The organism is Lachnoclostridium sp. (genome assembly GCF_031997925.1).
In the GTDB taxonomy this organism is placed as follows: Bacteria; Bacillota; Clostridia; order Lachnospirales; family Lachnospiraceae; genus Lachnoclostridium.
Genome location: NZ_DAMADT010000004.1, coordinates 174,510 through 229,582, shown reverse-complemented (window position 1 = coordinate 229,582; position 55,073 = coordinate 174,510). Strand labels below are relative to the sequence as shown.

Annotated in this window: 49 protein-coding genes and 1 pseudogene; 11 read left to right on the top strand and 39 right to left on the bottom strand. The window is 34.1% G+C overall.

What is annotated here, in order from left to right:
• Positions 1–799, top strand: a 799-nt coding sequence (locus RTP52_RS05135) for a choloylglycine hydrolase family protein (RefSeq protein WP_312369643.1), incomplete at its 5' end; no start/stop codon positions are given.
• Positions 800–890: 91 nt separating this feature from the next.
• Here RTP52_RS05135 and RTP52_RS05130 read toward each other — a convergent pair.
• Positions 891–1,772, bottom strand: a complete 882-nt coding sequence (locus RTP52_RS05130) for a polysaccharide deacetylase family protein (protein ID WP_312101433.1) — start codon at positions 1,770–1,772, stop codon at positions 891–893.
• 136 nt (positions 1,773–1,908) lie between these two features.
• Between RTP52_RS05130 and RTP52_RS05125 the strand changes: the two genes are divergently transcribed.
• Entirely contained in the window at positions 1,909–2,457 is a 549-nt protein-coding gene (locus RTP52_RS05125) for a hypothetical protein (RefSeq protein ID WP_312369641.1), read from the top strand.
• Between the two features lie 164 nt (positions 2,458–2,621).
• Here RTP52_RS05125 and RTP52_RS05120 read toward each other — a convergent pair whose 3' ends face one another.
• The 10 genes and pseudogenes from RTP52_RS05120 to RTP52_RS05075 all read right to left on the bottom strand — a co-directional run bounded on the left by RTP52_RS05120 (position 2,622) and on the right by RTP52_RS05075 (position 12,006).
• Positions 2,622–3,326 (bottom strand): pirin family protein, encoded by a 705-nt coding sequence (locus RTP52_RS05120; RefSeq protein WP_312369639.1) that lies wholly within the window; start codon positions 3,324–3,326, stop codon positions 2,622–2,624.
• 98 nt (positions 3,327–3,424) lie between these two features.
• A complete protein-coding gene (locus RTP52_RS05115; protein ID WP_312369637.1) occupies positions 3,425–3,850 on the bottom strand; it encodes a MarR family winged helix-turn-helix transcriptional regulator in 426 nt (141 codons plus the stop codon).
• Between the two features lie 379 nt (positions 3,851–4,229).
• Positions 4,230–5,282 carry an NAD(P)-dependent alcohol dehydrogenase gene (locus tag RTP52_RS05110; protein WP_312369635.1) on the bottom strand — a complete coding sequence of 351 codons (1,053 nt, stop codon included), beginning with the start codon at positions 5,280–5,282 and terminating at the stop codon, positions 4,230–4,232.
• 126 nt (positions 5,283–5,408) lie between these two features.
• On the bottom strand, positions 5,409–6,065 hold the full coding sequence (locus RTP52_RS05105) for an NAD(P)H-dependent oxidoreductase (RefSeq protein ID WP_312369633.1): 657 nt from the start codon (positions 6,063–6,065) through the stop codon (positions 5,409–5,411).
• Entirely contained in the window at positions 6,062–6,601 is a 540-nt protein-coding gene (locus tag RTP52_RS05100; protein WP_312369631.1) for an NAD(P)H-dependent oxidoreductase, read from the bottom strand. Before RTP52_RS05100 ends, RTP52_RS05105 begins: the two co-directional genes overlap by 4 nt.
• A 37-nt stretch (positions 6,602–6,638) precedes the next feature.
• A complete protein-coding gene (locus RTP52_RS05095) occupies positions 6,639–7,055 on the bottom strand; it encodes a flavodoxin domain-containing protein (RefSeq protein WP_312101418.1) in 417 nt (138 codons plus the stop codon).
• Positions 7,048–7,635, bottom strand: a complete 588-nt coding sequence (locus RTP52_RS05090) for a TetR/AcrR family transcriptional regulator (RefSeq protein WP_312369628.1) — start codon at positions 7,633–7,635, stop codon at positions 7,048–7,050. The genes RTP52_RS05095 and RTP52_RS05090 overlap by 8 nt, the downstream gene beginning before the upstream one ends.
• 202 nt (positions 7,636–7,837) lie before the next feature.
• Positions 7,838–8,278 (bottom strand): annotated as a pseudogene (gene msrB, locus RTP52_RS05085) (peptide-methionine (R)-S-oxide reductase MsrB); the annotation flags it as partial.
• Positions 8,279–8,568: 290 nt separating this feature from the next.
• Positions 8,569–11,223 carry a TetM/TetW/TetO/TetS family tetracycline resistance ribosomal protection protein gene (locus RTP52_RS05080; RefSeq protein WP_312369624.1) on the bottom strand — a complete coding sequence of 885 codons (2,655 nt, stop codon included), beginning with the start codon at positions 11,221–11,223 and terminating at the stop codon, positions 8,569–8,571.
• 339 nt (positions 11,224–11,562) lie between these two features.
• Positions 11,563–12,006, bottom strand: a complete 444-nt coding sequence (locus tag RTP52_RS05075; protein ID WP_312101407.1) for a GNAT family N-acetyltransferase — start codon at positions 12,004–12,006, stop codon at positions 11,563–11,565.
• 467 nt (positions 12,007–12,473) lie between these two features.
• Here RTP52_RS05075 and RTP52_RS05070 point away from each other — a divergent pair, with 467 nt between their 5' ends.
• Positions 12,474–12,959, top strand: a complete 486-nt coding sequence (locus RTP52_RS05070; protein ID WP_312369622.1) for a hypothetical protein — start codon at positions 12,474–12,476, stop codon at positions 12,957–12,959.
• A gap of 301 nt (positions 12,960–13,260) precedes the next feature.
• On the opposite strand, the gene RTP52_RS05065 is transcribed toward RTP52_RS05070, so the two are convergent.
• The 10 genes from RTP52_RS05065 to RTP52_RS05020 form a co-directional block, all read right to left on the bottom strand.
• Positions 13,261–14,277 (bottom strand): LacI family DNA-binding transcriptional regulator, encoded by a 1,017-nt coding sequence (locus tag RTP52_RS05065; RefSeq protein WP_312369620.1) that lies wholly within the window; start codon positions 14,275–14,277, stop codon positions 13,261–13,263.
• Positions 14,278–14,345: 68 nt separating this feature from the next.
• Positions 14,346–15,776 carry a C4-dicarboxylate transporter DcuC gene (dcuC, locus tag RTP52_RS05060; protein WP_312369618.1) on the bottom strand — a complete coding sequence of 477 codons (1,431 nt, stop codon included), beginning with the start codon at positions 15,774–15,776 and terminating at the stop codon, positions 14,346–14,348.
• Positions 15,777–15,978: 202 nt separating this feature from the next.
• Positions 15,979–16,899 carry a ribonucleoside hydrolase RihC gene (gene rihC, locus RTP52_RS05055; protein ID WP_312369616.1) on the bottom strand — a complete coding sequence of 307 codons (921 nt, stop codon included), beginning with the start codon at positions 16,897–16,899 and terminating at the stop codon, positions 15,979–15,981.
• Positions 16,892–17,818 carry a ribokinase gene (rbsK, locus tag RTP52_RS05050; protein ID WP_312101394.1) on the bottom strand — a complete coding sequence of 309 codons (927 nt, stop codon included), beginning with the start codon at positions 17,816–17,818 and terminating at the stop codon, positions 16,892–16,894. The genes rihC and rbsK overlap by 8 nt, the downstream gene beginning before the upstream one ends.
• Positions 17,819–17,899: 81 nt before the next feature.
• Entirely contained in the window at positions 17,900–18,316 is a 417-nt protein-coding gene (locus RTP52_RS05045) for a GNAT family N-acetyltransferase (protein ID WP_312369614.1), read from the bottom strand.
• An 81-nt stretch (positions 18,317–18,397) separates the two neighbouring features.
• Positions 18,398–19,753 carry a C4-dicarboxylate transporter DcuC gene (gene dcuC, locus RTP52_RS05040; protein WP_312101389.1) on the bottom strand — a complete coding sequence of 452 codons (1,356 nt, stop codon included), beginning with the start codon at positions 19,751–19,753 and terminating at the stop codon, positions 18,398–18,400.
• 410 nt (positions 19,754–20,163) lie between these two features.
• The gene (locus tag RTP52_RS05035) at positions 20,164–21,033 is read right to left on the bottom strand and encodes a MurR/RpiR family transcriptional regulator (RefSeq protein WP_312101384.1); all 870 of its coding nucleotides are present in this window, start codon (positions 21,031–21,033) and stop codon (positions 20,164–20,166) included.
• A gap of 108 nt (positions 21,034–21,141) precedes the next feature.
• Positions 21,142–22,446 carry a 6-phospho-beta-glucosidase gene (locus tag RTP52_RS05030; protein ID WP_312369612.1) on the bottom strand — a complete coding sequence of 435 codons (1,305 nt, stop codon included), beginning with the start codon at positions 22,444–22,446 and terminating at the stop codon, positions 21,142–21,144.
• 49 nt (positions 22,447–22,495) lie between these two features.
• A complete protein-coding gene (locus RTP52_RS05025; RefSeq protein WP_312369610.1) occupies positions 22,496–23,368 on the bottom strand; it encodes an ROK family protein in 873 nt (290 codons plus the stop codon).
• A 264-nt stretch (positions 23,369–23,632) separates the two neighbouring features.
• Positions 23,633–25,951: a leucine-rich repeat domain-containing protein gene (locus tag RTP52_RS05020; RefSeq protein ID WP_312369608.1), complete on the bottom strand. Its 2,319-nt coding sequence runs from the start codon at positions 25,949–25,951 to the stop codon at positions 23,633–23,635.
• Positions 25,952–26,292: 341 nt separating this feature from the next.
• Here RTP52_RS05020 and RTP52_RS05015 point away from each other — a divergent pair, with 341 nt between their 5' ends.
• The gene (locus tag RTP52_RS05015; RefSeq protein WP_312369606.1) at positions 26,293–26,484 is read left to right on the top strand and encodes a hypothetical protein; all 192 of its coding nucleotides are present in this window, start codon (positions 26,293–26,295) and stop codon (positions 26,482–26,484) included.
• Positions 26,485–26,662: 178 nt separating this feature from the next.
• On the opposite strand, the gene RTP52_RS05010 is transcribed toward RTP52_RS05015, so the two are convergent.
• Positions 26,663–27,439: a class I SAM-dependent methyltransferase gene (locus RTP52_RS05010; protein ID WP_312369604.1), complete on the bottom strand. Its 777-nt coding sequence runs from the start codon at positions 27,437–27,439 to the stop codon at positions 26,663–26,665.
• A 256-nt stretch (positions 27,440–27,695) separates the two neighbouring features.
• Positions 27,696–28,037 (bottom strand): hypothetical protein, encoded by a 342-nt coding sequence (locus RTP52_RS05005; protein WP_312106582.1) that lies wholly within the window; start codon positions 28,035–28,037, stop codon positions 27,696–27,698.
• Positions 28,038–28,255: 218 nt separating this feature from the next.
• On the opposite strand from RTP52_RS05005, the gene RTP52_RS05000 reads away from it, so the two are divergent.
• Positions 28,256–30,340, top strand: coding sequence for a sodium-translocating pyrophosphatase (locus tag RTP52_RS05000; RefSeq protein WP_312107534.1), 2,085 nt, complete (start codon positions 28,256–28,258; stop codon positions 30,338–30,340).
• Positions 30,341–30,495: 155 nt separating this feature from the next.
• On the opposite strand, the gene RTP52_RS04995 is transcribed toward RTP52_RS05000, so the two are convergent.
• The 3 genes from RTP52_RS04995 to RTP52_RS04985 all read right to left on the bottom strand — a co-directional run bounded on the left by RTP52_RS04995 (position 30,496) and on the right by RTP52_RS04985 (position 32,031).
• Positions 30,496–30,669 (bottom strand): hypothetical protein, encoded by a 174-nt coding sequence (locus RTP52_RS04995; protein ID WP_312369602.1) that lies wholly within the window; start codon positions 30,667–30,669, stop codon positions 30,496–30,498.
• A gap of 112 nt (positions 30,670–30,781) precedes the next feature.
• On the bottom strand, positions 30,782–31,345 hold the full coding sequence (locus tag RTP52_RS04990) for a GNAT family N-acetyltransferase (RefSeq protein ID WP_312369600.1): 564 nt from the start codon (positions 31,343–31,345) through the stop codon (positions 30,782–30,784).
• Between the two features lie 227 nt (positions 31,346–31,572).
• On the bottom strand, positions 31,573–32,031 hold the full coding sequence (locus RTP52_RS04985) for an Lrp/AsnC family transcriptional regulator (protein ID WP_312107239.1): 459 nt from the start codon (positions 32,029–32,031) through the stop codon (positions 31,573–31,575).
• Between the two features lie 262 nt (positions 32,032–32,293).
• On the opposite strand from RTP52_RS04985, the gene RTP52_RS04980 reads away from it, so the two are divergent.
• Positions 32,294–33,634: an MATE family efflux transporter gene (locus RTP52_RS04980; protein WP_312369598.1), complete on the top strand. Its 1,341-nt coding sequence runs from the start codon at positions 32,294–32,296 to the stop codon at positions 33,632–33,634.
• Positions 33,635–34,117: 483 nt separating this feature from the next.
• On the opposite strand, the gene RTP52_RS04975 is transcribed toward RTP52_RS04980, so the two are convergent.
• From RTP52_RS04975 to RTP52_RS04960, 4 genes are all read right to left on the bottom strand, one after another.
• Positions 34,118–34,699: a 50S ribosomal protein L25 gene (locus RTP52_RS04975; protein WP_312107241.1), complete on the bottom strand. Its 582-nt coding sequence runs from the start codon at positions 34,697–34,699 to the stop codon at positions 34,118–34,120.
• A 580-nt stretch (positions 34,700–35,279) separates the two neighbouring features.
• On the bottom strand, positions 35,280–35,495 hold the full coding sequence (locus tag RTP52_RS04970) for a (2Fe-2S)-binding protein (RefSeq protein WP_312369597.1): 216 nt from the start codon (positions 35,493–35,495) through the stop codon (positions 35,280–35,282).
• Positions 35,496–35,757: 262 nt separating this feature from the next.
• The gene (locus RTP52_RS04965; RefSeq protein WP_312105677.1) at positions 35,758–35,973 is read right to left on the bottom strand and encodes a hypothetical protein; all 216 of its coding nucleotides are present in this window, start codon (positions 35,971–35,973) and stop codon (positions 35,758–35,760) included.
• Positions 35,974–36,676: 703 nt separating this feature from the next.
• Positions 36,677–38,911, bottom strand: coding sequence for an excinuclease ABC subunit UvrA (locus tag RTP52_RS04960; RefSeq protein ID WP_312369594.1), 2,235 nt, complete (start codon positions 38,909–38,911; stop codon positions 36,677–36,679).
• A 1,051-nt stretch (positions 38,912–39,962) separates the two neighbouring features.
• Between RTP52_RS04960 and RTP52_RS04955 the strand changes: the two genes are divergently transcribed.
• Together RTP52_RS04955 and RTP52_RS04950 are read left to right on the top strand one after the other, a co-directional pair.
• On the top strand, positions 39,963–41,921 hold the full coding sequence (locus RTP52_RS04955) for a glycosyl hydrolase family 18 protein (protein WP_312369592.1): 1,959 nt from the start codon (positions 39,963–39,965) through the stop codon (positions 41,919–41,921).
• Between the two features lie 58 nt (positions 41,922–41,979).
• Positions 41,980–43,635: a chitobiase/beta-hexosaminidase C-terminal domain-containing protein gene (locus tag RTP52_RS04950; RefSeq protein ID WP_312369590.1), complete on the top strand. Its 1,656-nt coding sequence runs from the start codon at positions 41,980–41,982 to the stop codon at positions 43,633–43,635.
• Between the two features lie 342 nt (positions 43,636–43,977).
• On the opposite strand, the gene RTP52_RS04945 is transcribed toward RTP52_RS04950, so the two are convergent.
• The 3 genes from RTP52_RS04945 to RTP52_RS04935 all read right to left on the bottom strand — a co-directional run bounded on the left by RTP52_RS04945 (position 43,978) and on the right by RTP52_RS04935 (position 46,515).
• On the bottom strand, positions 43,978–44,541 hold the full coding sequence (locus RTP52_RS04945) for a GNAT family N-acetyltransferase (protein ID WP_312105685.1): 564 nt from the start codon (positions 44,539–44,541) through the stop codon (positions 43,978–43,980).
• Between the two features lie 471 nt (positions 44,542–45,012).
• Positions 45,013–45,507, bottom strand: coding sequence for a Csac_0668 family 2Fe-2S cluster-binding (seleno)protein (locus tag RTP52_RS04940; RefSeq protein WP_312105687.1), 495 nt, complete (start codon positions 45,505–45,507; stop codon positions 45,013–45,015).
• Between the two features lie 315 nt (positions 45,508–45,822).
• On the bottom strand, positions 45,823–46,515 hold the full coding sequence (locus tag RTP52_RS04935; protein WP_312369588.1) for an MBL fold metallo-hydrolase: 693 nt from the start codon (positions 46,513–46,515) through the stop codon (positions 45,823–45,825).
• Positions 46,516–47,060: 545 nt separating this feature from the next.
• Between RTP52_RS04935 and RTP52_RS04930 the strand changes: the two genes are divergently transcribed.
• The gene (locus RTP52_RS04930) at positions 47,061–47,378 is read left to right on the top strand and encodes a hypothetical protein (RefSeq protein WP_312369586.1); all 318 of its coding nucleotides are present in this window, start codon (positions 47,061–47,063) and stop codon (positions 47,376–47,378) included.
• 113 nt (positions 47,379–47,491) lie between these two features.
• Positions 47,492–47,731, top strand: coding sequence for a hypothetical protein (locus RTP52_RS04925; RefSeq protein ID WP_312369584.1), 240 nt, complete (start codon positions 47,492–47,494; stop codon positions 47,729–47,731).
• An 86-nt stretch (positions 47,732–47,817) separates the two neighbouring features.
• On the opposite strand, the gene RTP52_RS04920 is transcribed toward RTP52_RS04925, so the two are convergent.
• From RTP52_RS04920 to RTP52_RS04910, 3 genes are all read right to left on the bottom strand, one after another.
• Complete coding sequence (locus RTP52_RS04920) at positions 47,818–48,186, bottom strand: RidA family protein (RefSeq protein ID WP_312369582.1); 369 nt, start codon at positions 48,184–48,186, stop codon at positions 47,818–47,820.
• A gap of 182 nt (positions 48,187–48,368) precedes the next feature.
• The gene (locus RTP52_RS04915; protein WP_312369580.1) at positions 48,369–49,964 is read right to left on the bottom strand and encodes an N-acyl-D-amino-acid deacylase family protein; all 1,596 of its coding nucleotides are present in this window, start codon (positions 49,962–49,964) and stop codon (positions 48,369–48,371) included.
• A 30-nt stretch (positions 49,965–49,994) separates the two neighbouring features.
• The gene (locus RTP52_RS04910) at positions 49,995–51,461 is read right to left on the bottom strand and encodes a sodium:solute symporter family protein (RefSeq protein ID WP_312369578.1); all 1,467 of its coding nucleotides are present in this window, start codon (positions 51,459–51,461) and stop codon (positions 49,995–49,997) included.
• A 764-nt stretch (positions 51,462–52,225) separates the two neighbouring features.
• Here RTP52_RS04910 and RTP52_RS04905 point away from each other — a divergent pair.
• A complete protein-coding gene (locus RTP52_RS04905; RefSeq protein ID WP_312106649.1) occupies positions 52,226–52,888 on the top strand; it encodes a helix-turn-helix transcriptional regulator in 663 nt (220 codons plus the stop codon).
• A gap of 99 nt (positions 52,889–52,987) precedes the next feature.
• Here RTP52_RS04905 and RTP52_RS04900 read toward each other — a convergent pair whose 3' ends face one another.
• From RTP52_RS04900 to RTP52_RS04890, 3 genes are all read right to left on the bottom strand, one after another.
• Positions 52,988–53,767: an SDR family NAD(P)-dependent oxidoreductase gene (locus RTP52_RS04900; RefSeq protein WP_312106651.1), complete on the bottom strand. Its 780-nt coding sequence runs from the start codon at positions 53,765–53,767 to the stop codon at positions 52,988–52,990.
• 243 nt (positions 53,768–54,010) lie between these two features.
• The gene (locus tag RTP52_RS04895) at positions 54,011–54,376 is read right to left on the bottom strand and encodes a DUF4180 domain-containing protein (RefSeq protein ID WP_312369576.1); all 366 of its coding nucleotides are present in this window, start codon (positions 54,374–54,376) and stop codon (positions 54,011–54,013) included.
• A 32-nt stretch (positions 54,377–54,408) separates the two neighbouring features.
• Positions 54,409–54,885 carry a helix-turn-helix domain-containing protein gene (locus tag RTP52_RS04890; protein WP_312106655.1) on the bottom strand — a complete coding sequence of 159 codons (477 nt, stop codon included), beginning with the start codon at positions 54,883–54,885 and terminating at the stop codon, positions 54,409–54,411.
• Positions 54,886–55,073: the final 188 nt, after the last annotated feature.

Here is a 55,073-nt window from a genome sequence, read left to right as displayed (position 1 = left end):
CGGATTTTTTGATGGAGTTAACGAAAATGGTTTTGCAGCTGCTGCACTATATTTTGCTGGTTATGCATGTTTTGACACTCAACAAAAATCATTTGATAGAATACCAGTTGCATCCCTAGATTTTCTTCACTATATCTTAGGTAGATGCGTAACAGTCGAAGACCTTTATGTCCTTATAAATGACATTTCCATTGTGGGTATTCCTGATCCAGTAACCAAAATCGTAGCTCCCCTTCACTGGATTGCAACTGATAGAAGTGGTAAAAGTGTTGTCATTGAGATGACAAAAGATGGGCTTATGATATATGAAGACCCAATTGGAGTTATGGCTAATAGCCCTGATTTTCCATGGCATTTAACTAATTTAAGAAATTATATGGAAGTATCTCCTATGCAAAGTCATGAAGAGTTTTGGGGTAATGTGAAATTAACACCATTTGGTCAAGCTGGAGGTACTTTACTATTACCTGGTGGTTATACTTCACCAGAACGTTTTGTAAGAACAGCATATTTAAAAACACACATTACTATGCCAACAAATAATAATGATATGGTGATAGAATGCTTCCACATTTTAGAGAGTGTTTCTATACCAAAAGGTATTGTTTTAACACAAACCGGTGCTAATGACTATACAAAATACATAACATTTATGAATACAGATACTTGCGAGTATTATTTTAAGACTTACGATAATCCTCAAATTACTACGGTTAGTCTCTGGAATGTCTATGGATATGCTGCCAACCCAATCAGCTTAGGAAAATTAGAACGCCCAATTTTATTCGAGAGATTGTAAAATTATTATGTCTTACCCAATAACAAAAGTCAGACCACAAAGTCTGACTTTTGCTTCCCTTATATTTTGTATCTATCATTATTTATATATTTTACTTACTTCCTGTTGTTTCACTCATAGTATCCGTAAGTTCTGATAATGGTTTAAAAACATAGCCCATCTCTTCCCATTTTGTTAATAATTCATCTAAAATCTCTCCGTTTGTATTTGAAGTATTGTGAAGTAGGACAATAGCTCCATTATGTATTCGCTTTAATAACTTACTAAATGCCTGATCTTTCGTTGGTTGTTTATTTTGATCCCAATCAACATAAGCGAGGCTCCAGAAGAATGTCTTATAGCCTAGTTCTTTTGCTAATTTTAAATTTTCCGTGCTATATTTCCCTTGAGGAGGACGATAATATTTCATCAACTTTTGTCCTGTAATTTGTTCAAAGAGTTTTTCCACATCATCTACTTCTTTTTGAAAACTATCCAAACTAGAGATTTTAGACATATCATAGTGATGATAGGTATGATTCCCAACTGCATGCCCTTCTGCTACCATTCGCTTAACCTGATCAGGACTAGTTTCAAGAAAATGTCCAACTACGAAGAAAGTAGCAGAAACATTATGCTTTTTTAAGGCATCTAATATTTTCCCTGTGTTTCCATTTTCATAACCACAATCAAAAGTTAAATATATTACTTTGTCAGTATTCGCTCCAATGTAGTAAGCATCATATTCCTTTAATTGTTCCATTGATACATTACCTTTTGGTTGTGTTCCTTCTTGTCCGAAACCCAGACCCCAATTATCTACCTTTTCCTTCACAGCAAACGTTTCTTGGTAATGTGCTACACCACGTGCTGTCACATTACCTAATCCATAACAAAAAGCAAAAAATACCATCCACGCAATTATTTTTTTGTAATTATTTTTGATATATCCTTTGTAATCAACTTTTTTTAAATCCTCAAATCGAAACTTCATTTCACCTATCCCTTTTCAGTATGTTTCATTTAATTATATCAATTATCTTAATAAACATTCTCAATTCTCATAATTAGATTGAAGATGCTTCTTATTATATGGTATAATATTACATAAAAATAGGTGAGGTACACTTATGGGACTATCAATATCAGTATCGCCAATCGCACTCTTCATCATCCTTATTGTATTCTTTAATTGCTTGATAAGTTTTGGAAAAAGTAAATGGATGAATCTTTGTTATATCATTCTATCTTCCATTCTTTCGTTCATAGGTATTGCTGGAATGATTCTTATGCGTCCGATATTTATTTCCAGAATAAATAAAAGTGCTAAGATACGCGAATTTGATTCCGAATTTTTGACTTGGGCAATTAAAAAGTTTGATTCTTATGCCGTTTTTTCTATTACTGCAACATGTATTATCATATTATTTTTCTTAATATATTTTATCATACTTAAAAAACGTGATGGATTTCTTTGGAATAATACTACCTTTATACTAATTCTTATCATGATTACAAACATATTTATAGGAATTGTTTATAGCATTGGAACAATCAATAAAATGTTTGATGTAGCAGGCTATATTTCGCAACTAATCATTGCTGAAATATTTGCCCTTTCTATACCTTTAGTCACCAAAAGGATTCTCATATTAAAAAATAAACAATGTCTGTGGTAAGCCATATACTTCTAAAAATAACACCATCTGTGTTTGTTGCAAAATAAACATATAAAAAAACAAGAAAAATCTCACTTTGAGTACTTTTCCTTGCCCTGAATAAAAAAGCACATGGTACCTTAACAAAAAATTGATACCATGTGCTTTCACTTCAAATATTATAATCAGATACCGTCTTTCCTCATTTCAATGACAAGATAGTGAGATGTCTCATTAGCTTTAATAGAAATCGTTTCTTCTTTGATTTCCATAGCGTCCTTTGCATTAAGATGTTCCTCATTAATGTCAGATTCACCTTCTATCTGCACTAAATAAGCTTGCCTTCCCTTCTCAACCCTAAACTTCTCTTCCATGTCTTTTTCAAGTTCTAAAACATAGATATTAACATCCTGGTTGATTTTTATAGGTGCACTCCCACTCTTACCTGAAACTATTTTCAACCAGTTATCTTTTCTTAAATCCCAGTCAAATAAATAGTCTCCATAATTTGGTGTATACCCCCTTCTATCTGGGAAAATCCATATTTGAAGTAATCTTAGAGTTTCATTACCTAGATTATGCTCACTATGAAATACGCCAGTGCCAGCACTCATATATTGCACTTGACCACGTTTTAAGGTACGCTTATTTCCCATGCTATCCGCATGTGTTAATTCCCCATCAATCACATAAGATATAATTTCCATATCCTTATGTGGATGTGTGTCAAACCCTTCATGAGGTTCTATCAAATCATCATTGATTACTCTTAATACACCAAAATTGATGTTTGTAGGATTAAAATATTCTGCAAAAGAAAAGTGAAAAATGCTATTAAGCCATCCAAGATTACTTTTACCCATTGTTTTACTATCTATTTTTCTAATCATTAGAAATCTCCTTTCTTCACTAACTTAGTGTTTACCATATTGTTTAATTGTTCTATCGTTTATTGTTTTATTGTTTTATCGTGCTATTGTTCTATTGTTTAATTGTTTAATGTGTCAACTAGCGTAAACATACTCTTAACAATATTATTTTTTATATCATCATCAATTCCATGAAATAGCTCATCTAAAAACTTCTTATGTTTCGCAAATGCGTCAGAGATAAATTCCTCCCCCTTTTGGGTTAAGCTTATATAGAATATTCTTTTATCTTTGTCACATTTTTTTCTATATATAAGATCTTTATTTTGCAACTTATCCAAAACATACGTAATGGTTCCACTCGTGACTAAAATCTTCTCAGCAATTTTCTGGACTGGTTGCTCCCCTTTATGCAGTAACATCTCCAATACTCCAAACTCACTAATGTTTAAACCATACTCTTGAACATTTTTCTCAATTCTAGAAAAAACAGTATTATAGCATCTTGCCGTTGCAATGACTAATTTCAAATTAAGATCGGTCACTTTATCACCTCTTATACCTATTCATTTCATATTCTATATGAATTATCTTGATTTCAAGATAAATATATCATGAGTTTATCTTGATGTCAAGATATTAATATCAATAAATATTATCCTTTATTTTAATCAAAGATTCTTCTCTTCTGAAATAATAGTTGTAATCAAAAAATAATGCCCTCATAAACACTATTTATTGGTTTATGAGAACATATCATTATTTGTAGATGTTTTTAAATAATTAAGTATCACTTTTTCATCTCTTTATATTGCATAAAGAATATACTCCGTAGGAATATATAAAATATTCATACGGTCACAAAAGGCACTGAATTTCAGTGCCTTTCTATTCATATAACGTATATTAAAATTTACTTATTTACTAATCAATAAAAACTACTGGTTTGATTAAATCTTGAGGCTTTGTGTCCATCATATGAAAAGCATCTTCTATTTTTTCAAAACCATTAAAACGATGAGTAATAAGCTTTGTTGTGTCGATTCTGTTGTATTCTATCATTTGAAGCATTTTCTGAATACGCAATGCTCCTCCTGGGCAGAATCCACCACGAATAGTTTTGTTCGCCATACCTAATCCCCATGAATATGCAGGCATAGCTAAAACATCTTTTATGTCAAAGAAGTTAACATTGGAGATATAACCACCTGGCTTTGTCATTTCAACTGCTTGACGGAAACTCTCTGCATTACCACCTGCAATAATAACAGAATCAGCTCCAGTCTTTGTTAATTCCATTACTTGCTTAACGAGATCGCCATCCTTATAGCTGATAATGTCTGTTGCCCCATATTCTTTCGCTACTGCAACACAGTTAGGACGGGTGCCAATTGCAATAATTCTACCAGCACCACGAAGCTTAGTACCTGCAATCGCCATGAGACCAACCGGACCTATACCGATTACTACTACAGTATCACCGAAACTAACGTTTGCATTCTCTACTCCATGAAATCCTGTAGACATCATATCAACGGTCATTACTGCTGCTTCAGGTGCTATATTCTTAGAAAGTAGTACAAGATTAGCATCTGCTTGATTTACATGAAAATACTCCGCAAATGTACCATCTTTTTGACCTAAGAACTTAAAGCTCTTCATCAAGCCTTCATCATGCGCATTATATTCTCCTTGAACGCCCAAAGCCAACCAGTTTGGAGTGGTGCATGGTACAACAACGGTATCGCCAACCTTAAAGTTATTTACCAAACTTCCAACTTCAACTACCTTACCAACCGCTTCATGACCTAAGATTAAATTTGTTTTTTCCCCTGAACCTCCGTGAAGTACATGGGTATCCGATGAACAAGGTGCTACTACAATTGGTTGTACAATTGCATCCAAAGCACCGCAAGTAGGTCTCTCTTTTTCCATCCATCCTGTATTATTGATGGATAACATACCATAACCTTTCATAATTAAGCCTCCTATAGATTTGACATTAGAACATTATAATGCTTTGTTAAATATATATCAATCTTATCGGAGAAGTTGTCAATTATGTTCTGTTTCGACATATTTAGGAAATTATGAGCAGTAAATTCATTCAGATATGAAATAGGGACTTCTTTGTTTTACATCAATACCATGATTTGTTAAATCATTATCAATTTTACGATTCATCGTGCTTGACATAATTCGGTAGACAAGGCTTGGTACTTTAAATTGAGCTACTTGATAAACCTGTCTTGGTGAATCTTCTTCCTTATCAATATGTTCAAAGAAAATCTGAAGTTGTCTATTTATCTTTTTTGAATTCGGTAATTTTTTAATAGGCTGGCCATTAAGCATTGCTCCTAATCCCATTACAAATCCACCTTTATAAGCTAAATCACATTTTTTACAAAACATCTCTAACATGGATAATCCACTTTCATGAGTATGTGGGTATGGCATTCCACCTTGTATAATTCCATATATGTTTTGACCATGTAAAACTTCCCTATGTACTGATAAATCTTCCAGTAGTGCGATCGTGTCAGCAGGATAAGTATTAATATAGCAGGGTCCACTAAATACTAAAGTATCTGCGCGATTAACAGTTTCTCTTATTTTTTCAGGATTATTCAAATTGGGATACAGGTGCATTAATTCGCAAATATGACCTTTTTCAGACAGATATTCCATACACATTTGAAGTAGCACATAGCTCGTTCCCTTCTGACGAGGGCTGACATGAAATAAAAGTATATTTTTCATACACTTCTAACCTCCTCAATAATTTGATTTCTCATTTCTTCACTCAGCGTTTTGTCTGCAATATAAGCTTTTCCAATACCTCTAGTGATAATAAGATTCTCATGAAAGAGATTTTGAAATGCTATTATTTCTTCTTCAATACAATTCTCTTTGTCTCCAATAGCAAAAAACTTAAACTTACTGCCAAGTTTACCTCCTTTCACTATTTCTTTATTTTCTACAAAATAATGACGATCCATAATCAAACCAATCTTGTCAAAAACCCGCTTTATCTTAAAAGAATAGCTACCGAACGTAATTGGTGACACAAATATTAACACATTAGAACGTAGGATTTTAGGATAAATGAAATCTCCGTCATCACGAACTGTACACTTACCATATGTCTTATAGGAGCACCCGCCACAGCTAACACATGGCTTAACCTCCACATTATCCAGCAAAATATATTCTGTTTTAACCTCTTGGGATATTAAGCCTTGATAAAGCTCCATTCCAATTTGATTTTTTCCTTCGTCTGCAATTATAGTAACCATATATCCACCTCTCATCAATATAATCAATAAGAATAAACTACAAAGTTAATATCTTCATGGATGCTTCAATAGTTTCCCTAATATCGATGTTATTTGGATGACCGAATTTCATAAATAAAAAGCTTCCTTGACAATGTATTTCATCTACAACTGAAATTTCTTTTTCCTCTAAGATTTTTCTAACAGCATCCTGTCCTTGTGTCTTTTTTACGCTGGAAGTAATAAATACTACTTTTTTTATATTTTCTTTATTAAGGTTCTCTGCAAATTCTATCAAACCTGGTAAACTAGTTCCTCCATAGATTCCGCCAACAATAAAGAGTAAGTCAGCAGTTCCAAGGTTTGGTTTACTTACTACATCCTCTGCTTGAACATTCAACGCTTTCGCTAAAGCTAAGGCTATCTTTTTCGAATGTCTGGTTTTCGTTGCATATACAATTTTTACTTTATTCATGATTAAGAATTCCCCCTAATATAATATTAAACTGAACATCAAACAATTCTTGCGCCTGTTCTAAAGTTAAATCTGTATCTCTCGATATCATAAGATTAAAACCGAGAAATGAACTCCAAATGGAAAACGCAGCCTTATCAGAATCCATTGGCTTTATTAATCCAGCGTCCATACCTTCTTTTAAATTTCTACTAATATTTGATATCCATTCTAGTTTGTCAGATTTTCGTCTGCTGTATTTATGAAGTACAATTAGATTGTATTTTTCAGACTCTTCAAAAGCTAAAAGAAGTATCCGATGAAATACTGTCTTCATATTGGTAATGACGTCTTTTTCATCATCTAATAATTCTAAAATTTGAGAACGAAGCCATCCTGTCTCTGCTACTTCAATGGCATCTAAGATCTCTTGTTTATCTTTGAAATGATGATAGACAACACCAGTGGAATATTTCATCTTTTGAATAATCTTTCTAATTGATACTGCCTCAAATCCCTCTTCAATTCCCATCTCTAGCGCAGTATCCAGAATCTTTTGTCGAATCATCTCACTGCGCATCTTTTGTTCTTCTCTTGCCATTTGGTAGCCCTCCATTAATACATAACAGTGTTTATAAACATAACGCTGTTATGTTTATAATAAATAAAAGAAAGCCAAATGTCAAGATATGTTTACATATACCCCATTTGGCTTGTAATATGGGCAGAAGGAAATTGATTTATCATTTACCTCCTTCCCATTTTGTAAGTTTGATTTTATGAAGTTTGGCTTATAGTTTATTCTAATTCTTACCTCGGAATAGTGAAAGATAATCTCCGTATCCTTCCATTTCCATTCTTTCTTTTGGAACGAATTTTAAGGAGGCACTATTAATGCAGTATCTTAATCCACCAAATTCAGCAGGACCATCTTCAAATACATGTCCAAGATGCGAATCACCTATTTTACTTCTTACTTCAGTACGTATCATACCATGGCTATAATCCGAAATTTCTAAAAGTGCACTTCCATTTAGTGGCTTTGCAAAGCTAGGCCATCCACATCCAGAATCAAATTTGTCATTTGATTGAAAAAGTGGTTCTCCCGTAGTAATATCCACATAGATTCCTTCTCGAAACTCATGAAAATATTCATTTTGAAAAGCGGGTTCTGTTGCATTGTTCTGAGTTACCTCATACTGTGTTTTCGTTAAGCTCTTTTCTAAAAAATCTTTTGATTTTTTCGTATAGTTACCATTTTTTATATTCTTTATCTCCATACTAAGCTTCTTTCTATTTGATTAGTTCCTAAAGTTATATTTTTTCTGTTTTACTTTTTTCTGTTCTACTTTTTTCTGTTTTACTTTTTTCTGCTTTACTTTTTTTCTGCCATACTTTTTTCTGCTTTACTTTTTTCTGCTTTACTTTTTTCTGTTCTATCTTTTACTAATGAACTAGTCCATTAAATTATAGTAAATTTGTAAGTTTAATTGATCACATCATTTATATACTCTTAGTTACAATTCTTAACCTATTACAGATCCGTATTATCATTTTTCATTAGTTCTTCCATCTTCTGTTTATTTTCCTGTGATAAAGTATCAAGAAGATAATTACGATTTTTCCCTTGTGTATCTAAGAATTCATTTTTTAGTGTTTCATTTACTCTTTCTATCTCATCTTTTAAATCTCTTGCAGATAATAAGGAACATCCTGCTCCCCTAATAATAATCTGCTGTAAACCGTCTGAGGTTGCTACTGTGATGTTATACTTTCTCTGATTGTCATGAGCAAATTTTTCAATATACTGATCTGCTGTCTGTGCCTCTCTGGTATATACTAGATGAATATTATGATAGTTGATTACTTCCTCAGGATGTCCTTGTAATCGATAAGCGTCAAATACAACGATAATTTTACATTTACGAATCCCCTGATAATTGCATAGAATATCAAGCAATTTCATTCTGGCACCATCCATATTCTCATCAGCATGTTCTTTTAATTCAGGCCATGCGAAGATAATATTATATCCATCCACAAGAAGATACTCGTCTTTATTTTCTTTCTGCCTATTGATGTAGGTAGTAGGCTCATAGTAACTTTCACGTGCACTTTTGCTTCTTTTCCATACAGATTTCTTCCCTTGGTTAGAATAGAAGGTACTATTCATTATTTTATCAATCTCTTCTAAACTAATAAAAGTCTCTTCTCTCTGTGTGAATTGGGGTTCAACTATCTTTTCTGAAACTTCTCCTTTTTCTTTTAGATAGCCTTCCACATGCATATAGTTTTTCACTTCATTCCATTCCACCAAAAATCCTGCACCATGTGCACAAAAAACAGAACCTGTTGGATTTCCAATGTCTCGTTCTGAATCATAACCTATGCTTTCAATGACCTCCATAGTATTATGGCATGGAAGGTATCCTTTTAAACTACAAAAAAGCTTACCAAGACCTTTGGTATAAGCAATTACTTCTTTTTGATAATTTCTCATGGTTATGACTGGGGCAATCCCAGATAAAACAACCATATCACCATTTGTCTGTGATATTTCACATAAGCCATACATTTTTTCAATATCTGTCATAGCTCTTCCTACCATTTTCTCAGGTAGTTCCAATTGAAAAGAATAATAAGGTTCCAATAAGATAGAGTTTGTCTCTTTTAAACCTTGGCGTACCGCACGGTAAGTAGCTTCTCTGAAATCTCCACCTTCTGTATGTTTATTATGTGCTCTTCCTGCGACCAGCGTAATTTTCATATCCGTTATTGCAGAACCTGTTAGTACTCCTCTGTGAGCTTTTTCTTCTAGATGCGTCAGAATAAGTCTTTGCCAGCTTTTCCCCAATAGGTCCTCACTACAGTCTATCCCAAACTCTAAACCGCTTCCTGGTTCCCCTGGCTCTAATAATAGATGAACCTCAGCATAATGTCTCAATGGTTCAAAATGTCCTACCCCTTCTACAACATTTCCAATTGTCTCTTTATATACGATTCTTCCAGCATCAAATGACACCTCTACACCAAAACGGGTTTGAATCATATTCTGAAGGATTTCTATCTGCACTTCTCCCATGATCTGTGCTTGAATTTCTTGTAACTGCTCATCCCATACAATATGCAGTTCTGGTTCTTCCTCTTCAATCTGGCGAAGCTTCGGGATCATCATTCTTGGGTCGCAACCTTGTGGGAGGATAATCTGATAGGACAAGACTGGTTCTAATACAGGTGTATCAGAAATTTCCTCTATTCCTAAGCCTTCCCCTGGCTTTGTTTGACTAAGTCCCGTTACTGCAAACACACTTCCAGCCTCAACCTCATTTACTGGATCGTATTTTTGCCCGGAGTAGATTCTGATTTGATTCACCTTCTCTTCCCAGACTCCATTTGATAAGGCATCCTTTACCTTAAGTTTTCCACCAGTAAGTTTCATGTGTGTTAGTCGGTTTCCTTGATCATCTCTTGTTATCTTGAATACTTTAGCCCCAAATTCATCCGGGTAACTAGGTAGCATCGTATAGGTGTTAATACCCTTTAAGAATTCCTCAATACCATCTAATCTTAAAGCTGATCCGAAAAAACAAGGAAATACTTTACGTTCTTTTATCGCCTGCATTATCTGATTTGTTTCCACACGCCCAGTTTCTAAATAAGATTCCATCATGAGCTCATCACACATTGCTAATTGATCGTAAAATTCATCTGTCTTAACTTGTCCAAAATCAATGCATCCATCATCTAACTGATTTTTCAGATCATGTAATATCTTATCTTTCTCAGTCCCAGGCTGATCCATCTTATTAATAAATAAAAAAACAGGTATCTGATACATATCAAGCAAGTGCCATAGAGTTTTGGTATGTCCCTGTATTCCATCTGCTCCGCTAATAACTAAAATAGCGTAATCAAGTACCTGAAGTGTTCTCTCCATTTCCGCTGAAAAATCCACATGTCCTGGTGTATCAAGTAGTGTTATATTGGTCTCACCTAGCTCAAATAAGGCTTGTTTTGAAAATATTGTAATTCCTCTTGCCCTTTCTAATTCATAAGTGTCTAAGTAAGCATCTTTGTTGTCAACCCTACCTAATTTTCCGATTTTACCACTCGTATAAAGTATACTCTCCGATAATGTCGTCTTACCCGCATCCACATGCGCTAATATTCCAATAATTAATTTGTTCATATCTATTTCTAATCCTTTATTTTTATCTATTCTTAAAAACTACAACCTAGTTAGATTGCCTGTCGAATCTTCTATTTATATGATACCAGTAAGTTTGCAATTTGACAATTTCCACATATTATTTTTCATAAAAACAAGAAATAGTACTCACAAATTTTTCTTTTTCCTATATGAAAAAATAGCTCTACACCTAGTATCTAGGCGAGTTCCAATGGTATCTCGCTCAAACAATTGATGCAGAGCCAAGAAGGATTATAGTACTATTCCATACAAACCTTAATCCTTTTTGTGATATTCAACTTTAGTAACATTTTATTTTGATTTTGTTAAATCTCTTTACTATTTACCAAAAACTATTACACCTTCAATTATTTCAAATCCGTTTTTCTCATAAAATTTCTCTGATGGATATCCTTTTTCTGTATTTAATATTATTGCATTCATACCTTGCTTTTTAATATCTTCTTCTATTTCTTTTATAAACCAACTTCCAATACCTTTGCCCTGCATTTCGTAACTAACACAAAACTGGTCAATATAGTATTCCATACCTTTAATCCATGGTTTTTTCATACCAATACTTATGGCTACAACTTTATCGTCTAACATAGCTGCGTAGCCAACAAAGTAATTATTGTTATAATGATTATTGAATAAATTAACTACTTGTTCTCTTGATTCGTAAACATCATTCCATGGTTCTTTCGTGAATGATTCAATAAATACATCAACACAGTTATCAATCATTTGTTTTTTTATTTCTAACATAACCAAATTTTCCATTATATCAATTCTCCATATATGTATTTATTTCATTGGTAATAAATATACTTTAAATACCAATAAAGTCAAAACGAATATTCGCGATCCGCTTATGTTACTTGCTGATAACATCACTGCCACTACGTGGCATTTCAGTAAGAGCTTGAACTAGTTTGTACTCCATAGGTAAGTCCTTCCCTAATAAGGTTAAATTGCTCATTAATTTATTATATATCATAGTGTCGTAAAATTAAACAAGGATCTACATGATTCTTAATATAAATACTGAAACAATCAAACCATTGTAAACACTTGGCCTATTTCAATTTTCAAATAGGTTCAACATTGCGCTAACTATATTATTAGCTAAATATTGAGTTAGAGAGTAATTATCCTATGAAATTTGGATAGATAAAAAATGTATCAAAAACAAATTTGACATATTTTTACTTCTATATTGTTTATAGAATAAAACTTAGGAGATTGACATGAGAAAAAAAATATATGTATTTGTAACACTGATATTATTAATAATATTAAGTTCATGCTCTAGAAAAAAAATTCAAAATGATGATTCTTTAGGAGCTTTATCAGAGATAGTACCAACAGTTGAACAAAAAAATAAAGAAACATTAACTGTTACACCAACAGTTACTCCAACTCTTACTCCAACAACTACACCAACATGGGTATTCAGTGGTCTTCCACCATTTGAATATGGAAATTTAGTAAAGCAAGATGCTACAGCCACATTTGATTTTTATTACTATGAAGGTGTTAATAACCCAGATGACATTTTAAGTTATATATCTTCAATAAAAGAATTTGGTTTTAATGAAGATATATATATTAATTCATATGAATTGAATTCAGAAATCTTATTCGGTGGGATAAATCAAGACCAATATTCGATAGGAATACATCTAGAAGGAACAAACTGCTGCATTAGTTTTGGACTATCAATTTATGAATAGGAAGAAGCCATGGCATGTGAGCGCTTTACAAACGTTACTCAATAGATTAATCAAAATTCATTAAAAAAGAACTATATAAAGATGTAGTTTTATTCACACAATTTAAAAGGGGAAAGAAAATGATGATGAAACAAAGATTTTCTAACAAATCCCTTTCGTAAAATATGTGAATTAAGGGAACTCGTTAAGGTTCCCTTAATTCACATAGTAAGAAAATAATGAAATATCTCATTAAAATGTCTGGATCAAAAATTTCTAACAAATCCTAAAATTCTTTTTGCTATATTGGTGCGAATAAGCATCAATTATTTAACTTTTTTACGCTCTCATTAATAAGTAGTTGAGGATATAGACAAATAACTTCTGGCTCACCTGCTTCATCATTTATATTTTTAAATAATAATCTACAGGAGTTTCTCGCAAGCTTACCTAAATCTTGATCAATCGTTGTAATCTTTGGTGTTACTACAAAATTGTGCAGTGTATTGTCATAGCTTATTATCGAATAATCCTCCGGTACTTTTTTGCCACATTCGCTTAAGCATCTAAGGAATCCAAGTGTCATCATATCATTACAACTATACACCGCTGTTAAATCAGTCTTTACAATTTCTTTTCCAGCATTATATCCACCAATCATCTTGTATTGACCATCATAAATATACTTCTCATCAACTGGCAAGTTAAATTGTTTCATAGCCTCTATATAGCCAGTTACACGAGAGTTCGTGGCAGATTTCGATACAGCATATCCTATACAACCAATCTTGGTATGTCCACTTTTTACTAACATTGAAATTGCTTGCATAGATCCATTAATATTGTCAATATATACTTTGTTGCAATTAATATCATCCAAATATCGGTCAACCATAACATAAGGGATTGGTATTGTTTCTAAATAGGTTTTAATCTTTTGATAGTCTTCCTTTGTTCCAATACTTGGAGTATAAAGAATACCATCAACACCTCTGGAAACCAACAGATGTAAAAGCTCAATATCTGCCATTGGATTCTCATCTGTATTAACAATCATCATTGCGTATCCTTTTTTACGGCAGTATTCTTCAATTTTCTTTGATAAGGATGAAAAGAAGATATTCTCAATATCAGGTATAATTAACCCGATGACATTGGATTTTTTCGTTACCAAACTTCTTGCCTGTTGATTGACTGTATAGTTATACTTTTCAGCAACTTCTAATATTCTTTTTTTTGTATCTTCAGCAATTCTGCAATCTTTATGATTTAACACTAAAGAAACTGCTGCGACACTAACTCCTGCTTCTCGTGCTATATCTTTAATTGTAACTTTCATTTCTATAACCTCCGGACAAAGAAACCTTTACAATATATAGTAACACACGAGCATAGGAAAAGTCTATTCTATAAGAATAAAATCATAGACAAGATAAACATGAAGATAACTCCAGAAATCATTGGTAACGAAGTTCGCTTCACAATATCTAATGGGCTAACCTTAACGGTACCTGCGACAATCATAACTACTGCTGCTACAGGAGATACCGCTCTTATGATATTACCTGCTAACGCCATCGGTATCGTAACAGCCAGTGCATTGATACCAGCGGCAGTAGCCAAAGGCATCATAAGAGGTACTAACGCATAGAATAATGCGGTACCGCTTCCACTGAGTAAAACGATTAAAATGGTTAATCCAACAAGAATTAATGGCAAGATAAAACCTAACCCTGAACCTTGAATCTCAAGCATTGTAGCTTGTAGGGATGATATTAAACCTATTGATTTTAAACCCGAAACATACACAGTCGCAGCTACCAATAAGGCTACGATTGGCATGGAACTTCCCATTCCTTTAAAAAAGGATTCCGTTTTATTCAGCGCCTCTGCTGTACTTTTCTTACGTATTGCTTCACAAAAGATAGCGATTATAAAAGAAAACACTGCGGCTAGCTCAACGCTTACATTTACTGTAACTCCTGCAAAGGTATCAAATAAGTAAATCGCGATTAGCAATAAAATAGGAAATACCGGTAATATGGTATATACAGTTCGAAATAGCATGCCACCTTTTATTTCTTTTGTAGCTTCTATTTCTGCTGCCTCTATATCTACTTCATTTCCCATATGGCTTGCGTTTCTTTTATCCAAATACTTTTGCCAGAAGAAATGTACTGCTGCCATAACAATTAAGGTTGGAATCGATACTATTGCATGATATTTTAAAACATAATTCGATACTGTTAGTCCAGCAAATTCAGGGTATTTCGCAAGTTCTGTAGCAATTGCGACATTATCACCACCTAAAGGAGTTGGCATAACCGTCGCAGTTGTTGCAATTACTGCTGCTGTAGTAAGACGTGACATGCCCGCCTCACGAAGTACTGGATATAATGTAGCAAGCAGAATAATTGCTAAATTAGATGCACTTGGTATCACTAAGGAAAGTAAATTTCCAATAAGGAAAACAACAGGAACTAAAATGTATACTGACTTAATTTTTTTAATTGGTTTCGTTAGTGTATGAACTGTTACTTCATTCGCTCCAATTGCTGACATATACGCGGTATAACCACCTAAAATCATTATGATAAAACCAGCGGAATTAAGTGAAGATTTAAATTCATTGATGATGACAAGTAATGGATCTAAGAAAGTCAAGCCAGATGATTTAAAACCTTCACCACCAATTGTGTTACCCATAAATGTTGCGATATACATTAAAATAACACCCATTGCAAACATAGTTATTTTGATATCCATCTTTTTAATAAGCATAACAATCACAACAATAACAGACATTAATGCAATACTATACATGATAACGTTATTCATATGATTAGCTCCCATCTACGTGCTTTAGTACACGTATAAATCATATTTGGCTCCCATCTGCGTGCCACTGCACGGTATAAACAAGAAAAAGTACGCTTCGCGAACTTTTCCTTGTTATGAATAAATGGGTGCGAAAGTGTTTTTCTTATAAACTAGCTTTATCCCAGTTGTTTTTTTATCAAGTTTGACTCGTTAATTCTTACTAATTACATCTACGTATCGATTCCTTGAACCAGTCACGGAATTTATTAGCATCAACGTCAATGCAAACTTTGGCATTATTCGGTTGTTTCAAATAACCTTTTAAATCAACTACGGTACATCCAGCAGTCATCGAGCCAGCAAGCTCAACATCTACGTAGGTATCTACAACTTCATAGATTTCAGGAGCAAGCAGATACGCGATCGCAGTACTATCGTACATTTTTAAGCCCGTGTTAAAGCTTCCGCCACGATATGTTTTGAATAAGCAATACGCCATTTCTCCAGTTTTATTCATTGTTTTTATTTCTTCACTGTCTTCTGGTAATACTAGTGCTTTCAAACCAATATCCAAACCTACCATCGTAATGTTTAATCCACTATGGAAAAGGATATATGCAGCTTCTGGATCAACACCTACGTTATATTCTGACATAACCCCCTTATTACCACGGGTTAAACTTCCACCCATCATAACTACTTCTTTGATGTTTTCTTTCACCTCAGGATATACTTTTATTAGAAGAGCAACATTAGTTAATGGTCCAATTGCAACAATTGTAATTGGTTCTTTACTCTCCATGATGATATTTCTCATGGCATTCACAGCATTCTCAGCAATAGGGGTAACCGTAGGGTCTTCAAAGTCATAACCTTCCATACCACTCTTACCATGAATATAACTAGCATCTTCGTATGGCCTAATAAGTGGCCTATCTGCACCTACTGCAACAGGTATACTTTCTTTTTCAAAAAACTTTAATAAGCGTAATGCATTGTAAGTTGTTTTATCAATTCCTACATTTCCTGCAACCGTAGTTACTAATTTCACATCTAATTCATTGGCATATAGCGCTATTGCTATTGCTAAAGCATCATCGATGCCTGGATCTGTATCAATAATTATTGGTCTTTTATTCATAATTTCGATCCTCCTTAAAATATTCTTTTACTTCATTAAAATAAGGTATTGAGATTTGAGCACCTTTTTTAGTTACGGTTAATGCTGCGACATCCGAAGCAAATCTTAAGCCTTCTACGAAATCTTTCTCATAAATTAAGTAACGACATAAAGCTCCTATATAAGAATCTCCCGCTGCTGTTGTATCTACTGCCTCTACTTTTCTTGAGGTAATATACTCATAACCACCAGTATAATTCGTAATACTTCCATCTGTACCAAGGGTTATAATTGCTTTTACTCCTTTATCGTGAAATACCGCCAAGGCAATACGATAAGATTTTTCATCCTCTGGATAAATCCCAGTTAGCAGCTCACATTCACTTTGGTTTACAATCACTAAGTCTAAATACTTATAAAAACTATCGTCAAGAACCTTTGCAGGTGCAGGATTTAAAATAGTATAAAGTCCAAGCTCCTTTGCAAATTGAATTGATTTTTTTACTACTTCAAAATCATTCTCTAATTGAGTTAAAAAAATGTCACCTGGATTCGTCATCTTTTCCAACTTTTCTTTTATTGTTTCAAAATCTAGTGTATGATTTGCACCATTACTTAAGATAATTCGATTATCGTTGTTACATCTTGTTATCATCGCAACACCAGAAGAAACATTTTTTGATATCTCAACATTTGAGACATCCACTCCATATGATTTTATGTCATCCAATAATTGCTTTCCAAATATATCATTTCCAACATTCGCAATCATCTTCACTTCTACACCAAGTTTCGCAGCTGCGACGGCTTGATTGCCGCCTTTACCACCTGAGTTCATTAGGAAACCATATCCATTCATAGTTTCACCGCTTCTTGGCATATAATCACTTTGAATTGAAATGTCCATGTTTAGACTGCCTAACACAATTAGTTTTTTCATATTTTGGTCACCTCTTTACTATTTAAAACTGCTTACTCGCAATTGCATTTGTCAAGTAATCAATACTGCCAGTCAAGCACATCATTTCTTATGATATTTTACCATACCTGGTCCGAAATCTGCTGTAGGTCTTTCAATAAAACCAAACTTTTTATAAAATTCAGTTTGTCCCGGTGTGGACATTAATCCAATATAAGCACCATCGCATGCTGTATTTGAAAGATACTGCTCTATCCTCTCCATCAACATGGAACCAATCTTTAGTTTTTGGTATTCCGGAATAACCACGACATCTTTGATAAAAAAAACGATTCTTCCATCACCAACAATTCTTGAAATCCCAATCGGTTTTCCGTCATCAAATATCACTACGGAATAAAGAGTATTTTCAAGAGCAGTTTTTACATCGTCATATTCATAATATTTAAAATTCACTTGCTTTCTGACATCAATATATATTTCTGGAGTTAATGCATTGTCAACAATCTCTATATTCATTCTATCACCCACTTTGTTGTCAGGTTATCATGATACACGATACTTGTGTTAAAAATGAGCGCTTTTCAGCGCTCATTTAGGTTAAAATAATAAGACAAAAGATAACACTAAACAGCTAATCGTACCGACTATAATTGGTACACTTGTTCTCTTCACTAACTGAACTGGTGTTGCTCCTGTAGATGATGCTACAATTACAATAACAGCAGCAACTGGAGAAATCGAACGTACTAAGTTAGCAATCATCTGCATTGGTAATGCAATCATCGCTGGTGATACTCCAGCGGCAGCTGCCACACTTGGAATTATTCCTACGGTAGCATAGAATACCGATAACCCATTACCACTAATTAAGCCAATAATAAAGGTAATTCCACTGAAAGCTAACATCATAATGATTCCTGCTCCCTTTAGCCCATTTGCGGAATCCATTAACATGTCAATAATACCTAACGCTTTTAATCCATTTACGAAAACTGTTGCTGCAACCATAATGGATACTACAGATGCTAAGCCTGTACCCATACCTTTAAAGAATTCTTGAACATCCTGCGTAACCTTAGCAATATTTTTCTTTCTAAAAGCTTCAAAGATAATTGAAACAAATAAACTGATGAAAGTTATGGTAACCAATCCAACCTTCAGGGAAGGAAATCCTAGATTTATAACAATTACTAAAATCAAAGGTAACACCGGTAATAAAGCATACACAGTGGAAGGTAAATCTTCTCGTAGACCTTTTAATTCTGTTTTAAATGCTACACCTTTTGCTTCATCTCTCTTATCACAACGTTTTTGCCAGAAATAATGAGCAATTGCCATAAGAAGTAAGGAAGGTATGGAAATCATCGCATGCTTTCCAACGTAATCAATAATATTCATTCCAAATGTTTCAGCAGCAATTACATTATCTGCTCCAAGAGGAGTTGGCATAATAGTTGCAGTAGTTGCAATGATACCTGCTGCTGTCAATGGGCTCATACCTACTCTTGTAAGAATTGGGAATAATGTAGCCATTAATAATACACCTAAGCTTGATGCACTTGGAACTACTAAGGATAATAAGTTACCTAATATAAAGATAATTGGTACTAAAATATACTTTGACTTAATCATTCCTAACGGTTTTAACATGACTTGAACGGTTTTATCGTTTGCACCAATGTAGGTCATATAGGTGGAATATCCCATCAGAGTCATAAGTGTTAGACCAATGTTTCCTAATTGGCTTAAGAAAGCCGTTTCAATATTTTTGAAAATATCAAGTAGTGCAAGTCCTGTCGAAGCTTCTGTATCTAATACTGGATGTCCTAGTATTACAGCTGCAGCTAAAAGAATAATACCGCAAAATAGTAGTGCTATTGTAGTATTGTATTTTTTTACAATTAGCACTGTAAGCAATATGATTGCTGCGATTGAAATAATAATTTCGACCATATTTTTCTCCTTCTCTTTTTAAGATTAATAATTTAGTAATTATGATAAAACGTTTTATCAATTTGTAATTTTAAAATATCATTTTTTTGTATGCTTGTCAATAAAATTGTTAAAACGTTTAACCACTTTGTTAAATATAACATTTTTAATACTAAATTTTTGTGCTATTTTCCTAAAACATTTAACTTTTATTGTAAATTTAAAATTATAAATAGCCAAAAAAAACGTCGGTATTCTATTTCAAAATACCGACGCTTTTTTCTATTAATTCAATGAAATATATTATGATCTTTTCGGGCCATTTATTGAAGCATAGCCAGGTTGTGAAATACCTGCCGTACATGTCTTCCGGTGTATTTTGATGCTTTCCCTTAAGAAACTCTCCACATTATCGGTCATGAAATCACGCCCTATCTTCTTTTTTCTTTGATAATGTCATTTGTCTTTTTTAGATATTTTTTAATTACATCATAATCTGCACTGGCAACACATGAGAACAGGATATCGACGATTGTCAACATAGCAATTCTTGATCCCATAGCTCCGCTACGGATCATAATCTCTGGGGTTGATATACTTAAAACGATATCCGCCCGTTCCGCCAAAATGCTTTTTGAGTATCTGGTTATTGCAATTACTTTTGCTTTCTGCTTTTTCGCGATTTCCATGATATCAACAATTTCCTGGGTCTTACCTGAGTTTGATACCAGTATTGCCACATCATCGCTTGTAAGCAGAGTGGCCATCGCATATTGCTGATGACTGTCTTCCCAAGTAAAACATTCCTTATTGATACGAAGAAATTTATGAACCGCATCCGTACAAACTAGACTGGAGGCTCCTATTCCGAAGAAATAGATTCTTCTTGCCTTCTGGATGCTTTTAACAGCAGCTATCACCTCATTAATATTCAAAACACTAATGGTATCCTCTATCGATTGTATATTATTCTTAGCTATCTTTCGAATGATAACTGGAAAATCATCTCCCGGTTGGAGATCTGTATAGGAATCTTCTTCCGAATTTTCTTCAACATTCATTACCAGCGAGGAGGTCACGCTGATGATAAAGTCTCGATACCCTGTGAAGCCTAGAGTTTTGCAAAACCTCAAAACAGAAGCTTCACTCGTTCCACTTATACTTGACAATGTCTTGATTGACATTTTAGGAACCTCTCTTTGGTACTCTAATATACAGTCAGCTACCTTCTGTTCTACCGGTGTAAGACTGTCCTTAATTTCCCTGATTTTAATTAAAATATTGGTATCCCCTATAATCATACGTTTCTCCAGTCAGTAAAATATTATTTAGTTTTAATACTATTTGGCTTAATGGTTTTAATATCAGGCTTCAAAACAGCCTATTTTTTTGAAATTTATATAGACTTTTTACCGATGAAATTGTGGTAGATAATCTTTGTGAGCCTCAAGCAATTCATCCAGTACCTCTATGGCATACTTTTGGGAACCAACAAGCGGATTAATCATCATGGCACGTAGTGTTTTATCATAATCACCGGTTACCGCGGCTTCGCTAGCTGCGACTTCAAAGGATTTAATCTGCTGGATTAATCCATTTACGGACTTAGGTAATTTTCCAACCGAAATCGGAACCGGTCCATTCTTTGTGATCATACAACTTATTTCTGCAACCTCTTCATACTCCAAATTAGCCAGAGCACCGCGGTTTACCGTATTCACAACCTGGATATCCTTGGTATCGTTATAGATTGAGCATATCAGATTGCAGGCAGCATCACTATAATAGGAACCACCCCTTTTCTCTAATTGTTTAGGCTTTTCATTTAAAGCGGGATCCTTATATAATTCAAATAATTCTTCCTCAATTTTCTTAACTTTTTCAGCCCTGGTTCCGTTCTGCTTATAATTCTCAATTGCTTCCTCCAGATATTCCTTTGCCATATAGTAATATCTGTGATAGGAACAGGGAATGACACCCAGTTCCTTCATAAAGCCGATATACCATTCCGTTCCCTTAATATTCATAACCGTCTGGCTGCCCCATTTATCCATAACAGCATCCATCCGATCTTCACCGTCTACATAAACTCCGGTGACAAACACCATATGGTTCAGTCCTCCAAAGGTTACAAAGACTTCCTCTGTCGGTCTCTCCAAAATTTTAGCGATGGCTTTATGCATATCGATCGGCAAATTACACAATCCGATTACTTTTTTCCTATTTGAATATCTATTAATTGCCTCAGTAACCATTCCCACTGGATTCGTAAAATTAATCAACCATGCATCGTTGCATAGTTCATCCATGTCTTTACAGATATCCAGAAGTACGGGGATAGTCCTAAGTCCCTTAAATAAGCCACCGGCTCCATTTGTTTCCTGTCCAAGCATTCCATGACTGAGTGGAATTCTTTCGTCTTTGATTCTGGCCTCTAGTAATCCGACGCGCAATTGTGTTGTGACAAAGTCAGCATCCTTAAGTGCTTCCCTGCGGTTCAGAGTGGTATAAATCTTCATAGGTAATCCAGCCTTTTCCACCATGCGTTTTGCGAGTTCACCTACAATTTCCAATTTGTGCTTTCCTTCTTCAATATCTACCAGCCACAATTCTCTTACGGGTAATTTATCATAACGTTTGATAAAACCCTCCACCAATTCTGGCGTATAGCTAGAGCCACCGCCGATTGTTACGATTTTAATACCGTCCTTCATGTTAAACCTCCCATTATGTATTTTTATTTATATTTACTTCAAAATGAATTTATATGTTACCATACAATGTGAAAAACTGAAGAAGTGCACCTATTTTTCCGGCATTATTACCTAATGTACATGCTTCTATTTTCGTGTACTTTTCTAAATGCTGATGAATATCATATACCCGATTTTTTAAGTCATTGATGAATCTTTCCCTAATGCTTATCGCTCCACCAATGATTACTTTCTCGGGATCCATACAAACTGCCAAATTGCCAATTACTATTGCCAAATCCTCCAGCCATTCCTCATAAATCTCACGAATGATCTGCTGGTCTAGATGGTCAAAAATATAAATTCCATCCACCTTTTGTCCTAATGCTTCAGATACCCTCCTCACTAAGGTAGAGGTTGCAGCAGCAGCCTTATAGTTCCATTTGCTATCCTTCGTTTCCTTTCCAATTAAAGAAAACCCGAACTCTCCTGCTTTAAAATTTCTGCCGCGGAATAGTTCTCTATTATGTATAATTGCCCCGCCAATTCCGGTTCCAACGGTAACCATGCAGAAATCCTTACAGTCCCTGCCAGCACCAAGATGCAATTCGGCCAGAGCAGCACAGTTACTATCATTTTCAACAGCCACTCGATATCCGGTCAGCTCATAGAGCTTTTCCTTTAAATTATATCTTGTAAAATTCGCGCCAACACTATAATCCGTATTTAACCCAGTTTCGGGATCGATAAATCCCCCCATGCTGATTGCAATGCCGTCGATGGGCTCTGTATTTTCCGCAATAATTAACAGTAACTGTTTTAGAAATTGTTCCGGATCCCTTTCTGTCGGAACAGATTTCGGGTGTTCTTCGTGGAAATCCTCATCCATAATACTGTACTTGATAAAGGTGCCACCTATATCCATGGTTAGATATTTTTTCAAGAATATAAACTCCTTTCAAAATTTTATTAAATATCATTAATTTAAATGATACACAGTTGCAATTAGTTGATTTTCATTAAAATAATTCTCTTTCTGTCTGTATTCTATACAATCTGCCCAATGATGTCAATACAATTTCAATCTTTTATTTCATTATAATTTTTATTTTTGAAATTATATTTTACCTTATTTTTTATAATACTGGTATTTTGGATAAATTTATACAAAAAAAAACAGCCAATTGGCTGTTTTTTATTTAATCTCTTATTTCATCTTAAAATCACAGATAAACCCCTTTTTAGAATACATAGTTTTAACAGGACTATAATTAGTCACACTGTTTCCCATTAAATATAGCTCATTTAGGTTCACAAGTCCTTTTAAAGAAGTAATACTTTTAATCTTATTATCCTTTAAATATAGCTTTTCCAGAAGAGTAAGCTTTGTTAAAGGCTTTACATCAGTGATTTTATTTCCGTTCATTGATAATACTTTTAGTTTTTTCAAACCGGAAATTGCGCTGATATCACTGATGGAATTTCTTTGAAGGTATAAACGTTCCAATCCACTCAGATTTTTTAACGAATTTATTGAAGAAATCTTATTATTTGATAAATCCAAGTACTTTAAATTAGTCAATGTCTTTAACCCAGTGATATCATTGATTTTATTATTATCTAATATCAAAGACTTGAGGTTTTTCAGATTTTTAAGACTGTCAATATTCTGTATACTATTTTTCCCACCCTCTAAGACTACCAGTTTTGTTAGTTTATTTAGAGAGGATATATTTTTTATATTATTCTCACGTATATATAGCTCTCGCAAGTTTGTTAATGTTGACAATGCACTAACGGATTCAATCTGGTTACCATTTAGGGATAGAACCTCTAGCTTAGTTAATTTTTTAAGAGCATTTATATCAGAAATCATGTTACGTTGAAGGTAAAGTACACGTAGTTTTGTCAGATTACCTATAGCTGATATATCCTTAATCGATAACTGTCCGGCATCCAGATACTCAAGATTTGTTAGTTTACTCAAATCTTTTAAGCTTTTTACCCCTTTCGGTAGCTTCAATCGATATATGCCATACAGCTCTTCTTCCGATATTTTTCCTGATACTTTTCCAAGTTTCTCTCTAACTGCCTTTTCTACGAAAGGATCTGCAAAACTAATATATTTACTGCTTTCCGCCGGTAATTTATCATAAGAATTCATTTCTGTTATTATTGTGTTCCAAGCATTCAAATGATACTTCTTCCCATTCGTATCATTATAATCTGGTATATTTGCAAGACTCCAAAGAGAAATGCCGCCAAGCTTATAAGATTTTGCTAATGCAATCTTAGCACGAATACTAGAAGTATCTTCATAGATTATGACATTCCAAGTCTTGTTAGAGGAATTAAAGTACTGAATGTATGGACTTTGTAATTCATTGTTATATCCATAAGTTAAATTCTGCCCATATCCATCCGAATTATCGACTCGTGCCTTTATTGTTTTATACAACGGGGTAATCTTTCCTCCTCTACTTAAGGTTGTATCCGGCAGGTCATCCCAAGCCTTTGCACTTTTTACATCAAACTGCCACTGAGCAGCATCAAATGTAATCTGTAACCAAACTTTAGAAAGCTCTGAGGTATCAGAAGCTGCTTTCTTTATATCGTTTAAAGCCATTCTAACCATTTGTATCGGTGCAAGGCTGTGGGTGGGGCTTAAAACATTATAGCTTGTGTACTGCTCTATCTGATTCTTTTGTAGCTTTTGTATTGGTTCATAGTCATGAGCCATGACAATTACACGGTCTGCTACATCAAGTATCTTCGAAAAATCATAACCATCGTAATAAAAAGCTGGATTTACTGCTACATAAAGTTTTTTACCCATGCTATCAAATTGTTTCCTAAGTTCCATCAAAAACTGTGTATAATACGTGCTGATTGGCTTTCCATTATAGAGAATAGGTTTACCATTTCCATCTGTATTGCGAAGCCCTTCAAAATCAATTACCACACCATCATAGTAAATATCTTCTCCTTGCGAAACATCTGTCTGCACTGCATTTACTATTGCTAACACCATAGCTGATCGCTCATTCGCATATGGTAATAACTTCGCACCATCATTACCATCCATATAAATATTTAGCTGGATTGATTTTCCTTGACTCTTTGCATATTCTAACGGTTGAAGATAATCATTTGGATAATAGAATCCATAGTTACCATTTTGACCTTTCACAGTATTTAGACAACCAGAATCTTTTGCATCTATTCTACTCCAAGCAAAACTTATGGAATCTAATTTGTCTATGTATTTTTTCATCTGTTCGGAAAATACTGCGTTCGAAGGATAAAATGCATGAAGTTCTCCGCTCTTTTGATTTCCTACTTTAACAGTGTTATTTTCAATGGCGTTGTCATTTGAGGTATTTTCTGCTGCCTTAGCGGGTAATGACTGTATTAGGAATATCGTTATTATAAGAAAACAAATACATGATCTAAGTAATCTTTTCATAAACTTATCCTTATTGTATTTTTTACAGTATTTATTATTAATGAAATCATTTCTCTTCATCAAATCTCCTCCTCTATTATGTTAGGTTAATATTATAATTTTTAGAAATGTAAATTAACAATCCGACTTTGTTTCTATGTAGTAGATAGTGACATATTAATTAACTTTTACAATTATGCAACTTATCTATTAAACAAGAAAAAGTACGCTTCGTGAACATTTCCTTGTCATGAATTATGCTTATATCATGTTGTATTTCAATCTCCTTTAAAACAATACTACTTTTTAATTCAACTAACAATGTAAATTTTTGTTATATTATTACTTGAATTCTACTAAATGATATTCACATTCCCACGTTATATGGGTTGAACTATTCATATCCATTTGGGATACCTAATATGCAATTTTTGTGGTTGGCTAGACTCATTGAACAGTCCCATCGCAGTAAGCAAAATATATACAGCAGTGATGTTCTGAATTCAGTGGCAAAAGAAGTTTTGGAAAAGGACGGTCTTGCCGGATTAGCGCCGATAATACCATTCATTGATATTATCATCGTTGAAGAGTATATTATGAACAATAAGAAATAGTTTGTACTAGTATAATTAATTACCAACTAAAAGGACTGAGTCCTGTGCAATACAGAGCTCAATCCTCGTTAGTTGCTAATTCTAACTGTCCAACATTTTGGGTTCAGTTCATATGGATGATTAGTAGTTTATATATGTATTCACTTTACTTAGTTTAGGTTTTATAATTAAAAACATTTTATATTTTTCTTGCTTTAATAATAGCTCTGCTTGTAGTTTCGCTAATAGGATTGCAATTGTAATCCCCGTATTCTTCTTCAATAATAAAACCTGTAGAAGATAACCAAGAATGTATTTGCTCAAGAGTAGCAAAATGTTTTACAACATCGATGTCTTGTTTGATTATTTCTCCACTTATACAATGAAGTTCGAACCTGCGTATAGATTTTACAGTTTCAGTTTCTTTGTCAAATGTACTACCAAACAGTATCATTTTACCTGTATTTCCATCACTATCTGTTCCTTCCCAAATCACACGTTCACTCGGATCGTCAAACCAATATTCGGGATGTAAAGTATATCCATAATCAATATAGATAATACCGCCAGATACCAGTGATTTAGCTGATTTATCAATAAGTAACTTCTGTGCTTTTTCATAGTCCATGTCAGAAATGATATTGAACAAAAAATTTCCCGCGATTACTACAATATTATAATCGTTACCCCAGTCATCATTAATAACATCAGCTTTATACCAAAAAATATTGCTTAGTCCCTCCGTTTTCGACTCTATTTTACTTAGCATATAAGAATCAAAATCTAATCCTGTAACAACATGACCTGCTTTTGCTAAAGGGACAAGAATTCGACCACTCCCACAAGCAATCTCAAGAATACGCTTTGGTTTCGGACCTATCACTGATAGTAAAAATTCGACATCGTTAGTATCGGTTGCATCTTGTTCATACATATCAGCTATCCACTTTGAAATAGTTGGTTTTTCTTTAAACAATTTCTTATCCTCCATCTGATAGGAGGGTTAAAATATAGTCGCCCTCCTCATATATTCCAAACTTTCTAATATTGTATACTTCATAAGAAATCACCCTTTCAAATAAATTATTTATTATAACGCATAAGCAGTATAACCAGCTATGATTATCATAGTATAATACACATTTAACCAATTATCAACTACCTCGATTACAAGGTAGTTGATAGTAATAGGTAAAATATTTTTATTCTTTCTTATGTTGAAGCTATAAATTTTATAATATCGACACATCAACTAAAACCTTGACTATTACTGTTGACACATTACCTACTGCTGCCTTAGTTAGGTTAACAACTTCCTGTAATACTACATAGAAAAAACTATCATTTTTCTCGCTTATCGGATTTCTGGTAACATTCGCTACAATGGCTCTTTCAGATACACAGCAATTATTACATACAATCATTCTCTCACTGATCTGTGCATTAATATAAAGTCCTGTTTCTCTATTTACAGTTTCCGCCGCAATCCTCCAGTTGTTAGTTACAGTATCTAAATTAAATCTATTATCCTCTATACCAGTAAACGATATTTCATACCTTTCTGTACTGAACATGGATATTAATCCTTTTATTTATTATCTTATGCTACGAAATATTATTGTTTCTTAATCTAGCACATTGGTATAAGTTAATCTTGAACAAGTAGGAGTATCTAAATAGCATGTCCTAGCGATAACATAGAAAAATATTTACTTGGTATATAGTACTGGTATTTCCTATTTTATTAAACATATATATAGATTAGTAATAATGAAATTAGGAGGCGCATTTTATGAATGCTATTTATTTTGTTGCAGCAGGATCATTGTTAGGCATTATTTTTGCCTTATGCATGTTCCTACGTGTTAAAAAGCAACCGGAAGGTACAGCTGAAATGATAAAAATCTCAACAGCTGTAAGAAAAGGTGCAAAAGCTTACTTAAAACGGCAATATACAGGAGTGGCTATATTTTTCGGCGTAGTCTTTTGTATATTAATCGTTATGGCATTTAGTGGTTTCTTAAGCTTTTTCACACCTTTTGCTTTTCTAACAGGTGGATTTTTTTCTGGTCTCTCTGGTTTTATTGGAATGCATACCGCTACTATGGCTAACAATAGAACCGCAGAAGGAGCCTCAAAGAGCCTAAATAAAGGCCTCAGAGTAGCATTTTCTGCTGGTTCAGTTATGGGATTTACAGTAGTTGGTCTTGGTCTTTTAGATCTTTCTATATGGTATGTAATTTTAAATGCAGTATTCCATAACCTTCCTGATAGCGAACGAATTACAGAAATCACTTCGAATATGCTAACCTTCGGCATGGGTGCATCTAGTATGGCTCTCTTCGCCAGAGTGGGTGGTGGTATTTTTACGAAAGCCGCTGATGTAGGCGCTGATCTTGTTGGTAAGATAGAGGCAGGCATACCAGAAGACGATGCTCGTAATCCAGCAGTTATTGCTGATAATGTTGGTGATAATGTTGGTGATGTAGCAGGAATGGGTGCTGATCTTTATGAATCTTATGTAGGTTCTATTGTATCTACAGCAGCTCTAGCTGTTGCCGCAGGATTTGGTATCAATGGTGTTTCTGTACCAATGTTACTAGCAGCAATTGGGGTAGTAGCTTCTATTATTGGTACATTTTTTGTTAAAACCAAAGAAGGTGCTTCTCAAAAGAATCTTCTTAGGGCACTTAGGACAGGTACATACATCAGTGCTGGTATCATCGTTATTGCATCTTATTTTGTTATCAAACTATTGCTTCCTGATCAAATGGGCCTATATGTCGCGATTCTTTCAGGATTAATTGCAGGAGTCTTAATTGGAGCTATAACCGAATATTTTACTTCTGATACTTATAAACCAACTAAAAAACTTGCTGATTCTAGTGAAACAGGACCTGCTACTGTTATAATTAGCGGATTATCTCTTGGTATGCTTTCTACTGTTGTGCCTGTAGTAATCGTTGGAATTTCAGTTCTTGTTAGCTACTACGCTACTGGAGGTATAAATGACTTTAATATTGGACTTTACGGTATAGGATTATCTGCAGTTGGCATGTTATCCACTTTAGGTATAACACTAGCTACTGATGCATATGGTCCGATTGCTGATAATGCTGGCGGAATTGCAGAGATGACACATATGGATGCATCCGTAAGAGAAAGAACAGATGCATTGGATGCATTAGGAAACACAACAGCTGCTACTGGAAAAGGATTTGCGATTGGTTCCGCTGCCTTAACGGCACTTGCACTGATAGCTTCTTACATTGATAAGATCCATCAGATTAGTCCAGAATTAAAACTTGATCTAACAATCACGAATCCTAAAGTATTGGTAGGACTGTTTATAGGAGGAATGTTACCATTTCTTTTCGCTGCACTAACCATGAATGCAGTAGGAAAAGCGGCACAGTCAATTGTATTAGAAGTAAGACGTCAGTTTAAATCTATCATTGGGATTATGGAAGGAAAAGCAGAACCAGATTATGCTTCCTGTGTTGATATGTGTACAAAGTCAGCTCAAAAACTCATGATTGCACCAGCTTTGATTGCTGTTATTATCCCTATTGTCGTTGGATTTATAATGGGTCCAGAAGGTGTATCAGGTCTTCTAGCAGGAAATACAGTAACAGGTTTTGTACTGGCTGTTATGATGGCTAATTCAGGTGGGGCATGGGATAATGCCAAAAAGTTTATTGAACAAGGTGCACATAATGGAAAAGGAAGCGATCAACATAAAGCAGCTGTTGTAGGAGATACCGTTGGAGATCCTTTTAAAGATACCTCAGGTCCATCAATTAACATTTTAATAAAACTTACTTCCATGGTATCCATAGTTTTTGCATCACTTATTGTTGCTAGCTATATACTATAATTATCCAAAGCATGTGGCAAAAGTAATTATTTGATGAATTCAACCAAGTCAAAATATGATTTCATCGGTAATGTAAAAATCAAGGATGACATTAATTTAATAGAGGTAACAAATTTAATAATCTCCGAACATTTTTTAGATAGGATGTTCGGAGATTATCTCAATTCTAAAATTTCTTTTATAATAGCTAAATCTATAACATTATAGTCTTTAATTTCATCATCAGGAGACCACATTTCTAAGTCTGATATTTCATTATTTTCTGTAAAATTAGAAATAGATTCCGTTTTAGCATAATAAACAGCCCTAAATTTGAACTCATTATGCACATAAGGACTCCAATCATAGTTTCTAAGAATAATTACAATGAAATCAAATATAACCTAAATTCCGCACAAGGATAGTGCATACAAAAACAAAAATACCCGCATTACATCCTAATTAGTTGATGAAATGCTTATCGTTTTTTGAAATTTCATAAAAACAAAAATCACCGCTGATTTGTTCACAATCAGAAACTTTTTTGTATTTTGTTTTTATATACCTCATGCCGCATTTTAGCATTACCCGTCCACTTGCCGGATTGTCGATATGATGCCGTGTATGTACACTTTCAACGCCCAAAACAGAAAATGCAAATGTTAAGACACCCTTACATGCTTCCGACATAATACCTTGATTCCAATATTTTTGACTTAATGCAAAATGCACCTCACAATTATCGGCATCATCGAACGCATTAAGATAAATATAACCAATAGCCTGTGAATTGTTTTTAAGCACAATTACCCAATGATATGTTTCGGTATTTTTATACTCCTCAATCCATTCAATCAGAAGGGATTGAGTTTCTTCAATATTTTCATGGGGCTTCCACCCCCAAAATTTGCTTACTGCCGGGTTTGTCACCCAATTACAATACATATCTGATGCATCACTGCAAACGTATCGTCTGAGAATCAAACGCTCCGTTTCTAATGTTTGTGTACCGACATGATTTAGCATAATATTCTCCATTCTATTGAAAATAAATCCGTGGCAACTCTACCATAATGCACTCTGTTCATTCCTCTTGTACGCTGTTCACAATTTTCTTATCCGCGCCGAAAATTTCAAGAATCTGACGTTGCTTCTTCGTCAACACCTTTGTAAAACGTATCCGACTTCTTTCTGTCTATTGAGAATACACTTCCAAATCCTTAGAAAAAGTCATTCCTTTTTTCTACTAATCTCTATAATCTCAGTCCTTTAATATCCTTGATTCTTGAGAGAATTATATTACAGTCTAATGATAAAACTCCCGGTAATTTATACATAACATTATTTAAAAATACTTCCATTCCGTCATTATCCTCTGCTACTGCATGAACATGAAGTTTGTTTTTTCCGGATACTTGATAGATTTGTGTAACCGTATCATTTTTTTCTAAAATATCTATCACTTCTTGATAATATCTAGGCTCTATTTCTACCTCATAATAGGATGACACAGCACTGCTTATTTTTTGTGGATTAATAATGGTGGTATACTCTTCTATTATTCCTCTTTCCTCTAAAGCGCAAATCCTTGTTTTAACAGCAACTCGGGATAATCCGACAGCCTCACCAATATCTACATAACTCATTCTAGCATTTTTAGTAAGTAATGTAATAATTGTTCTATCTATCTCATCCAATCCATTTAAATACATGAACTCACACCCCTATTTTTTAATTTACTTCCATCCATAATAACATTTAATGGTTGTAAAAACAAGAAACCTTCTTTTGATTAACTGATATTGACATATTTAGGAACTAATGATAATCTTAATATATTACATAATGTAAGTTTTAGATTACATAGTGAAACAAGAGTCCAAAACTTGTTTAATTTATTTTTTTTATTTATTGTTTTATTGTTTTATTTATTGTTTAACTAAAAAATAGTGGAAAGGAATATTATATGTAAAAATGAAAATTACTAAAGATCTTCTTAATGGTAATGAAACAAAAACAATGATTAATTTTGCCATCCCCATGATCATAGGGAATATCTTTCAGCAATTATATAATGTTGCTGATACTATTATTGTTGGTAAATTTATAGGACCCAACGCCCTCGCTGCAGTAGGTAGTTCATTTACAGTTATGGTTTTATTAACCTCGATTATCATCGGATTTTGCATGGGCAGTGGTGCAGTTTTTTCTATAAATTTTGGTGCAAACGAAATTGACAAATTAAAAAACAGTTTTTTTACATCCTTTCTTTTTATTGGATTTGTCACCATTGTAATTAACTTATTCTCAGTTATATTTATTGATGAAATTTTAACCTTTATCAATATCCCTACAGAAGTTCTCAGTAATTCGAAGACTTATTTGCAGATTATCTTTTTTGGGATTGGTTTTACCTATATTTATAACTATGTTAGTGCCATTATGCGTAGCATGGGTAATTCCATCATTCCACTTGTATTTCTAATAATATCTGCTGTTATTAATATCGTACTGGATATCATTTTTGTCGTACCATTTGGTATGGGTATTTCTGGTGCAGCTTATGCTACGATTATTGCACAAGGATTTTCAGCAATTGGTATAGCAATTTTTTGTTTGTTTCATGTTCCTCAGATTCGTTTAAAACGTAAACATCTATATTTAAATAAAAATGTTGTAACAATGGTTTCAAATTACTCCATCCTCTCTAGCATACAGTATTCTATAATGAATTTTGGAATATTAATGATTCAGGGGTTGGTTAATAGCTTTGGTGTTTCAACAATGGCAGCCTTTGCAGCAGTAGTTAAAATAGAAAGTTTCGCTTACATGCCAGTACAGGATTTTGGTAACGCATTTTCTACCTTTATTGCGCAAAATATGGGAGCAAAAAAACAAGAACGTATTCGCACCGGAATACGCTCTGCTGTTAAAATAATTACAATTTATTGTATCTTTATTTCAGTTTTCATATTATTATTTGCAAAACCCTTAATGTACATATTTATTAATAAAGAAGAAACTGAAATATTAAAGATAGGTATTCAATACCTATGGATAGTAGCTGGTTTTTATTGCTTAATCGGGTATTTATTTATGTTCTATGGTTTATTTCGAGGACTTGGTAAACCTGGTATTTCAATTGTCCTTACTATAGTTAGTCTTGGTACGAGAGTTATATTAGCTTACATTCTTTCCTCAGTGTCTTTCATCGGTATAGTTGGTGTATGGTCATCTATCCCAATTGGTTGGGCCTTGGCAGACATTATTGGTATTATAATTACTAGATATCAATTAAAATCTAGTAATTTCTAATAACCGATTTCGTAATTTTCGGATTTCGATAATAATTTTATATCGATAATAATTCTATATCGAATATTATTCTATATCGATAATTATTCTATAAACACAAAGATTCCCTCTTCACATCTAGAGGGAATCCTTGTATCTTATTTTTTCTTTGTTGAAGCTGATGCCGCTGTTGATTGTGCGGAACCCTTCTTTTTTGGAGCTTTTTTTGGATTCTTATCTCCCATTTGTCTCACCTCCTCATTTGTTATATTTTGGATGACCATTAATACTATCTTATCTTTAATTCCATATATTGTCAATCTAAATTATTTCGTCTGTTACCCCTTCTGGTAGCTATAAGTTTTAACTTTCTTGCTAGAAGGATATTGTACAATGAACGAAAAAAGAAGCTTCTCCGTTACCGGAGAAGCTCTAAAATTACCATATACATAATGACAATTCATGTCTAAGATTATGGATTTACAATATTCAATTTATATCTTGTTATTCACTCGCAGCTACTTCTTGTCTTTTTGATCCTTTTACTGATATAATTTTTAGCTCTGGATCAATTTCGGAAGTAATTCCTTCTGGAAGTTTAATATCTTTGAAGAGTATACTATCACCAGACTCCATAGTAGACACGTCAATATCTATTTCATGAGGAATATCATGTGGTAATCCATATACTGGAATCGAATCTACATGACTATTCAAAAGTAATCTTTTTGATTCAAGAAATTCTGAACCAATAATTTTAAAAGATACCTCTTGTTTAACCGCCTCTGAAAGTGAAACTAATTGAAAATTCAAATGAGAGATTTCATTAATAAGAGGTGCTACATTGATTTCTTTTGCCATTACTGTATATTCTTCACTATTAGGATCTACAAGCTTAAATACAGCGTTTCTACCGTATTCTTTTAATGATTTTCTAAATTCATCCTTCTTAACAGCTATCGAAATAGATTCCATTCCTTTACCAAAAATATTACCTGGTAAATACCCATTCTTCCTTAATAATTTATTCGCACCCTTGCTAGTGCTGGTCCTTGGTACCATGTTTAATATTGCGGTTTCTTGCATGCTAAAAAAGCCTCCTTAATAATATTATATATTGAAATTATCATCTCAAAAGCCTTCTAGACTTTTAAATGAATATCCAAAGTATTAAATTCAATTTGAATTATCTATTAATTAATTTCAGATTATTCTATAATAATTCAGAGAAATGCAAAAGAAATAGAAGTTATTTTTCTAATATAAAATATTTTTCTCAATTTTTATTATGTATTTTTAATTATTGAAATTAATTATGCAATAAATTTAATTCTCACTCTAAATCGTAAATATTACGTTTCATTCATTATAATATATTTCTGTAAATAGTCAAGTCCAATTTTTATTTTCAGATAATTTAAGTATTAAAAAGTAGACATTTTAAAAATTCTCTCTCCCTTTGGAATTCTATTTTCTCTGTGTGGTTTGCATTTCTACGACTCTTTTTCGCTATACTTAATAAAAAGTCTTTAAAAATATCTAAAAACACTTTTAAAAAATTTCAAATAGCAAATGGTAAAAAAAATAAACCAAAGCATAATATGCTTGGTTTATTTTAACTTTTACTTTATTTATATTTTCTAATTATATATCCTTACATTTCACTCTATTGTTCTTGTTTATTCTCATCCAACAATTGCAAAATTTTAGGAGTGCATCGTCTTCCTCCGCAACTTCCGCTCCCTGCTGATGTTGCCTTTTGAACTTTCTCTAAAGTATCAGCACCATCTTTGATTACCTTCTTCATAGTGCTTTTACTAATTGCTTTACATATACAAACTTTCGTGTATTTGTCTAATATATCTTGATTTTCTTCTGACATAGCGTTTTCATCTCCTTCATAATTATTGATTTATCTTGTAACCATCTATAGATGTATGTTCTTATTTATATCGTCATCATGGTTTATAACTTATTTTAAATACTATAATTCTTTCCTTGTACTATGTCAACAGGATTACGTTTTATTTTATAACGGAGCGTTTTTGAATCATAAGAAATTTTAAAGCAATTTTGTCATATGAATTAAAAAATCTTTGCAACAATGCTTAAACAGCAGTATTGCAAAGACTTTAGCACATCAATTAATTGTGATCTTCTGTTTCGTTCTTGCCCTTATCGAAAACTTTTGTAATTATGAGAATTAATACCCCTAATACAATACTACCAACCTCTACATATCTTTTATATTCCCCAAAAATGTTCATAGCTTTAAATTGCAAGTTTAAGAATGATAATATAATAGAAAGAATACCTAATATTAATAAAACTGAACCAAATGATTTTAATTTCTCCATCATTGTTTTCCCCCTGTAATTTTATGTTATAACATATTTTATACTTTTCTAGTTTATCAAAAACTCTTGAGCTTTCTTCCGTACTTAGTATAATCCTTAGTTAAGAATCTTATTAGATATAAGCAATCACCCTTTTCGTGATGTCTTATAACTTGATTTATTTAAAGCAATGGTAGCACGGATTAGCTTCTTTAGTGCCTCCTCATTCACCTCATCTCCCTTGTGAAAATCAATAGCTCTTCTAGTGTTTCCATCAAGACTTGAATTAAAAATAACGTCGGGTCTTATAGTGATGCTCCTTTAGCGAATGTACTTTTCACGGAGTTCTTATAAGCCTCCCCAGTACAGATCATCCCATCATGAGACCACACAGGGATTCCTCTCCATTTCCACTCCTCAACTTTGACATTCTGATATGTAAAATTCATCCCCGATAACTCAAGCTCAACTTTCTCTTATGTAATTATTTCACTGTAATAACATTTTACTCCTAAATTGTATATCTTTACAAAACTATTTTCAATATTAAAATCTTCCAAATTATAAATATTGATTGCAAAGAAAGCTATTTCAATAGAAGGCTATTGCAAGTATTACTTAATTGAACCATATAAGATACGATATTGCCCACATTCTTAAATTTAGCCCCCGCTTTTGCTTCGCTAAAAAGCGGGGGACATCTTCTGTAAGGTTATATTGTTACTCACTACAAGTATTTTGCAGTGATTGACTCCTTGCAGTTTCTTAGGTTAGCAGGTGTACCTTCATAAAGAATCTGGCCGCCTCTACTACCACCCTCAACACCTACGTCGATAATCCAGTCAGCATTTCGAATTACATCTAGGTTGTGCTCTATGACAATAACGGTATTGCCCTTATTAACAAGACGGTCAATGAGGTTTAAAATGCTGGTAATATCGGACATATGCAAACCAGTTGTAGGTTCGTCCATGATATAGATATTACCCTTTTTACTTAATTCCTTGGCTAGCTTCAGGCGTTGACATTCTCCACCGGAAAGGGTGTCTAACGGCTGTCCCAGCGTCATATAATGCAAGCCAACATCGACCAAATGCTTTAATTTATTTGTTATTTCTTTTTGGTTAAAAAATTCAACCGCTTCTGCAACTGTCATATCAAGAACTTCAACAATAGTCTTACCATTATATTTATACTCCAAAACCTCTTGTTTGAACCGTTTGCCACCACATTCTTCACAGATGGTTTCCACAGAATCCATAAAAGAAAGATCCGTTTCTATATAACCCCGTCCTTTACATGCCTCACATGCGCCTTCTGAATTATAACTGAACAATCCGGCACTTACCTTGTTTTCATCGGCAAATAATTTACGTATATGATCCATAATCCCAGTAAAAGTCGCCGGATTTGAACGTAAATTTGCGCTGACTGCGGACTGATCGATAATAATGGCATCTGTAAATTCCTTTGCAAATACACCATTAACAAGCGTAGACTTGCCAGAACCGGCAACCCCTGTAACAACAGTGAAGATCCCTTTCGGGATTCTTAAACTAACATTTTTTAAATTGTGTAAGCTACTCTTTTTTGTTTCAAAAAAATCATTGCTTGTCCTTGGCTTACTCTTAATAGGCAGACTCCTTCCTATATATTCTGCTGTTAGTGTCTTGGCATTCAGAAGGTCACTATAGCTACCCTCAAACATAATCCTACCACCGCTTACACCAGCTTTTGGCCCGACATCAACAATATAATCGGCAACTTTTATTACATCAGGGTCATGCTCAACAACAATCACTGTATTACCTTTATCCCGCAATTTTACCAGCAGTTCGTTAAGCCTGTGAACATCTCTTGGGTGTAGTCCGATGCTTGGTTCATCAAAAATATAGATTGCATCCGTCAAGCTGCTTGTAAGTTGCTTGACCATTTTAACACGTTGCGATTCACCACCGGATAATGTAGATGTTTCTCTATCAAGGCTTACATAATCGAGTCCTATTTGAATTAAATCATTCAACCGCTCAGTCAAATTTTTAATAATAGGCTTTACTTTATTATCCTCAATTTTTTTTATTAATTCCAGAAGCTCGTCCACTTGCATAGCCGTCAAATCTGAGATGGTATATCCCGTGATTTTCGAAGATAACGTACGTTCGTTATATCGTTTGCCACCGCAATCATGGCATCGTTCTTCTGTTGTGAACGGAGCGATTTTCTTCTTTGACGCCTCTGATTTTTCAAACTCGGTTTTGACGTTCTGTCTTATAAATCTCTCAACAAGACCTTCATAAGTGACGTTTATTCCTAGGCTGTCCGATTTGATTTTCTCCGGTTTATGATATACAAGTTTGTCATATTCCTCTTTCGAATAATCCTTAATTTTTTTATCACAATCAAAAAAGCCTGTTGAGGCATACTGTTTCCACTGCCATGTACCAACTTTTAAGTCCGGTAATAAAATCGCTCCTTCATTTAACGATTTTTCTATATCCAATGCTTTATCAAGGTCTAGCGTAACAATCTTTCCTATGCCCTCACAAGTCTTGCACATTCCATTGGGATCATTAAATGAAAAATACGAGGATGGGCCTATATGCGGCTGCCCGACTCGTGAAAACAGTAACCTAAGTAATGGATTGATGTCTGTTATTGTTCCAAGAGTTGAACGCGAGTTACCGCCTATCCTCTTCTGATCAACAATAATCGCTAACGATAGGTTTTCAATTGCATCAACATCCGGATGACCATACTTAGGTAAAAAACCTTGAACGAATTTGCTAAAGGTTTCATTTAACTGCCGGCCAGCTTCCTGAGCGATCGTTTCAAATACTATCGATGACTTGCCTGATCCTGACACACCGGTAAAAATTGTGATCTTCTTTTTCGGAATTTTCAAGCTGACATTCTTTAAGTTATTAGCACGTGCACCTACTATTTCAATATAATCATGTTCCATATTTGGTCTCCTTATTCTATATTAAAACTCTAATAAGACTATATAATTGCAATACTTGGATTCATATTTTCAATTTTATCAATATCTAATACTCTTATAATTTTTTTCTGTTTACTACTATGAGCTGACATAAAGGGCTCCTAGACCCATAGCAATTTGAATTAACTTTAAATCTAAAATATACAACTACGCTTCATAAGTCAATACAATTTGTAAATATGACTCAAGGTAAGCCTTCGATAATTTACTTAACCAATATTCTCTTAAAATTCATTCCTAAGTTCTCATCCTCACATATACCAGAAACTATCTTATTCCTATTGTATCCCATTATAATTTACTTGTTTTATTACTTCATATTTTTACTCTTGTGAATATTTTCAAAATTAGTATGAATTAGTCACCTATAATTCATACTTGTAAATAATCACCAACTATTGTCCATAAATAACAAATATATACAATTACTTTTTTATACAATCATACTATAATATAACCAAATCGAAAATAATTTTGTAGATGTAGATACTTTCTATGATCGGCAGCGACTTTTATACTTCTTAGCCTTGTTAAAATGACAAATCCTAAAGAGAGAATATTGTGTATTGAAAGACTCTAACGAAAAGGATATATGGTTAATTATTATAGATTACTTAGCTGCAGGTTTTCTTATTACTGCTCGTAAATACTCTATATGTATTCATGTTAAATTCAAAAACAAAATGACTCACAAAATGACTATATAATTTCATAATGAATATTATTTTCCCAAAAGACTCTTATTGTTAAAGTGTTTTCATTGGATATTAATATGCTGATTTTCACTGGATTTTTCTGCTTGTAACCATTTGTAAGTAAGATAACGGTTTTCATTGTATTAAGAGAAAAAACAGTTAAGTGGTACAGCATTTATATCGGCTTACCTGACAGTTTATAGAATCCAATATTGATTAGGAAAGGAGGGGTGGATGAACCTAGGGCTACAACCTAGGGCTTTTCAGTAAGCTATTAACTGCCATGATGAGTATAAATAATAAGAAAGGGGATTATTATGAAACATTTTAAAAAGATTATAGGGGTAATACTGTCACTTGCATTACTAATTACAATGATACCTGCTGGTACAGGTATTGTAAAGGCCGCTACGGGAAAGAACATAGTAGCTTATTTCCCGAACTGGGGAATCTATAATAGTGCCCACCGCACTATGACCGTTGGTATGATTCCATGGGATAAGATCACAGTAATAAATCATGCCTTTTTTGAGGTGGATTCTTCCTTTAAGCTGGCATCCACCGATACCTTCGCTGACTTTGACAAGATGATGGATCATTCCGAAGGCTGGGATACCAATCAATTAAGGGGACATTTCGGAGAGTACAAATATTATAAGAATCTCTATCCGAATGTCAAAGTAATCGTATCCGTTGGTGGATGGACAAGGGGTCAGAATTTCCATGCAATGGCTGCTACATCTTCTACCAGAGCGGTATTTATTCAGAGTGTTATTGATTTTCTAAAAAAATATCCATTTATTGATGGTGTTGATCTTGACTGGGAATATCCAGGTGTTAACAGGGTAGCAGATCCTAATGACCAATATGACAGAGGATGCCCGGGAGGACCGGAGGATAAGCAAAATTTCACCTCACTATTACGCGAAATACGTCAAGCATATAATACCAATGGCTTAAGCGGTAAGATGTTGACGATAGCTGTGCCTTCAGGTTATGACAAGCTTGCCCTACAGGAGCCGGATGTATATGCCCAGTATCTAGACTTTTTAAATGTCATGACCTATGATATGCACGGAGCATGGGAAAATACGACGAATCATCAATCTCCACTCTATGCAAATCCTAATGACCCATGTCCTACTTCACCTATTGACATTAAGAACAGGTATAATACGGATTCCGCTATGAAGACCTTACAGCAGGTATATAAGATTCCTGCTGAGAAACTGTTGGTAGGATCACCTTATTATTCCAGAGGATGGAAAGGTGTTACTGGAGGAGTTAACGGGATGTATGCAAATGCAACTGGAGCACCAATCGGTACTTGGGATAATCCTCAGTCACCTGGCGGTCAGTATCCGTATTTCACCTTAAAGACCATGGAAAACCAAAATGGTTATGTGAAATACCGCGATGATACTTACGCAAAGACGCCTTGGTTATATAACGCATCTCAGGGAATAGTTCTTAGTTATGAAGATACCACTTCCATAAGTGCAAGATGTGATTATATTAATAGTAACGGATATGGCGGTTTAATTGCTTGGGAAATCTCAGGAGATACCAGTAATTTTGAATTAACAACTCTTGCTTACCAAAAACTGATTGGCGGTACCACCCAGTCTGTGGCAACACCGACATTTAATCCTGCAGCTGGTACTTACACTAGTGCTCAGACCGTAACAATTACCTGCGCAACTTCAGGAGCTGAAATTCGTTATACGAAGGACGGTACGGAACCTACGGCTACCTCTACTCTTTATTCTTCTCCTCTTACGATAAGTACTACAACAACCTTAAAAGCAAAAGCATTTAAGAGTGGAATGAATAGCTCAGTAACAGCAACGGCAGTCTATACAATAGGCAGTACCCAAACAGTAGCAACACCTGTATTTAACCCAGCAGGAGGTTCTTATTCAAGTGCTCAGACGGTAACAATTACCTGTGCAACTTCAGGAGCTGAAATACGTTATACTACAAACGGTACGGAACCTACGACTTCCTCTGCTTTATACGCTTCTCCTATTACAGTAAGTTCCACAACTACCATAAAGGCAAAAGCGTTTAAGAGTGGTATGACCAGCTCAGCTACGTTCACACAGACCTATACAATCAGCTCTACTCAAATAGCTGCATGGGCAGTTGGAACTGCTTATAAGGCAGGTGACCTGGTAACCTATAGCGGAAAGACCTATAAGTGTATCCAGCCACATACAGCTTTAGCTACCTGGACCCCTGATGCGGTACCGGCACTTTGGGGATTAGTGCAATAGCTTAATGAAATGTTTATGCCACACAAGTTCGCAGGATTGCGACAGAATGGAGGATTATATGTATAAAATAAAATCATTAAAAGCAATAGCTATCATTTTAGCATTTGTTATAGTATTTACCCTGTCATCCAATACAGTCGTTAAAGCCGCTTATCCGACCTGGCAGGCGGGTACTACCTATAAAACGGGTGATATTGTATCCTATGGAAGCAATAACTATCAATGTATCCAAGGTCACACAGCACTTACAGGTTGGGAACCACCAATAGTCCCTGCACTTTGGTCATTATACAGTGGTGGGACTACGCAGACCGTAGCTACACCTGTATTTAACCCGGCGGGAGGAACCTATTCTGCTTCACAAAGTGTAACCATTACTTGTTCGACTGCTGGAAGCACTATCCGTTACACCTTGAATGGAAGCGAACCTACCTCTTCTTCTACTGTCTATAGCGGAGCTATCATGGTCGCATCCACTACCACAGTAAAAGCTAAGGCTTTCCTCTCTGGTATGAATGATTCTCAAACGGCTACCTCTACTTATACCATTAATAAAAGCGATACTGTAGCAACTCCTGTATTTTCAGTAGCAGAAGGAACCTACTATGGAAACATAGATGTTGCCCTTACCTGTGCAACAAATAATGCTACAATTCGTTATACAACAGATGGCACCACTCCTGTATCAACCTCCAAGATATATACCGGTGTAATAGCAGTTACAGCAACTACTACAATCAAAGCCTATGCAACCGCTTCCAATATGAAGGATTCCGCTGTTGCAAGTGCCAAATATACGATATCAAAGAACCAGACAGGTCTTCCTACTCATATCTTGACCGGTTACTGGCAGAATTTCGATAACGGTGCAAAGTGCTTAAAAATCAGTGATGTTCCACAGACCTATAATATTATTGCGATAGCTTTTGCTGAAGCAACGACCACTGCTGGCGAAGTTACATTTAAACTGGATTCTAATCTTGCTTCCAAGTTAGGCGGCTATACCGAACAGCAATTTATCAACGATATAGCAGCAGCAAAGGCAAAGGGACATAAGGTCATCATATCTGTAGGTGGAGAGACCGGTACAGTAAGTGTTAATAATGCAACCTCCGCTACTAATTTTGCTAATAGTGTATATGCACTTATGGTAAAATACGGATTTAACGGTGTAGATATTGACTTAGAAAACGGAATCAATGCGACCTACATGACTTCTGCATTACGCCAACTTTCCGCTAAGGCAGGCGCAGGACTAATCATTACAATGGCTCCTCAGACTCTTGACATGCAATCTGTGAACTCAGGGTATTTCCAAGTAGCATTGAACATCAAGGATATTTTAACTGTAGTTAATACCCAGTACTATAACTCCGGAAGTATGTTAGGTCAGGATGGTAAGGTATACTCCCAAGGTTCTGTGGATTTCATAACTGCTCTGGCAGCAATTCAGCTAGAAAATGGACTTCGCCCAGATCAGGTTGGTCTTGGACTTCCTGCTTCCACAAAAGGAGCTGGTAGCGGTTATGTTGCTCCAAGTGTTGTAAATTCAGCTCTTGATTGCCTTACAAAAGGTACCAGCGGTGGTTCTTATAAACCTCCTAGAACATATCCTTCACTTCGCGGTGCAATGACATGGTCTATCAATTGGGATGCAAGCAATAATTATGATTTTGCTAATACAGTTAGTTCCAAATTAAAGACTCTTCCGTAATTAGTTAAATCTATGAAATCAGCACCACCGAAGAAGAATATAGGGTAAATAGTATAATCAGTACGATGCAAGCTTTATATTTCAAGAGGGTGAGTTTGATTATATATAATCAAATATTATAATCAAACTATTAATAACAAATAAAAAGCACATTCATTATTTCGATATATTTAGAAACAATGGATGTGCTTTTTTATTAGATTCTTTTAAGAATTGGCTCTGTCACAACATATTGTTGATAATTATTATTTTTAGAGCAGAGCTATTTATGCTCTGCTCAATAGCCGTATATTTAGTTCACTTTTGTGAAATATTGTGAATATGTTTTGATGTAGATTATGCTTATACTGTGGTGTTAATCCTAATATAGTAATCGTCGTATCGAAACTCTTTATTTGTGTCGGGATAAAATTGGTTCAAGATAAGTGCATTTACTCTTTCCGGTTGATTTGATGGAGCTTTCATAATAATTTTTGTTACTTCAAAATCATTCGCTAATTCTGTCGCCATCATATGTATAATTTCCGAAAAATACGCCTGTTTTTCAAACGAAGATAGTAAATCCAATCTTAATATTCCGACAGGCGTTTCTGTACCAAAGAACCATTTTCCCCATGGCAAAGGCGCAATTTCAATTGTTCCGATAACACTACTTGTATCTTTACTTATTATGCTCCACCTAACAAATTGTCTGTTCTTGTATTCAGTTTGCCAAGCATTTTTTAATTCATCAGAAGATTTTAAATTCCATTCGCCCGAAAAACCATCACGATTCTCATGTTTTAATGTTATAGGGTCAGTGTATACTGTAAACAAATCTTCCGCGTCTTTCTCATTTACGAGCCTAAAGATAAAATTTTGGGTTTCATAAACTGGACACTCATCAAACGGATTAATTTTTTTCATCTTATAACCTCCGATAATATAAATAATCTGTAGTTCACCTTTGTAAACAATTGTGAGTTAACTTGCAATACAAATCATACATCAAATTACATGATTTTACCATATTAACTTAAAACATAAATGTTCAGAATATCAACAGTATGTTGTGACAGAGCCTAAGAATGCCTTGTATATGTGAATACCCTTTTCTTTAACCCTGCCATATTCATCAGTAGTCCATCAATGATGTTTCATAAATCCGTACGATATAGCATCTCTAAGTGCATTTATTTCTGTTCCTGCCAAATTATAGGAAGGCTCAACTATAACAACATCCTGATTGCCACTTATGCCACTTGTAGGGCGTATATCGATTGTAAAAGTTATTGCCCTATCTAATTTACAAGCCTATACTTTCAATTTAACATTTAATATCTCATCCTACATTCTTCTCTCTCGTATCCTGTAAGGCATAAACTAATTGGCATAAGACTAATCATTTTTCATAGAAAGTCCCTTCTCTATAGCGTCCTGTATGATTTGATGACAACACTTACCCAATGGATTGTTCTTCTGGCAATTTGAATTTTTCATTGCTCCAGTAAGTTTCAAGACATCTTCCATATTTTCGGCACCCTCTTTTATTACAGCATCAAGTACCTGTTCCTCACTTACTTTACTACAATAGCAGACATATTTAGGATTAGCGTCTTTTTTAAACCAAAGTGGTACTTTTACTTGCTGCTTATTAAATTTGACATCTGTTTGTGTATTATAATAAGTAATACTGCACTCCTCGTCCATGCATAAAAAATAATCATTATCACAGACTTGATCAATTAACTCATCAAGTACCAAATGCCTAACTGTAAAATTTTTTACAAGAGTACCCTGCTTTCCACATACAGGACACAAATTATTTATTTGTGCCTGACAAGAAGATTGCATTGAATTTCCACAACAACAACATTCAGTTTCTTTTTCCATTCTATTTTATTACCTCTCTTCATTTAATTTTTTAATCCCTATAACACAATTTCATCCTTTTTATAAACAATTTATCCAAGGGAAAATATATCTACGGAAAATATAACTACAAAAGTTTATCATATATAACCATAAAAGAAAAGAGATTGCTATAATAAGCAATCCCTTCATCTCATTATATCTTCTTATCTATACAGGATAAACATTCTTTATTCGTAAAATAAAATAAAACCAGCTCCATTTACCCTTGAATATATTATAAAGATTCCACAAAGACCTAGTTCCTTGAAAAAAACATCTATATAATCAATTAAATTATGGATTAAAGATACCACCATGATAGCAAATAATTTCTTTCGCATCATATTTCTTAATTTTTTGCATTGATGCTTCTGCTTCTTTAGGATCCAATGTATATTGGGGATTTGCAATTACTAACTCTCCATTTTCAATCACTGCCACATCCCCTGCAATCATAACCTGCTTCTGATTAAGATAAACAGAAATATGTCCTGGTGTATGTCCTGGTGTCTCAAGGATGGTACATCCCCCACACCACTCAAAATAATCTCCATCTTGGACTTCAATATCAACTTCAACAGGTTGAACATTTTTTAAAATATTACAAAACTCCAATCCAAAAGCCCTTTGTTCTTCAGGTAAATAAGGCTGCATTTCCTCTGCTTGCTTTAATCGCAGAGACTTTAATTTACCAGAAATATATGGCGATTCCTTTTTCCCCGCAATCACCTGTATATGCGGATATTTCTGCTTTAATGCATATAATGATCCCATATGATCATGGTCTTGATGCGTAATTAAAACGTGGGTCAAATCTTCACATTTAAGGTCGTTTTCCTCCATCACCTGCTCAATCGCAGGGAGAAAACCGGTATATCCGCAGTCAATTAAGATCATATTCTTATCATCAATTAAAACAGTTGGATATATTGCATCCTCGATTTCACCAAACTTGAATTTTATTTCTAAAACTATCATTTTATTCATTTTTAAATCCCTCATTATTTTTTTAATAAAATCTTATCTTAACGGTTAATGTATACAAAATTGGCAAAGGTTATGTAATTCATAATCTCTTTAGCCTTGCCTTCTTTTCTAATATCTCTCTCGCTATTTAAATTGAATGCCTTTAATGGAAAGTTTCGGTTTCTTAATGTCACATTACAATTGCATTGCATGTTACATAGCTCTTCTTTCTATGTTTCTTCTATATAATACTAAATTATGGCTGTAAACTCAAAGATAATTTTCTAATAAAGCTACAAAAAACCTCACCCTGGGAATACGCATATTCAGGACGAGAACTGTGCTTCGTGTTACCACCTTTATTCATTCATCCCTCACAGAATATACCACATCAAGTACGGGTAAATATGAATTTAAAATTCACCTCTCTGTTTGTGAGGAATATTGATTTTAAGCAAGTATCTATTGTATAATATTTCCATGTGGCTGATTTGTAATAGTTATAAAAAGTTAACCATACAAAGTATACCATTGTCTAATAGATATTAAATAGAGGGGGAGCGATAATGAAAAAGATAATTTCAATAATTATTCTAACAGCTTTATTTGCTGTATTTTGGGGAGGTTGTTTAAAAATGACTAATGAAAATGACGTGGATTCTTTAAATGTAGGAAAAAGTTTAACTACGATTGTTCCAAATGAAAATGAGCAAGAAGATAATAAATTATTTGACTTTAACCTATATTCTACAAATAAAATTATTATCACATTCTGCCACAATGGTTACTATTTATTGCAAACAAAGGAGGGAATCAAAATCCCTTCTCAAATTTATATTTACTTAAAGTTGCACTTTTTTATCGCCCAATTAGAATATTTTTGAGAAAAAGCAAAATAATATCTTGTATATCATACCTTATAAAATTATTTGTATGTCAATATGTAAAAAATGATATGTAATTTTAGAAATGTAGACGGTTCATAATCAGCTTAAGTATGAAAACGTCTGTGACTCAAGTTTGTAGTCTATGGAAAGGCATGGTTATTAAGATGGTAAAGTATACTAGTGGCTCAGAATTACCGGTTGGTCTAGGTTTAGCACTTGAACAATATAATGCTATGGATCATTTTTTCTCTTTATCTGCGGAAACACAACAGCAGATTATAGATCACACTCAAACAATACAGTCAAAAAATGAAATGCTTAATTATGTTCAATCTATTGTTACAAAATGAAAAAAACTATTTGCTGATCACAAAAATGGGTTGTCTCATTAGAACGCATATCTAATGAAACAACCCATTTTATTTTAAATCGTTATTTATAGTTCTGCAATCGCTTCGATTTCACAAAGTACACCCTTTGGTAGCGCTTTTACAGCAACACAGCTGCGGGCAGGTTTTGAAGTGAAATAACGTGCATATACTTCATTAAACGCTGCAAAGTCAGCCATATCGGCTAAGAAACAAGTGGTTTTTACTACGTTTGAAAAATCAACGCCTGCTGCTTTTAACAGAGCACCTACGTTTTTACAGCTTTGTTCCGCTTGTGCAGTGATTCCTTCTGGTACTTCACCATTTGCTGGATCAACCGGTATTTGGCCAGAAGTATATACCATGTTATTACTGATAAATCCTTGTGAATATGGACCGATTGCACCAGGGGCATCGGTTGTTTTTATTTCTATCATAATTTTCTCTCCTTCTTGCGCATTATTTGCACATTATGGAGTTTGTGTTTTGTCGCAAACTCTATAAGGCTGTTGAAATTTTGCATGTAATCATTGTATCATTAGCATGCGTTTTCCAACAGCCCTTTCTCTCCTTTACTTACTCTTCCTATTCTATGAGATTTATAAGGAGATAACAATACCTAAATAACATCCGTACCCTTCTTACGAAGTACTACACCAGAACGATTGCCGGTATGTTTGCCCCCCGATACGGTGAGTGAGCCGTTAATCATCACATATTCAATTCCTTCTGGATATTGTGCTGGTTCAGTGAATGTTCCCTTGTCAATAACTGTCTCTGGATTGAAGATCGTGATATCCGCAAAATAGCCTTCGCGAAGTTCACCACGGTTTACAATATTAAAGGTAGTTGCTGGTTTTTTAGTCATTTTGTAGATAGCTTCTTCCAAAGAGAAAGTGTTATCTTCTCGAACATATTTTCCTAAGATACGTGGGAATGCGCCAAATACACGTGGATGAGGCTTACCGCCTAACAAACCATCGGTGCAGGCATTCATTTCTGGACGTTTCATGAAGAGTTGAACATGCTCTTCTGTGCCGTAGAAATCTACCATTCCAACTGCATTTTCTTCTTCTAGTAATAAATCAAAGGTAGCTTCATATGGATCTTTGCCACGTAGCTCACCCAACTGTATCAAGCTCAAGCCAATCGCATCTTCGTTCTTTTTGGTCTTCACGCTGGTAACGAAGATTTGATCAAGGCCGGCAAATTCCACGAAATTGTCCCAACCAGGGATACCGTGTTCGATATCGTAAACCATTTTCTTACGAAGTTCATGTTCGATAACTTTATCAGTACCGCCATCATGTACCCAAGGTGGCAGGATAACACCAAGCATTGTACTTCCAGCTACATATGGATACTGGTCAAAGCTAACGCGGATTCCTTCTTTTTTCGCTTTCTCAAGCAATTCTATAACTTTGTCAATCTTATCCCAGTTTTTCTTACCGCATACCTTAAAGTGAGAATAATGGATCTTTACACCAGACTCACGGCCAATCTTGATAACTTCTTCCATTGAATCGAGAATGGTATCTGCTTCGCTACGCTGATGAATTACAAAAATACCATCGTATTCTGCTACTACTTTACACATTTCAATAATTTCTTTGGACTCGGAATAAGCACATGGCATATAGATAAGACCAGTAGAAAGGCCGACAGCACCTGCTTCCATTTCTCTACGGGTGATATCACGCATTTTTTGGAGTTCCTCATCATTTGGAAGGCGCTTTTCTAGACCAATAGCTTCCATACGGATATTGCCGTGAGGTACTAGGTAGCATTCATTCAATCCTGGTTTAACCTCTTCGATCATTTTTAAGTAGCCTTCTGTATTTTTGAATTCCCAATTGATTTCGTCACTGTCACCATCAAGACCAGCAAGATTTTTACGCCATGGGCTGATATATTCAACCGGAAGTGGTGCCATCGAAATACCGTCTTGGCCTAATACTTCGGTAGTAATGCCCTGTCGTACCTTTGGAGCCACTTCAGGCTCAATCAGAATACGTAAATCACTATGGCTGTGAGTATCAATGAAACCAGGAGCTACAACAAGTCCAGTTGCATCAATTACTTCCGCGTCACCTTCGTCCGCTACAGTTCCAATTTTAACAATTTTTTTATCCTCTACAAGGATATCTGCTGTAAATCTTTGATTACCAGTACCATCGATAATCATACCATTTTTAATTAATGTTTTTGCACTCATAAAATTTACCCCTTCCAAATCCTTATAATATTAGTCATTTGTAAATTCAATTGGTGGAGCAGGTTCTACACCCATTTTCCGTTCGATTATAGAAATCATAAAAATAACAATAAAAGCAGCAACACCACCTGGAACTATAGCGCTTAATCCCCATGGGTTCTTTAAAGCATAAATCCATAATGCAGCAACTCCAGTACCAGTTAAAATGGAAATAAATCCAGCACGTTTCGTAACATTTTTATAGAATAAACCACAGATAAAGGCAGCAAATGGACCAGCACTACGTAGAGTAAAGGCTGTCATCATAACACTGATGATATTCGAAGCGGATAGTGCTATAAAAAGACCTACAGCTCCAACGATAACCATGGTTACACGGGAAACCCAAACTTCTTTTGCATCGTCCTTTTCACCCTTGTTAATATAAGGACGGAATACATCGTTTGTGAACATTGTAGCAGTACCGATCATATTACCTGAAGCACTACTCATGGTTGCTGCAACGATAGCAGCAAGTACAAGACCAGCTACGATGGAAGGAGCAAATTGAATCGTTGCTTCTGCCAAAGCATTCTTCTGAGCTCCACCATCAGCATATCCACTGATACAAGTATAAGCGATTAAACCAATGATTGCAGGTACGATAGCATATGCTGTTGAAACAATACCAGCAATCAAAGAACCAACTTTAGCACTCTTACCATCTTTCGCAGAACAGAAAGTTTGAACAATTTCCTGGCCTGTTGGGAAAGTCATATAATACATAGCGATATATCCGATAATGGTTGGAAATCCAATTTTAATCATGCTAAGCAAATCTAAATTAGCTCCACTGCTGTCGGTAACAGTTTTAGCTTTTGCAAATAGTTCAGAAAATCCTCCAACAGCGGAATTGTTTACCATGATAAACATAGCAACTGTCATACCTACAGTGATAAAAAGAACATGCATAATGTTAGCTGCAGCTACGGATTGGAAACCGCCGATCATGGTATAAGCAATAACTACGATGGTAGTAATAATGGCAGCAATCTTAAATGAAAGGCCAGTTACTACAGAAATGATTGATGCGGTAGCAATTATTTGAGCACCGGTAGCCATGAACAAAGCTGCAATGGATGTAACAGCGGTGAAAATGTGCGATGCTTTGCCATAACGTAAGCTAATGATTTGCGGTACAGTATTTGCTGATGCTCGACGAAAATATGGAGCAATAAAAGAAACTAGTATAAATCCAATACCGGCAGCAATTACATACCAGCTTGATGATAGACCATATTGATATACGTTGGTTGCTATACCGGTCGTACTAGCACCACCTGTGTTTGCTGCGAACAGCGTACCAGCAAGTACGACTGGGCCTAAGGATTTGCTGGCCATTAAAAAGTCGTCGTTGCTTTTACTTGCTTTTTTCCTTGAAACTAAGAGGCCTATGGCAACTGTAGCTGCCATATAAAGTAGGATAATTATTAATGATGTAATTTGAGTATTATTCACAAAAAGTTCCTCCTCATTTTTTAATTAACAAAAGCCTTATGTACGTCATAGTAAAAACCTGTTACTTTAAAAAGCTCATTAACCTTGAAAACTTATTAACTTTGAAAGCTCATTAACCTTGAAAGCCTATTAACTTTGAAATATTAATAATTTTTGTGAGCTATATTTTATGTCGCTATGGAGGTCTTGACTTGGTGTCATGTTGAACCTCTTTAAAACATTCATTCATTGAAATTCTCCTTTGTGTATTTATATAAAATGGTACATAACGCTTCTAAATTAATTCGAAACACATGCAACAGCTTCAACTTCAACTTCAACTTCAGAGTATCCGCTGTGGTAATAATTTTTTACAACAATCTGTATTGTAATAATATTTTATTATTTATATAACTTGTTTTATGTAATAATGTATAATTCAACATTTGCTATATCTATATATTAGCACATATTTCACAATAGTCAACCATTCTTTGCAAAATTTTAATGAAATATTGTAATAATAATTTATTATCACGCAGACTTGATTTTGTTAATAAAAGATGATAAAATTAATAATTATATTATTATTCAGTTATATCCTATTATTATTTTGTATTATCCACGTTGACTAAGCAAACTTTGTGTAGCGTCACATGATAACCGCATTTTTTACGATTAATTTAGATAGAAAATGAAATTAGAATTATTTTTTTATATAAATATCACCGTGAATAGTTCAGTGTAATAATTACTAAATTTTTATATGTGAGGGAGTTGAAAAAATGAAAATCTCAGATTTCGAACAACTCGTTAATTTTATCGGGGAGTCACTAGGAGAACACTGCGAGGTTGTTCTGCAAAATTGCAGCAAAGGCTGTATTGAAACGATTGTAAACGGACATATCAGTGGTAGAAAAGTGGGCGCACCACTGACTGATCTTGCTAAGAGAATAATCGAAAACAATGATTGGGAAGAATATGATTATATCACTGGTTATGAAGGACGTACACAAGACGGTAAACTGCTTCGTTCCTCCACATTTTTTATTAAGGATAATGGAAAACTTATCGGGATGCTCTGTATTAATTTAGACACTTCCCATTACAGTCAGATAAGTGAATTACTACTTAGCCTTGGTGGTCTAGCAATGTCCGGTAAGGCGGTATTAATCGGAAATGAACACGATTCCAATCAGGAAACTTTTGTGAATAGTATTGAAGATTCGTTTACTTCTATTATTAGGAACCTTTACGGAAATGAGATACCGGATAATTTTACACAGGAAGATCGACTAAATATCATACAAAACCTGGATGAGAAAGAAATATTCGAAATAAAAACTGCGATCTCGTATATTGCACCAAAACTAAAATGCAGTGAATCGAGTGTATACCGATACCTTCAAAAGGTACGAAAAGAAAAGTTAAAAAGTCATTTAACCTGATAACAAAACTATGGTTATTGCCATATGTCTAAATTAATAGACCTCCGTTTCCTTTGAGCGTAATAGTACGATCACCGATCCGGAAGTCTTTTTTTGTACTTAATTATTAATATGCTGTTGCCTTAACCAAACCTGCATCATCAGCTTTTGTGGTAATAACTTTGCTAATAAATGGCTACTTTTTGTATAAATACCATAAACAGAGATATCTTTATTTTTTTTTGAATCTTTTAATGCTTTTTTAGCAACAAGATTTGGTGATACCATACCAGAAAAATTATTTGTACCTTTTTCTGCTCCAATTACTCCTCTGTCAATCAACCCCGTAATCATCCAACCTGGACACACGGCAATTGCATTTATTCCTTTATCTTTAAGTTCAACATGTAATGCTCTGGTATAATTTCTTACAAATGCTTTGGTTGAGCTATATATATTCTGATATGGCAATGGCTGGAATGATGCCTGGGAAGAAATATTTATGATGTGACTTCCTTTTTTCATGTATGGAATACATATTAGTCCCATTGCTACAACAGCACTAATATTTAAGTCAATCATATTAATAGATACCTCTATACTCAAGTCATGATAAGAACAGAACTTAGCAAACCCCGCATTATTTATAAGGTATTTTATACATACGTCTTCTTTCTTTAATAAATAATCAAGTGACTTTACTTCCTCTAATTTTGATAAATCTTTTGAAAAAACTTTTATCTTACTTCCATATTCGTTAACTAATTGATCTAATCGCTCTTTGTTTCTTGCAATTGCCCAAACTTCTGTTATTTCCTTTTCTCTATACAATAACTTTAGAAACTCCTTACCCAATCCACTGTTAGCACCAGTTATAATAGCAATTTTCTTCTTACTCATAACTTATCTCCTTTGTACGCGTTTATATGTTTAATTCTTTCACCCTATCTCTTAAAAATAAAGAAAAGCTTGTGAGCTTTTCCTTGTTATGAATTATGCCTTTATTCAAGAGTTATATGTTTACAATTTCAATAATATTTATAAATAACTGATTTGTACCGAGCAATTTATTAAATGTTTTTAAAAAGAAAAGAGATTGACTATAACTATAGCCAATCCCTTTCACTTACTTTTCTTATTACATTAATCAGATGTTAATCTCTCAATTGCCTCATCCTCTGTGGAAACAAAAAATACATTCTTCCCATGATTACTTTCATACATGAGATCTTTTAAAGGCTTACTCGTATAGATAGAGAAGTCTCCGACAATAGCAACTTTCACATCATAATTGATAAACTTTTGGAGTATTTCTCCTGCAAGACAAGTACTTAATTTAAAAAAGTCTTCTGTTATGGTTGCCTTATTTAGAACTATCCGGTTACTACCTGTTTCATAATTTACAGTCATTATCAGATCAAGAGCAGACTGAACATCGGTTATCAATTGATCCTCACTGTTAATCAATGCAATTGGAATGTTATTTTTTATTATTGTTTTAATATCCATAATTTTAATCCCCTTTCACTTATCGTAATGTATTATTTGTTTATCTTGCTGTCTACAAGTAGCGATATTACGCTAAGCATCTCTTCCATGAATTTTAATTCGCCCCAAAGCAATATCTTCAGTTTATTATCTTTTTCGTGATATTTCATATTTAACGTTGAATTCTGCATCTCGGGGTCTTTGCCATTCATAACGGCAATAAGAGTATTCGATATCATCATATACTGTTCTTTATCTATTTGCTCTATATCTAAAACGGTTGATACATTGATTTTTCTCTTTACCATATTTAAGAGCGTTTCATTGGTGGAAAATTCAACAAATTGCTCTCCCTCTCTCTGATCTTTACTATTTTTCATAAAAGAGTTTAAATCATCATCGGATACTCTCCACTGTTTTCCGACTTTACTTGCTCTTAATTTACCGTCTGATATGAAATTTCTTATTGTTTTATGGTGCATATCTAGAATTTCTGCTACTTGATTAATTGTATAAAATTTGTCTTCCATATAAAATTACCCCTTTTTGAATCAATTAGAATAGTATTTTATATATCACAATATTACTTATTACATGTATTATACTTTGATATACATTATTGTATTTTATATATTTTATTGTACTTTGTTGCACTTTGTTGTATTTTATTTATGTTTATTATACTTTAAAGCTATTCCGGTTGTCAATACTCTTGTAT

Excerpts from the sequence above, each read along its gene's own strand:
- RTP52_RS05130 (WP_312101433.1), bottom strand. The coding sequence starts at position 1,772 with ATGAAGTTTCGATTTGAGGATTTAAAAAAAGTTGATTACAAAGGATAT.
- RTP52_RS05125 (WP_312369641.1), top strand. The coding sequence starts at position 1,909 with ATGGGACTATCAATATCAGTATCGCCAATCGCACTCTTCATCATCCTT.
- RTP52_RS05120 (WP_312369639.1), bottom strand. The coding sequence starts at position 3,326 with ATGATTAGAAAAATAGATAGTAAAACAATGGGTAAAAGTAATCTTGGA.
- RTP52_RS05110 (WP_312369635.1), bottom strand. The coding sequence starts at position 5,282 with ATGAAAGGTTATGGTATGTTATCCATCAATAATACAGGATGGATGGAA.
- RTP52_RS05105 (WP_312369633.1), bottom strand. The coding sequence starts at position 6,065 with ATGAAAAATATACTTTTATTTCATGTCAGCCCTCGTCAGAAGGGAACG.
- RTP52_RS05100 (WP_312369631.1), bottom strand. The coding sequence starts at position 6,601 with ATGGTTACTATAATTGCAGACGAAGGAAAAAATCAAATTGGAATGGAG.
- RTP52_RS05095 (WP_312101418.1), bottom strand. The coding sequence starts at position 7,055 with ATGAATAAAGTAAAAATTGTATATGCAACGAAAACCAGACATTCGAAA.
- RTP52_RS05090 (WP_312369628.1), bottom strand. The coding sequence starts at position 7,635 with ATGGCAAGAGAAGAACAAAAGATGCGCAGTGAGATGATTCGACAAAAG.
- RTP52_RS05080 (WP_312369624.1), bottom strand. The coding sequence starts at position 11,223 with ATGAACAAATTAATTATTGGAATATTAGCGCATGTGGATGCGGGTAAG.
- RTP52_RS05075 (WP_312101407.1), bottom strand. The coding sequence starts at position 12,006 with ATGGAAAATTTGGTTATGTTAGAAATAAAAAAACAAATGATTGATAAC.
- RTP52_RS05070 (WP_312369622.1), top strand. The coding sequence starts at position 12,474 with ATGAGAAAAAAAATATATGTATTTGTAACACTGATATTATTAATAATA.
- RTP52_RS05065 (WP_312369620.1), bottom strand. The coding sequence starts at position 14,277 with ATGAAAGTTACAATTAAAGATATAGCACGAGAAGCAGGAGTTAGTGTC.
- dcuC (WP_312369618.1), bottom strand. The coding sequence starts at position 15,776 with ATGAATAACGTTATCATGTATAGTATTGCATTAATGTCTGTTATTGTT.
- rihC (WP_312369616.1), bottom strand. The coding sequence starts at position 16,899 with ATGAATAAAAGACCAATAATTATTGATACAGATCCAGGCATCGATGAT.
- rbsK (WP_312101394.1), bottom strand. The coding sequence starts at position 17,818 with ATGAAAAAACTAATTGTGTTAGGCAGTCTAAACATGGACATTTCAATT.
- RTP52_RS05045 (WP_312369614.1), bottom strand. The coding sequence starts at position 18,316 with ATGAATATAGAGATTGTTGACAATGCATTAACTCCAGAAATATATATT.
- dcuC (WP_312101389.1), bottom strand. The coding sequence starts at position 19,753 with ATGGTCGAAATTATTATTTCAATCGCAGCAATCATATTGCTTACAGTG.
- RTP52_RS05035 (WP_312101384.1), bottom strand. The coding sequence starts at position 21,033 with ATGATTATAGGGGATACCAATATTTTAATTAAAATCAGGGAAATTAAG.
- RTP52_RS05030 (WP_312369612.1), bottom strand. The coding sequence starts at position 22,446 with ATGAAGGACGGTATTAAAATCGTAACAATCGGCGGTGGCTCTAGCTAT.
- RTP52_RS05020 (WP_312369608.1), bottom strand. The coding sequence starts at position 25,951 with ATGAAGAGAAATGATTTCATTAATAATAAATACTGTAAAAAATACAAT.
- RTP52_RS05015 (WP_312369606.1), top strand. The coding sequence starts at position 26,293 with ATGCAATTTTTGTGGTTGGCTAGACTCATTGAACAGTCCCATCGCAGT.
- RTP52_RS05005 (WP_312106582.1), bottom strand. The coding sequence starts at position 28,037 with ATGTTCAGTACAGAAAGGTATGAAATATCGTTTACTGGTATAGAGGAT.
- RTP52_RS05000 (WP_312107534.1), top strand. The coding sequence starts at position 28,256 with ATGAATGCTATTTATTTTGTTGCAGCAGGATCATTGTTAGGCATTATT.
- RTP52_RS04990 (WP_312369600.1), bottom strand. The coding sequence starts at position 31,345 with ATGCTAAATCATGTCGGTACACAAACATTAGAAACGGAGCGTTTGATT.
- RTP52_RS04985 (WP_312107239.1), bottom strand. The coding sequence starts at position 32,031 with ATGTATTTAAATGGATTGGATGAGATAGATAGAACAATTATTACATTA.
- RTP52_RS04980 (WP_312369598.1), top strand. The coding sequence starts at position 32,294 with ATGAAAATTACTAAAGATCTTCTTAATGGTAATGAAACAAAAACAATG.
- RTP52_RS04975 (WP_312107241.1), bottom strand. The coding sequence starts at position 34,699 with ATGCAAGAAACCGCAATATTAAACATGGTACCAAGGACCAGCACTAGC.
- RTP52_RS04970 (WP_312369597.1), bottom strand. The coding sequence starts at position 35,495 with ATGTCAGAAGAAAATCAAGATATATTAGACAAATACACGAAAGTTTGT.
- RTP52_RS04965 (WP_312105677.1), bottom strand. The coding sequence starts at position 35,973 with ATGATGGAGAAATTAAAATCATTTGGTTCAGTTTTATTAATATTAGGT.
- RTP52_RS04960 (WP_312369594.1), bottom strand. The coding sequence starts at position 38,911 with ATGGAACATGATTATATTGAAATAGTAGGTGCACGTGCTAATAACTTA.
- RTP52_RS04955 (WP_312369592.1), top strand. The coding sequence starts at position 39,963 with ATGAAACATTTTAAAAAGATTATAGGGGTAATACTGTCACTTGCATTA.
- RTP52_RS04950 (WP_312369590.1), top strand. The coding sequence starts at position 41,980 with ATGTATAAAATAAAATCATTAAAAGCAATAGCTATCATTTTAGCATTT.
- RTP52_RS04945 (WP_312105685.1), bottom strand. The coding sequence starts at position 44,541 with ATGAAAAAAATTAATCCGTTTGATGAGTGTCCAGTTTATGAAACCCAA.
- RTP52_RS04940 (WP_312105687.1), bottom strand. The coding sequence starts at position 45,507 with ATGGAAAAAGAAACTGAATGTTGTTGTTGTGGAAATTCAATGCAATCT.
- RTP52_RS04935 (WP_312369588.1), bottom strand. The coding sequence starts at position 46,515 with ATGAATAAAATGATAGTTTTAGAAATAAAATTCAAGTTTGGTGAAATC.
- RTP52_RS04930 (WP_312369586.1), top strand. The coding sequence starts at position 47,061 with ATGAAAAAGATAATTTCAATAATTATTCTAACAGCTTTATTTGCTGTA.
- RTP52_RS04925 (WP_312369584.1), top strand. The coding sequence starts at position 47,492 with ATGAAAACGTCTGTGACTCAAGTTTGTAGTCTATGGAAAGGCATGGTT.
- RTP52_RS04920 (WP_312369582.1), bottom strand. The coding sequence starts at position 48,186 with ATGATAGAAATAAAAACAACCGATGCCCCTGGTGCAATCGGTCCATAT.
- RTP52_RS04915 (WP_312369580.1), bottom strand. The coding sequence starts at position 49,964 with ATGAGTGCAAAAACATTAATTAAAAATGGTATGATTATCGATGGTACT.
- RTP52_RS04905 (WP_312106649.1), top strand. The coding sequence starts at position 52,226 with ATGAAAATCTCAGATTTCGAACAACTCGTTAATTTTATCGGGGAGTCA.
- RTP52_RS04900 (WP_312106651.1), bottom strand. The coding sequence starts at position 53,767 with ATGAGTAAGAAGAAAATTGCTATTATAACTGGTGCTAACAGTGGATTG.
- RTP52_RS04895 (WP_312369576.1), bottom strand. The coding sequence starts at position 54,376 with ATGGATATTAAAACAATAATAAAAAATAACATTCCAATTGCATTGATT.
- RTP52_RS04890 (WP_312106655.1), bottom strand. The coding sequence starts at position 54,885 with ATGGAAGACAAATTTTATACAATTAATCAAGTAGCAGAAATTCTAGAT.